Annotated in this window: 54 protein-coding genes (1 of these 54 running past the window's edge); 23 read left to right on the top strand and 31 right to left on the bottom strand. The window is 60.2% G+C overall.

The window, feature by feature from the left end:
* The 6 genes from hrpB (AC3WKX_RS17430) to hrpB (AC3WKX_RS17405) all read right to left on the bottom strand — a co-directional run.
* Positions 1-20 carry the 5' portion of an ATP-dependent helicase HrpB gene (gene hrpB / locus AC3WKX_RS17430; protein WP_102604768.1) on the bottom strand. It extends 2503 nt beyond the left edge of the window, so only the first 20 of its 2523 coding nucleotides appear in the window; it begins with the start codon at positions 18-20; its stop codon lies beyond the left edge, outside the window.
* A gap of 96 nt (positions 21-116) precedes the next feature.
* Positions 117-548, bottom strand: coding sequence for a hypothetical protein (locus AC3WKX_RS17425; protein ID WP_102604759.1), 432 nt, complete (start codon positions 546-548; stop codon positions 117-119).
* Between the two features lies 1 nt (position 549).
* Positions 550-2598 (bottom strand): site-specific integrase, encoded by a 2049-nt coding sequence (locus AC3WKX_RS17420; protein ID WP_102604760.1) that lies wholly within the window; start codon positions 2596-2598, stop codon positions 550-552.
* The gene (locus tag AC3WKX_RS17415) at positions 2598-4448 is read right to left on the bottom strand and encodes a hypothetical protein (RefSeq protein ID WP_256579766.1); all 1851 of its coding nucleotides are present in this window, start codon (positions 4446-4448) and stop codon (positions 2598-2600) included. The genes AC3WKX_RS17420 and AC3WKX_RS17415 overlap by 1 nt, the downstream gene beginning before the upstream one ends.
* A 40-nt stretch (positions 4449-4488) precedes the next feature.
* Positions 4489-5979: a site-specific integrase gene (locus AC3WKX_RS17410; protein WP_102604769.1), complete on the bottom strand. Its 1491-nt coding sequence runs from the start codon at positions 5977-5979 to the stop codon at positions 4489-4491.
* Between the two features lie 88 nt (positions 5980-6067).
* Positions 6068-8542 (bottom strand): ATP-dependent helicase HrpB, encoded by a 2475-nt coding sequence (gene hrpB, locus AC3WKX_RS17405; RefSeq protein WP_102604762.1) that lies wholly within the window; start codon positions 8540-8542, stop codon positions 6068-6070.
* Between the two features lie 250 nt (positions 8543-8792).
* Here hrpB (AC3WKX_RS17405) and AC3WKX_RS17400 point away from each other — a divergent pair, with 250 nt between their 5' ends.
* On the top strand, positions 8793-9212 hold the full coding sequence (locus AC3WKX_RS17400; RefSeq protein ID WP_003215492.1) for a hypothetical protein: 420 nt from the start codon (positions 8793-8795) through the stop codon (positions 9210-9212).
* A gap of 15 nt (positions 9213-9227) precedes the next feature.
* The gene (locus tag AC3WKX_RS17395; RefSeq protein WP_102604763.1) at positions 9228-10121 is read left to right on the top strand and encodes a cation diffusion facilitator family transporter; all 894 of its coding nucleotides are present in this window, start codon (positions 9228-9230) and stop codon (positions 10119-10121) included.
* On the opposite strand, the gene AC3WKX_RS17390 is transcribed toward AC3WKX_RS17395, so the two are convergent.
* On the bottom strand, positions 10118-11245 hold the full coding sequence (locus tag AC3WKX_RS17390; protein WP_102604764.1) for a DUF6515 family protein: 1128 nt from the start codon (positions 11243-11245) through the stop codon (positions 10118-10120). The genes AC3WKX_RS17395 and AC3WKX_RS17390 overlap by 4 nt on opposite strands.
* A gap of 414 nt (positions 11246-11659) precedes the next feature.
* Here AC3WKX_RS17390 and AC3WKX_RS17385 point away from each other — a divergent pair, with 414 nt between their 5' ends.
* Together AC3WKX_RS17385 and AC3WKX_RS17380 are read left to right on the top strand one after the other, a co-directional pair.
* Positions 11660-12139, top strand: a complete 480-nt coding sequence (locus tag AC3WKX_RS17385; protein ID WP_003194418.1) for an Lrp/AsnC family transcriptional regulator — start codon at positions 11660-11662, stop codon at positions 12137-12139.
* A gap of 228 nt (positions 12140-12367) precedes the next feature.
* Positions 12368-12577 (top strand): DUF2788 domain-containing protein, encoded by a 210-nt coding sequence (locus tag AC3WKX_RS17380; protein ID WP_026077819.1) that lies wholly within the window; start codon positions 12368-12370, stop codon positions 12575-12577.
* Here the strand turns inward: AC3WKX_RS17380 and AC3WKX_RS17375 are convergent.
* The 4 genes from AC3WKX_RS17375 to AC3WKX_RS17360 form a co-directional block, all read right to left on the bottom strand.
* Complete coding sequence (locus tag AC3WKX_RS17375; RefSeq protein ID WP_003215483.1) at positions 12572-13213, bottom strand: pseudouridine synthase; 642 nt, start codon at positions 13211-13213, stop codon at positions 12572-12574. The two genes, AC3WKX_RS17380 and AC3WKX_RS17375, sit on opposite strands and share 6 nt — an antisense overlap.
* A gap of 71 nt (positions 13214-13284) precedes the next feature.
* On the bottom strand, positions 13285-14784 hold the full coding sequence (amn, locus tag AC3WKX_RS17370) for an AMP nucleosidase (RefSeq protein ID WP_172834544.1): 1500 nt from the start codon (positions 14782-14784) through the stop codon (positions 13285-13287).
* 174 nt (positions 14785-14958) lie between these two features.
* Positions 14959-16611: an acyl-CoA dehydrogenase family protein gene (locus AC3WKX_RS17365; RefSeq protein ID WP_102604765.1), complete on the bottom strand. Its 1653-nt coding sequence runs from the start codon at positions 16609-16611 to the stop codon at positions 14959-14961.
* Positions 16612-16699: 88 nt separating this feature from the next.
* Positions 16700-19078 carry a hybrid sensor histidine kinase/response regulator gene (locus AC3WKX_RS17360; protein ID WP_102604766.1) on the bottom strand — a complete coding sequence of 793 codons (2379 nt, stop codon included), beginning with the start codon at positions 19076-19078 and terminating at the stop codon, positions 16700-16702.
* A gap of 286 nt (positions 19079-19364) precedes the next feature.
* Between AC3WKX_RS17360 and AC3WKX_RS17355 the strand changes: the two genes are divergently transcribed.
* The 4 genes from AC3WKX_RS17355 to AC3WKX_RS17340 all read left to right on the top strand — a co-directional run bounded on the left by AC3WKX_RS17355 (position 19365) and on the right by AC3WKX_RS17340 (position 22885).
* The gene (locus tag AC3WKX_RS17355) at positions 19365-20162 is read left to right on the top strand and encodes a hydroxymethylpyrimidine/phosphomethylpyrimidine kinase (RefSeq protein ID WP_003215474.1); all 798 of its coding nucleotides are present in this window, start codon (positions 19365-19367) and stop codon (positions 20160-20162) included.
* An 18-nt stretch (positions 20163-20180) separates the two neighbouring features.
* Positions 20181-20804, top strand: a complete 624-nt coding sequence (gene thiE / locus AC3WKX_RS17350; protein ID WP_008436586.1) for a thiamine phosphate synthase — start codon at positions 20181-20183, stop codon at positions 20802-20804.
* Between the two features lie 17 nt (positions 20805-20821).
* Positions 20822-22105, top strand: coding sequence for a glutamate-1-semialdehyde 2,1-aminomutase (gene hemL / locus AC3WKX_RS17345; protein ID WP_003215470.1), 1284 nt, complete (start codon positions 20822-20824; stop codon positions 22103-22105).
* A 225-nt stretch (positions 22106-22330) separates the two neighbouring features.
* Positions 22331-22885, top strand: a complete 555-nt coding sequence (locus AC3WKX_RS17340) for a tetratricopeptide repeat protein (protein ID WP_008436585.1) — start codon at positions 22331-22333, stop codon at positions 22883-22885.
* Positions 22886-23014: 129 nt separating this feature from the next.
* Here AC3WKX_RS17340 and AC3WKX_RS17335 read toward each other — a convergent pair whose 3' ends face one another.
* Positions 23015-23341 carry a DUF1820 family protein gene (locus AC3WKX_RS17335; protein WP_003215457.1) on the bottom strand — a complete coding sequence of 109 codons (327 nt, stop codon included), beginning with the start codon at positions 23339-23341 and terminating at the stop codon, positions 23015-23017.
* Between the two features lie 132 nt (positions 23342-23473).
* Here AC3WKX_RS17335 and miaB point away from each other — a divergent pair, with 132 nt between their 5' ends.
* The 5 genes from miaB to lnt all read left to right on the top strand — a co-directional run bounded on the left by miaB (position 23474) and on the right by lnt (position 28884).
* Positions 23474-24799, top strand: coding sequence for a tRNA (N6-isopentenyl adenosine(37)-C2)-methylthiotransferase MiaB (miaB, locus tag AC3WKX_RS17330; protein ID WP_008436584.1), 1326 nt, complete (start codon positions 23474-23476; stop codon positions 24797-24799).
* Between the two features lie 218 nt (positions 24800-25017).
* On the top strand, positions 25018-26019 hold the full coding sequence (locus tag AC3WKX_RS17325; protein ID WP_003215453.1) for a PhoH family protein: 1002 nt from the start codon (positions 25018-25020) through the stop codon (positions 26017-26019).
* A complete protein-coding gene (gene ybeY / locus AC3WKX_RS17320) occupies positions 26012-26485 on the top strand; it encodes an rRNA maturation RNase YbeY (RefSeq protein ID WP_003215452.1) in 474 nt (157 codons plus the stop codon). Before AC3WKX_RS17325 ends, ybeY begins: the two co-directional genes overlap by 8 nt.
* Before the next feature lie 27 nt (positions 26486-26512).
* Positions 26513-27352: a CorC family transporter gene (locus tag AC3WKX_RS17315; RefSeq protein ID WP_003215451.1), complete on the top strand. Its 840-nt coding sequence runs from the start codon at positions 26513-26515 to the stop codon at positions 27350-27352.
* A gap of 8 nt (positions 27353-27360) precedes the next feature.
* Positions 27361-28884, top strand: coding sequence for an apolipoprotein N-acyltransferase (gene lnt, locus AC3WKX_RS17310; RefSeq protein ID WP_003215450.1), 1524 nt, complete (start codon positions 27361-27363; stop codon positions 28882-28884).
* A gap of 123 nt (positions 28885-29007) precedes the next feature.
* Here the strand turns inward: lnt and AC3WKX_RS17305 are convergent, their stop codons facing one another.
* Positions 29008-29769 (bottom strand): YdcF family protein, encoded by a 762-nt coding sequence (locus tag AC3WKX_RS17305; protein ID WP_003215449.1) that lies wholly within the window; start codon positions 29767-29769, stop codon positions 29008-29010.
* Positions 29770-29872: 103 nt separating this feature from the next.
* Complete coding sequence (locus AC3WKX_RS17300) at positions 29873-30190, bottom strand: hypothetical protein (RefSeq protein ID WP_008436575.1); 318 nt, start codon at positions 30188-30190, stop codon at positions 29873-29875.
* 261 nt (positions 30191-30451) lie between these two features.
* Between AC3WKX_RS17300 and leuS the strand changes: the two genes are divergently transcribed.
* The 5 genes from leuS (at position 30452) to AC3WKX_RS17275 (ending at position 36467) form a co-directional block, all read left to right on the top strand.
* Positions 30452-33058, top strand: a complete 2607-nt coding sequence (gene leuS, locus AC3WKX_RS17295; RefSeq protein WP_087694446.1) for a leucine--tRNA ligase — start codon at positions 30452-30454, stop codon at positions 33056-33058.
* 90 nt (positions 33059-33148) lie between these two features.
* A complete protein-coding gene (locus tag AC3WKX_RS17290) occupies positions 33149-33754 on the top strand; it encodes an LPS-assembly lipoprotein LptE (protein ID WP_008436571.1) in 606 nt (201 codons plus the stop codon).
* Positions 33755-33793: 39 nt separating this feature from the next.
* A complete protein-coding gene (gene holA, locus AC3WKX_RS17285; RefSeq protein ID WP_008436560.1) occupies positions 33794-34831 on the top strand; it encodes a DNA polymerase III subunit delta in 1038 nt (345 codons plus the stop codon).
* A gap of 84 nt (positions 34832-34915) precedes the next feature.
* Complete coding sequence (arfA, locus tag AC3WKX_RS17280; protein ID WP_003176285.1) at positions 34916-35080, top strand: alternative ribosome rescue factor ArfA; 165 nt, start codon at positions 34916-34918, stop codon at positions 35078-35080.
* Between the two features lie 61 nt (positions 35081-35141).
* Positions 35142-36467: a lytic murein transglycosylase gene (locus tag AC3WKX_RS17275; RefSeq protein WP_003215443.1), complete on the top strand. Its 1326-nt coding sequence runs from the start codon at positions 35142-35144 to the stop codon at positions 36465-36467.
* Positions 36468-36600: 133 nt separating this feature from the next.
* Here the strand turns inward: AC3WKX_RS17275 and AC3WKX_RS17270 are convergent, their stop codons facing one another.
* From AC3WKX_RS17270 to AC3WKX_RS17210, 13 genes are all read right to left on the bottom strand, one after another.
* Positions 36601-37536 (bottom strand): S66 peptidase family protein, encoded by a 936-nt coding sequence (locus AC3WKX_RS17270; RefSeq protein WP_008436546.1) that lies wholly within the window; start codon positions 37534-37536, stop codon positions 36601-36603.
* 233 nt (positions 37537-37769) lie between these two features.
* Complete coding sequence (gene lipA, locus AC3WKX_RS17265; RefSeq protein WP_003215441.1) at positions 37770-38789, bottom strand: lipoyl synthase; 1020 nt, start codon at positions 38787-38789, stop codon at positions 37770-37772.
* Positions 38790-38791: 2 nt separating this feature from the next.
* Positions 38792-39439 carry a lipoyl(octanoyl) transferase LipB gene (gene lipB / locus AC3WKX_RS17260; RefSeq protein WP_003215439.1) on the bottom strand — a complete coding sequence of 216 codons (648 nt, stop codon included), beginning with the start codon at positions 39437-39439 and terminating at the stop codon, positions 38792-38794.
* Complete coding sequence (locus AC3WKX_RS17255; RefSeq protein WP_003215438.1) at positions 39439-39714, bottom strand: DUF493 domain-containing protein; 276 nt, start codon at positions 39712-39714, stop codon at positions 39439-39441. The genes lipB and AC3WKX_RS17255 overlap by 1 nt, the downstream gene beginning before the upstream one ends.
* 84 nt (positions 39715-39798) lie before the next feature.
* Complete coding sequence (locus tag AC3WKX_RS17250; RefSeq protein ID WP_003215437.1) at positions 39799-40956, bottom strand: D-alanyl-D-alanine carboxypeptidase family protein; 1158 nt, start codon at positions 40954-40956, stop codon at positions 39799-39801.
* Positions 40957-41141: 185 nt separating this feature from the next.
* Positions 41142-42140 carry a septal ring lytic transglycosylase RlpA family protein gene (locus tag AC3WKX_RS17245; protein ID WP_003215436.1) on the bottom strand — a complete coding sequence of 333 codons (999 nt, stop codon included), beginning with the start codon at positions 42138-42140 and terminating at the stop codon, positions 41142-41144.
* Entirely contained in the window at positions 42140-43153 is a 1014-nt protein-coding gene (mltB, locus tag AC3WKX_RS17240; RefSeq protein WP_003215435.1) for a lytic murein transglycosylase B, read from the bottom strand. Before mltB ends, AC3WKX_RS17245 begins: the two co-directional genes overlap by 1 nt.
* Positions 43154-43170: 17 nt before the next feature.
* Positions 43171-44274 (bottom strand): rod shape-determining protein RodA, encoded by a 1104-nt coding sequence (rodA, locus tag AC3WKX_RS17235; RefSeq protein WP_050442794.1) that lies wholly within the window; start codon positions 44272-44274, stop codon positions 43171-43173.
* A 31-nt stretch (positions 44275-44305) separates the two neighbouring features.
* Positions 44306-46204: a penicillin-binding protein 2 gene (mrdA, locus tag AC3WKX_RS17230; protein ID WP_003215433.1), complete on the bottom strand. Its 1899-nt coding sequence runs from the start codon at positions 46202-46204 to the stop codon at positions 44306-44308.
* 15 nt (positions 46205-46219) lie between these two features.
* On the bottom strand, positions 46220-46687 hold the full coding sequence (gene rlmH / locus AC3WKX_RS17225; RefSeq protein WP_003185785.1) for a 23S rRNA (pseudouridine(1915)-N(3))-methyltransferase RlmH: 468 nt from the start codon (positions 46685-46687) through the stop codon (positions 46220-46222).
* Between the two features lie 9 nt (positions 46688-46696).
* Positions 46697-47191, bottom strand: a complete 495-nt coding sequence (gene rsfS / locus AC3WKX_RS17220; RefSeq protein ID WP_003215432.1) for a ribosome silencing factor — start codon at positions 47189-47191, stop codon at positions 46697-46699.
* Between the two features lie 69 nt (positions 47192-47260).
* Entirely contained in the window at positions 47261-47905 is a 645-nt protein-coding gene (gene nadD, locus AC3WKX_RS17215) for a nicotinate-nucleotide adenylyltransferase (protein ID WP_003215431.1), read from the bottom strand.
* Complete coding sequence (locus AC3WKX_RS17210) at positions 47905-49170, bottom strand: glutamate-5-semialdehyde dehydrogenase (RefSeq protein ID WP_003215430.1); 1266 nt, start codon at positions 49168-49170, stop codon at positions 47905-47907. The genes nadD and AC3WKX_RS17210 overlap by 1 nt, the downstream gene beginning before the upstream one ends.
* Before the next feature lie 176 nt (positions 49171-49346).
* Here AC3WKX_RS17210 and AC3WKX_RS17205 point away from each other — a divergent pair, with 176 nt between their 5' ends.
* Together AC3WKX_RS17205 and AC3WKX_RS17200 are read left to right on the top strand one after the other, a co-directional pair.
* The gene (locus AC3WKX_RS17205) at positions 49347-50030 is read left to right on the top strand and encodes a DNA-3-methyladenine glycosylase (RefSeq protein ID WP_102369965.1); all 684 of its coding nucleotides are present in this window, start codon (positions 49347-49349) and stop codon (positions 50028-50030) included.
* Between the two features lie 113 nt (positions 50031-50143).
* Complete coding sequence (locus tag AC3WKX_RS17200) at positions 50144-51460, top strand: bifunctional DedA family/phosphatase PAP2 family protein (RefSeq protein ID WP_003215428.1); 1317 nt, start codon at positions 50144-50146, stop codon at positions 51458-51460.
* On the opposite strand, the gene AC3WKX_RS17195 is transcribed toward AC3WKX_RS17200, so the two are convergent.
* The 4 genes from AC3WKX_RS17195 to AC3WKX_RS17180 all read right to left on the bottom strand — a co-directional run bounded on the left by AC3WKX_RS17195 (position 51457) and on the right by AC3WKX_RS17180 (position 53463).
* Positions 51457-51663 carry a hypothetical protein gene (locus AC3WKX_RS17195; protein ID WP_087694439.1) on the bottom strand — a complete coding sequence of 69 codons (207 nt, stop codon included), beginning with the start codon at positions 51661-51663 and terminating at the stop codon, positions 51457-51459. The two genes, AC3WKX_RS17200 and AC3WKX_RS17195, sit on opposite strands and share 4 nt — an antisense overlap.
* 112 nt (positions 51664-51775) lie before the next feature.
* Positions 51776-52366, bottom strand: coding sequence for an LON peptidase substrate-binding domain-containing protein (locus AC3WKX_RS17190; protein ID WP_003215426.1), 591 nt, complete (start codon positions 52364-52366; stop codon positions 51776-51778).
* A 21-nt stretch (positions 52367-52387) separates the two neighbouring features.
* On the bottom strand, positions 52388-53104 hold the full coding sequence (locus tag AC3WKX_RS17185) for an LrgB family protein (protein WP_003215425.1): 717 nt from the start codon (positions 53102-53104) through the stop codon (positions 52388-52390).
* Positions 53101-53463, bottom strand: a complete 363-nt coding sequence (locus tag AC3WKX_RS17180; RefSeq protein WP_003215424.1) for a CidA/LrgA family protein — start codon at positions 53461-53463, stop codon at positions 53101-53103. Before AC3WKX_RS17180 ends, AC3WKX_RS17185 begins: the two co-directional genes overlap by 4 nt.
* A gap of 179 nt (positions 53464-53642) precedes the next feature.
* Here AC3WKX_RS17180 and AC3WKX_RS17175 point away from each other — a divergent pair, with 179 nt between their 5' ends.
* From AC3WKX_RS17175 to AC3WKX_RS17165, 3 genes are all read left to right on the top strand, one after another.
* Entirely contained in the window at positions 53643-54098 is a 456-nt protein-coding gene (locus AC3WKX_RS17175; RefSeq protein WP_003215423.1) for a MaoC family dehydratase, read from the top strand.
* Between the two features lie 103 nt (positions 54099-54201).
* The gene (locus AC3WKX_RS17170) at positions 54202-55920 is read left to right on the top strand and encodes a C13 family peptidase (RefSeq protein WP_008436527.1); all 1719 of its coding nucleotides are present in this window, start codon (positions 54202-54204) and stop codon (positions 55918-55920) included.
* Between the two features lie 28 nt (positions 55921-55948).
* Positions 55949-56590 carry an oxidoreductase gene (locus AC3WKX_RS17165; RefSeq protein WP_003215421.1) on the top strand — a complete coding sequence of 214 codons (642 nt, stop codon included), beginning with the start codon at positions 55949-55951 and terminating at the stop codon, positions 56588-56590.
* The last annotated feature ends 91 nt before the right edge of the window (positions 56591-56681 follow it).

The following is a 56681-nucleotide window of genomic DNA, read 5'->3' as shown; positions in this document are numbered from 1 at the left end:
TCGATTGGCAACGTACTCATGCTGACTCCGAACATTAGAACGCAAGTATACGGTGGTCAGTGAATACGGTGCATGGATTACCGGGTGTCGGGTGGATGCAGCTTCAATGACCTAACTTATGTGGTTTGGCGACGTTTAGATCCGTGCTTGATCTCACTCACATTGTTAAACTTCTTCACTTCGACTTCCAAGAATCGAACCCTTTCGACGAGTTGGACGTTCTGTGTCATGACCTGATAAAGCTGCTCTTGGACGATTTCAAGCTCGCTACGAGCCTTGTCCACCTTTTCATTTGCACGCTTAATCTGCTGCGCCTTAGAGGCACTCGCAGTTCCAAAACTGGTTCGGAAAGCCTCAATCTGCGCAATGAGCGGCTTATGAGTGGGCCGATTTTTCTTCAAATAGCCTCGATCAAAACCCGCTTCGAAGCTGACGATTCCTGCAGTGATCTTGGAAGGGTCTAGCCCCACATGAACCGCGAGGTTAGGTTTGCCCACTTTCAGACGCTCGAAAGCGTCCTCACAAGCTTTAATTCCACTACCTGCCATTTCAATAGACCTCGTGTACAGGAATGAATTGCTGGTGAAATTTCTTCAAGCTGAGCAACTCGGCCTCAATTACTTGATATTCGCCCGAACCAGGCTCGTACAGAGCCAGATCTGCTTCATCATCGGCAATTGCACTCTCAAGCTTATCTTGCTCGAGGATTCCATCCTTGCAACTCAAGCAGGGGGTGATCTCGCCTAGAAGAAAAGTCTCGCACTTACCGGTTTTGGTACACGCACCCAAAAAGGTTGGCCGATAAGAAATCTTTCCATCTTCAGCTTGTTTTTCAGTTTCTTCTCTCAGATCCACGAGATGAATACCACCCTTAGCCATTTTCTCACGCTGGTTAGAGATGTAACTACCTACGCCTCCGAATAGCGGAGCTTCATCACCGAACGCATGAGATAGCAAGTCATAGGCAATATTCATAGGAACGCCTGTTTGATATTCAAAGAGGACATGGTTTTTTGGCAAAACAAAATCACCTAACTTTTCATCGTAGTAGCCAAAAATTGTTTTCAGCCTCTCGAAATTGTTCGCATAATATCGCGTCATCTGAGTGGACAGATGCTTAAACTGTTTGCGAAGGCTCGGAAGGGAAATGAATCCAGTGCTGCTTCCGTAAAATGCCAATGAGCGGCGAAACTGGTGACTGGTAAGCCGCCAAGGCACCCCAACTTTAAAACGATCATCGCCTGCAAAATCACGAGTGGGATCGCTGGCTTGCAATTCTTCAAGGTCATTTGGTTGAATGATGTAACGGGTCAGTAGAAACTGGGGTTTGGATACCTCGTTCCAACTCGACACACCAATTTTTGTATCTGCCCTATTGATGATCGCAGGATTGAGAAATAGCGGCATATCCTCGTGATTCACGCCGAACAGATGCGAGATTGCACGACAAATGGCGCGGGCAATTTCGACAGCACGGACGACCTCATCTGTAGCTAACCAAGCCGCGGTCTTTCGGTATCCAGTGAATTTTGTCGTACTAGAAATTACATTCACGATCATCGGCTTATCACGAACCGTGCCTTCGTCATCTTCAGTAGCGGAAACAACCTCCTCCTCTCCAAGGCATTTATAAGGCAACCGCATCACTTCTTGATCACGCATACCCGTGTAAACGTGTATTACCGTTTTCAAAATCCACTGAATCTTCAAGACAGCCGATGACAGAACGCCCCTCCCCTCGCAGGATAAGTCACCAGTAAAAACCTTTTTAAGCTTATGATTTTTTACTGCCTGGTCAAACTCGGGCTGAAAAAAAATTGTATCTTTGTTGATCACTTTCTGATGGTTGATGGTGTATGCATAGCCTTCATGCTCAAAACACTTTAAGAATCGCTCTATCGGGTTTTTATGGATATATAGCACATCCATCCTGTCTCCCAATGAGTTAATAACATCAAGATAAATACGAGTGGGGATCACAGGGTGTTGCTGAGCTTTTTCATCCCCACCGAAATCGAGGTCAAAAACACCGTGAAGTTTGTAACCTAGCCGAGCCTCACCAATGGCGACCATGTGGGAGATTAGGGCACCCGTCAATTTTCGTTGAGTTCCGCCTATCTCATCCTTGTCCATCCAATGCCGGTACGCACTCAGGTATGCCGGATTACTGAACAACTCCTCCAGACTAATAACGCCTACTAAAGGATTGTCCTTGAAGCCGTAACAAAAACGTGCGGCGGTACGCAACGTCATGAAATACTGATAAAGCATACTCGCACTAATCCGGCCCAATTGGCCGCTATCGACGTAGAAAAGCAAACAAAACAACAGATACCGCACCTCTTGAATAAGCGGTTCCTGATCAGCGAAAGGCTTTTCAAAAATTTTATCAAAACCAATTGCAGAAATTGTATTTGCCTTTAATCGGATGGGATTTAGATCCCATCTAATCCCACCATATGTAGCCGTGACCTTTCCATCCGCAGTCCGACAGATAACAAAATCATCAGATGGCCTCCAAGTAGGATCGACTGGGATAAGCGCTGCTGCTTCAAAATTGAGAATACCGTTGTCCAGGTTTTCAAAGAACTCGGCCATTAAATATAAATTCCCATTTTCTCATAACGCTGGAGGCGACTTTCCCAGAACGGAGTCAGTTTTCCCAAGTCAAAAACTTTTTTCCTCATTATTTTTACCAAATCAGCGGACGCATCCGATCTCTCAGAAATCGCATCGAGAATAGCGTCTATCCGAATTGCCACGTCCTTAAACGTTTCTTCCGAATACTCAAAATTCGGTGCATTCTCCCTGATTACCTCGATCACATATTGGAAACTCATCAGCTTCTGGATGTCAGTCTCATCAGAGTGCACAACATAGTGAATACAGAACAAACATCCATACTGTGTTTTGCAATCGGGCTCAATCGCAACGACGGGAATGTCTTTGCTTGGGTTATTCATCTCGTCGCAGTGACCAACCGCGATTGGGGTTACCCCTTTGTGGTCTGAGTTTTTGACTCTTTCGGCAGCTTTCTTCACTGCAGCCCAGTAATTTGCGAATTCTGCTTTCTGATTGGTTTTGGTTATACCGGAGTATGACTGAGCATTTGTGCGTTCACTGTGATTCATTACCGCACTCACCAACAGCGGGGAGTGTTTTAAATGCTGTAGCGTCAGGCTTTTAAACTTCCGAACCAGCTGTGGAGGAATATTCTTCGAATCCTCAGGAACAAAAACGCCTTGAAGTTGATTATAAAACTTGGTTGAGAATCTACTTTCAAGCGGTACGAACTCAGCGGAGGAACGCCCCGATCTATCCAGCACATTGAAAAATAGATATTCACACTCGCAGCCATCAAGAATCCAATCTCTAAACTTCAGATATTCACGCAGGAGTTGCATGCCCGGCCCCCTTCCGATGGGATACGTAACTTTCAATCCCTTCGCTCTTAACTTTGTAGCAGTTAGTTCTTTTTTTAATGGGGATTTCACGAGCTCGATTGCATCATCGTAGAGAAACTTGATCACCTCGCCCGAGTTCGCACCTACAACAAGATTTATCAGGCATGCAAAAGCTCTCATCGCGAAAGCAGCTATTTTCATTCTGAACGGATGATGGGAGTCGGCATTGCAACTATCGATAAGTTTTTGGGCACGGTCAAGAGTTTCGCGATGATCTGGCAAACGTGTTTTGGGTTTGGCCTGTCTCAGCTCTTCAAGCGTTAAGAGCCGACCGTCGCGATAATTATACGCCGAAAAACCATACTCAACCTCTGAATAGGGCGTAATATACCTTCCATTACCAGGAAAAAAATGAGTACGATATTCCTTGGTTTCAAATTGCATTGGGAATGGAGCTACGCCCACTAAGAATCTAGAAAAAGTCAGCGCAATGTTCAAAACGATATCGATGTACTTTTTTACATCATCATCCTCAGGAGGTTCCAAACCTTCTTTTCTCGCTTTTATGCGCGAAACTCCGGCTACGATATATTCGTAATCGTTTGGAAATTGGAGTTGAAGCGTCCGCTTTAAAGCTTGCTGTCGTTGCTGACCGGTTAAGGGAGCCATACCTGCTGGTTTGAGAACCTCTTGAAAGAGATAGTTCGTATAATCTAAATATGAAACCCTGGCCGCCTCGGGATTACAATATACGTCGCTATGCCCGTTGGCGTCACACCAAGCAATGCCGTAATCAACGTACTTAAAATCTGTTTCGATGCTTTTGTGCGTTAGCCCCCTAACATAATAGCCATCTAGTAGAGCGACTATGAGATTTTTTCTACTGTTAATGAGAGAATCAGGGTTGACCGAATATCCACCGGTGAGTTTATCAATTCGCCCTCGAACGGTGTAGGCGCAGACGCCTATATCGAATGGGCTAACTCGATGAGAAAGCTTTAAAGCTAGAAATTCTGGATGCAGAATATCTGCTTGGTTACCCATATGCGATAAATCAATAACTTGAATTCCTCTAGCCTTTATATTATTTGACATTATTATCAACTAAAAACAAATCACTGTAAGTGGAAAGTTTGAACAAGGCATTTTCATAATCCTCCTGAGCGAGAATCTTCTCAGGAATCATTGTAAAGAGCTTCAGGTAGTTCTCCGTCGTCTCTCGACGCTCATGGTGCAAGCGCGATTGTATGATCGAAATTTCGTCACCAGGCTGCAAGCTTCCATCCTTAAGTCTTGGCGTTAAACGCTGATATAGCTGATAAGCGAATGTAGCTCGCAGCCAGTGATAAGTGAAATCCTTTGGAAATTCCGTGGAAGCACTTTGCATGATCTTCTTTTTTAAAGTATCGGTCACCGCACCCAGCGGCCTAAACTTGGCAAAAGGATAGCGAGGGTCGGTAGATGCCATGTAATAGCAATTGTTTTGCTCCGACAGAAATACGTACATCTCATCTTCTGCTATTGCTTCAAGTTCCGGGTATTTCATCGCATAAGCAGCTTGAAACTTTTGCCGACGTCTTTTTGCATACGGGCTTCTGACGTATGTTATCAAATCGTCAGCTAGTTGCTTGGGAACGTGCAGGATGTGAGGCTTGCTATTTTTGGTGTCAATCCCCGTTCCTGGCCCTGCGTTTAGAAGATACGACCCGTCGGATTGAAGCTTGCTTTTTTGCAGAGCCTCTACATGCTTTACCCGAAGAGTTAATACGGTTTGCTTTCTGGCCCCCGTCATTACTGCCGATAGTATGATCAGGCGTTCTTGAGCGCTCCAATTATCTAACTCGATAATATCGATGAGCTGCGCAAGCTGCACGTTTGCTAGAGGTCTTAAGCATTCACCTTCATCGTCTACAAACCCCATCGGCACATTTTTTATTTTATTATAGCCTTGGGTTTGGCTTCTTTTCTCTACCGTAATTTGTGTCGCTATTCCGTACTTATTTTCAATATAAAAATTTATCTCACGAACGGTATCAACACGTTCAATATCAATTTCATGCCAGTTGTTCGATACAAACTTGTAAAAGTTATAAACAACCCCGGTATACTGGTTAGCCACCTGCGCACCGCGTTCCGGCATGTCTATCAGGTGGCGATGATACCGATAGGTTGGTCTTTGAGTTATCCGTTTTCCCGAAAAATCAAGCCAATCAATATTGTTGCTTTCGCAAAAAATCAGATAATCAAGCAGACGGCTTGCTTTACGCCTTGCCTCATCTGTTGGGCGACTTTTCGAGTGCTTGTCCCTGACAAGATTAAGTATGTATGAGTTAGCTTCAATCCAAGGCTCACCATTGCGATGAAACAGAAACGGCAGATTGAAAATACTTCGAGATATTGCGTCACCGAGCAACTCGTTTGCTTGGTAGCCATGAACTGAACTATCGACGCCATTGATTGTGACAGGCAATGAACCAGCTGGCTCTTGACCGAAATGAAGATCCGCAAAAGCTTCACGAACTTGCGGTATTACAACCAACCGGCCTACATGAGCCAGATTTTCGAAAGCGGCCACCAAGACCCCCCACCCCAACAGAAGTGTCAATGATGAACGTTAAGCGATTGATTTTAAAGAAAAATGTCAATCTTTGTTCGTTGCGTGATTAAGCTACTTGGAGAACGTTGCGTGATAGCTTGGGATATCGCCCCTTCAAATCCTTCTTCACCTCGGCGTAAGTACTGCGCCAGAAGTTCGCCAGGTCCTGCGTCACCTGCACGGGCCGTCTGGCCGGCGACAACAGGTGCAGCTTGACCACCTGCCGCCCGCCGGCGATCCGCGGCGTATCCGCCAGCCCGAACAATTCCTGCAAGCGCACCGCCAGAATCGGCGGCTGCTCGCTGTAGTCCAGCCGCACCGACGAGCCCGACGGCACCTTCAGATGGTGCGGCGCCAGCTCGTCCAACCGCGCCGGCAACGGCCACGGCAGCAGGTTATGCTGGAAGCTGGAAATATCCAGACTGGCGAAATGGCTCAGGCGCGACACCTTGCCCAGGTACGGCATCAACCAGTGTTCCAGGCTGGCAAGTAAGGCGCTGTCGCTGACATCCGGCCATTCACTGGCCTTGCCGCTATCCAGACCACGCAGCAGCATCACCCGCGCCTGCCATTGGCGCAGCTCCGGGGTCCAGGGCAGCAGTTCCAGGCCTTTGCGCCGCACCAGGTTAACCAGCGCCTGGCTGCGGGCGGATTCGTCGAGGCCGGTCAGCGGCTCGCGGCTGAGCACCAGTTCGCCGACCTTGCGCTGGCGTTCGGCCCGCAGCACGCCTTCGCGCTCATCCCAGTCAAGCTGGTCGACATTGCGCACCTGCTCGGCCAATACCGAATCAAACAACGCCGGATCAAAATCCGCCGCGAGGTAAATCCGTTCTTCACGCTGGCCCTGGCGGCTGCCCAGATCGGCGATCACCAGCCAGGGTTGCTTCATCAGGCTGTCGGCTTCGGCGAACAACGCGGCACGGCCGTTGGCGAGGCGGTATTCGGCACCGCCCGCCCGCCGTTGCTGGGCGACGCGGTCCGGGTAGGCCAGCGCCAGCAACGCGCCGAGCCAGCGCGGATGATCGGGATCAGCCACCGGCTGCTCTGCCTTGCCTCTTAAATAGCCACGGTATTGCCGCGCCAGTTGGCGGGCACGCTGCACACCGCCCTGGGTGCCACGGGCCTTTTCTTCACCGGATAACAGGGCCAGGCGGCTGTGCAAATCCGCACCGGCACCACGCAGGATATCGCGCTCACCCAACAGTGCCGCCACGTCACAGGCCATGCTCGCCAGGCCCAGATCCTGACCACGCAGCAGCAAATGAGCGATTCGCGGGTGCGCCGGCAACCCGGCCATTTTCTGGCCGTGGGCGGTCAGCTTGGTATCGCTCAACGCTCCGAGGCGCTCGAGCAAATCCTGGGCCTGTGCATAAGCCGCGGTGGGCGGAACGTCGAGCCATACCAACTGAGTAGGCGCCACGCCCCAGCGGCCCAATTGCAGGGCCAAACCGGAAAGATCCGCCGAGAGAATTTCCGCACTGGAATACGCCGCCAGCCCTTCATGCTGGTCCTCGGACCACAACCGATAACACACCCCCGGCTCCAGTCGCCCTGCCCGGCCGGCACGCTGGGTGGCGCTGGCGCGGGAGATGCGCTGGGTGTCGAGACGGGTCATGCCGCTGCCCGGGTCGAAACGCGGGACCCGCGCCAACCCGGCGTCGATCACCACGCGCACGCCGTTGATGGTCAGGCTGGTCTCGGCAATGTTGGTGGCCAGCACCACTTTGCGCTTGCCGGCGGGCGCCGGGTCGATGGCGGCGCGCTGGGCGGCCAGGTCCAGTTCGCCGTGCAGCGGGCATAGCAGCACCTCGGGGTTATCGCCCAGCGCGTCAGCCAATTGCTGATTAACCCGACGAATCTCGGCCTGCCCCGGCAGGAACACCAGCACGCTGCCGGCTTCATCATGCAGGGCTTCAAGGATGGTCTGCACCAACCGTGGCTCGATAAATTCGCCGGGCTGGAATGGCCGGCCCCAGCGCATCTGCACCGGGTACATGCGCCCTTCGCTGCGCAGGATCGGCGCGTCGTCCAGCAAACCGGCCAGGCGTTCGCCTTCCAGGGTGGCGGACATCAGCAGGATCTTCAGTGGCTGCTCGTCGCGAAACAGGTCTCGACCATTAAGACTAAGGGCCAGCGCCAGATCGGCGTCCAGGCTACGTTCGTGGAACTCGTCGAAGATCAACAAACCCACGCCGTCGAGTGCCGGGTCATCCTGCAGGCGCCGAGTGAGGATGCCTTCGGTGACTACTTCAATACGGGTGTTGGGGCCGACCTTACTGTCCAGGCGAATGCGGTAGCCAACGGTTTCGCCGACCTTTTCTCCCAACTCGCTGGCCAGCCTTTCTGCCGCTGCACGGGCGGCCAGGCGGCGGGGCTCGAGCATCAGGATGGTTTGCCCGGCCAGCCAGGGTTCATTCAACAGCGCCAATGGCACCCGTGTGGTTTTACCGGCGCCGGGCGGTGCTTCGAGCACGGCTTCATGGCGCGTCGCCAGGGCGTCACGCAGGGCAGGTAAAACATCATCGATTGGCAACGAATTCATACTGGCTCCAAAGCAGAGCGGCGAGTATAACGGCGAACTGCCGGGTGTCGGTGGTGGTCTCAACGACACGGCCCCGTACTGACTGGAATGCGGTCAAAGGTGGGAGCGGGCTTGCCTGCGATAGCGGTGTGTCAGCCAACACACCTGAAACTGAACCACCGCCATCGCAGGCAAGCCAGCCCCCACACTTGATCATCGTCGCCTTGTAGACTGGCTTATAGTCACTTTCATTATGTTCAAGGAGAGTCCCATGCGTGTTGCTTCCCGTGTCATCGGCGGTGTTCTGGCCGTCACCCTGCTGAGCCAGTTGACGGCCTGCGGCTCGATTTTCTACCCCGACCGCCGGGGCCAGATCGACGGCAAGATCGACCCGGCAATTGCCGTGCTCGATGCGGTCGGCCTGCTGTTCTACGTGATCCCGGGCCTGATCGCCTTTGGTGTCGACTTCGCCACCGGCGCGATTTACTTCGAGCCTGGCAAGACCGCCCAGGTGGCCCCGGAAAAACTCCAGCAAGCCATCGGCGCCGACGGCAAGGTCGACAACGCCAAGCTGCAAACCATCATCCAGAAAGAAACCGGGCGCAATCTGCCGCTGGACGACCCGCGCATGATCCAGTTCAAGGGCAGCGTGCAACAACTCGCCACCCTGGGCCTGCAACCCGCCGCTTAAGGACTGACCCGCCCCATGACCACCAGTCCCGAACACGCCCGGCTGTTGCGCCTGGCCACCCGCGCTTCCGTCGGCGTGGCCTGTGTGCTGATTGTGACCAAGGCCATCGCCTGGTGGCTCAGCGGCTCGGTGAGCATGCTCGCCGGGCTGACCGACTCGCTGCTCGACGGCGTTACCTCGCTGCTCAACTTGCTGGCCGTGCACTACGCGTTGCGCCCGGCGGATGACGATCATCGTTATGGCCATGGCAAGGCGGAATCCCTGTCGGGCATGGCCCAGGCGTTGTTCATCGCCGGCAGTGCGGTGTTGATCGCCTTCCAGGCGTTCCAGCGTTTGCAGCATCCGGAACCTGTGGGCGCGCCATGGCTGAGTATTGGCGTGATCGTTCTGTCCCTGGCGTTGACGGCGGCGCTGCTGATCCTGCAATACCGGGTGATCCGCGAAACCGGCTCCAACGCCATCCGCGCCGACTCGCTGCACTATCGCTCAGACATGATGCTCAACGGCAGCATCCTGGTGGCGCTGGTGCTGGCGGCGTTTGGTTTTCATCAGGTGGACGCCTGGTTCGGCCTGGGCATCGCGGCCTACATTTTGTGGAGCGCCATCCAGATCGCCCGGGAAAGTTTTTCGGTGCTGATGGACGAGGAACTGCCGCTGGATGTCAGCCAGCACATGCTGGAACTGGCGTGCAGCGTGCCCGGTGTATTGGGTGCCCATGACCTGCGCACGCGGATTTCCGGCAGCCACTGGTTCGTGCAGTTGCACCTGGAGTTACCGGGGGAATTGAGTTTGTCCGTGGCCCACGGCATCAGCGACCAGGCCGCCGATGCCATCCACAAAGCCTACCCGCGAGCCGAAGTGCTGGTGCACGCCGACCCGCAGGAAGTGGTCAAGGGCGCGAAGGCCTAGTACTGCACCTGATACCCGCGACTGCTCAGGCAGTTGCCCTGGGCCTGGCGGTAGGTTTGCACCACGGCCGGGTCGGGGGCGTAGGTGACGGTCCTTGGGTCAAAGCCACTTTGCTGCACCGCCCAGCGATAGCAGTCGTAACCGTCCTGCTGGACCTGCGCCGGTGACTGGCCGTTGGCCGGGTAAGCCACCACGTCATAACCATTGCCCTGGGGCACGGGTTGCGGCGCTGGCGCGGCGGGTGGCGGCTGCACCACAACGTACTGCTGGCTGCTTTCTTCGTAGGTGTAATAGGCACCGGCGGCGAGGAAGAACAGCGCACTGCCCACCCACACTTCCCGCGCGTAGTCGGGCAGGTATTGCACGCGAATCCCGTAAGGCGGCGTCACGACGACATAGCGCGGGCCTTGTGGGCGATACCAGTAGCCACCCGAGAAGAAGTAGTCCTGGCCGCGATACGGCACGCGGTAATTGCGGTCGGGGAAGCGATCGACGATATAACCCGGACGGTATTGCGGGCCGGGCCCCCAGCCATTGCCGTGCCCGTCGGGGCGACCTGGCCAGCGGTGATCGTTGGGGTGGTTATTGCCACCGCCGTTACCCCCGTTGAAGCCGGGCCGGCCCGGGCCACCCTGGCCGCCATTGCCGGCCTGCCAATGCTGGTTGCCGTCGTTGCGACGCGGGATGTCCTGGTAATTGCCCTGACGCGGTTCCTGGGTCTGGCGCACGGTATCCGGGCGACCCTGGATCGGCAGGTTATTGGCCGGCTGCGGCGCCGGGTGCGGCGGTTGCTGCTGGTTGCCTTGTGGACGACCTTGCCACTGGCCACCCCCATTCGGGCGCTCGACATTCTGGTTCTGCGGCCGTGGCTGATTGTTTTCGAAATGCTGATTCTGCGGACGCGGCTGATTGTTCTCGGGCCGAGGGGCTTCAGGACGCGGTTGATTATTTTGTGGTCGCGGTTGGTTGTTCTGCGGCCGAGGCTGATTATTGCCTGGATGCCCTTCCGGGCCTCTTTCATGCTGACCACCGCCTTCCTGGCGTGGCGGGTCGTCGGCCATCACTTGCGCACCAACGCTCATCATCAGCAAACCAACACCTGCCAAACGCCAGATGCGCTTCATGCTATTCCTCACTGCGGATTAGGGCCTACACGTAAGACTGGAAAACCGGGGCCCGGTTCTGCGAGAGGTTATCAGTCACGAGAACTATTTTCGCAGGCAATAAAAAGGGGCGACCCGTCGGTCGCCCCTTGAGAACTTCGTCCTGGCTCAACGCTTTTGACGTTGGCTCACCTCACGCCGTCTTGTGGACAGTGTGCAGCCCGGGGGCCGGGGCAACCCTGTGGGGTTGGCGGCCGCAGCCGGCCTTATTGGCGGGCTGCAGTGGACTGTATGTCCGGGCAGTGATTCTGTTGATAACTCTACGCCTCGGCCTCGGGCAGATGATTGCGAAGATTGCGTCAATAAACAGTGCTTGCGCAATTTTTAACCCTGGATAGATAATTCACCGCAATAGTTACGACAAAGGCCAGCCCCATGAGCAAACTTGACCGATACGACCTGAGTATTTTGGCGGAATTGCAGCGCGACGCGAGGATCTCCAACCAGGAGTTGGCCGAGCGCATCGGCCTGTCGCCTTCGCCGTGCTCACGCCGGGTCAAGCAACTCGAAGACGACGGCTACATCGCCCGCCAGGTCGCCTTGCTCGACCGCAAGATGCTCGGCCTGAGTCTCACGGCCTACGTGCTGATCGGCATGGACCGACACACCCCCGAACGTTTCGAGAACTTCGAAGCGGCCATCCGCACCTTGCCGCAAGTGCTGGAATGCAGCCTGGTGACCGGGATGGACGCCGACTATCAGCTGAAAGTGGTGGTGCCAGACATGGATCACTACCAGAAGCTGCTGCTGGGCCACCTGACCCGCATCGAAGGCGTCACCAGCGTGCGCTCAAGCTTTGTGCTGAACCAGGTGCTCAACAGCACCGAGCTGCCGCTGACCCACCTGCGCACTTAAGACCAGCGCGGAACAAATGTGGGAGCGGGCTTGCTCGCGAATGCGGTGTGCCAGGCACCGAATGTGCTGACTGATCCACCGCATTCGCGAGCAAGCCCGCTCCCACATTTTGACTGTGTTCCCGCAGGGTGGTAAGTCTGCGGCAGACCGACGCAGGTCAATGTCGCGCCGATTGCCCTGGCGTATAATCGGCGCCCTGCCCCAGCCGGAAACGACCCGATGAACTCGATTGATCCCGCCGTGTTTGAAGAATGGATGATGACCGGCCTGGTCAGCATCCTGATCATTTTCATGGGCTTTATCGTCTGGGACCTGGCGAAGAAATCCAAGGCCGGGCGCTTTGGCTCGATGATCCTGTTCTTCGTGCTGGGCCTGGGCGTTGCCGCGTTCATCATCAAGAGCGTGGTGATCGGCCTGATCGAGTCCGGCGCCTTATAAGCGCGCCGGCACTTCTTTCCATTGGCCTTGGTCCAGGCCGTCGATTGACCAGTCACCAATCCGCACCCGCACCAGACGCAGCGTCGGCAACCCCACCGCCGCCGTCATGCGCCGCACCTGGCGGTTACGCCCTTCACGAATCACCAGCTCCAGCCAATGGGTCGGCACGCTCTTGCGAAACCGCACCGGCGGGTTGCGTGGCCACAGTTGTGGCTCGTCCAGTTGCCGGGCTTCGGCGGGCAGGGTCATGCCGTCATTGAGCTCCACACCGTCGCGCAGGCGTTGCAGCTGTTCCTCGGTCGGTTCGCCTTCCACTTGCACCCAATAGGTTTTCGCCAGCTTGTGCTTGGGGTCCGCGATACGCGCCTGCAATTGGCCGTCGTTGGTCAGCAGCAACAGGCCTTCACTGTCACGGTCCAGGCGCCCGGCCGGGTAAATGCCGGGGATGTCGATGAAATCCTTGAGGGTCGCCCGCCCGCCTTCATCGCTGAATTGGGTCAGCACATCGAAGGGTTTATTGAACAGGATCAACTTGGGATCGGCCGGTGGCGCCTTGGCGACACGACGCGGGGCTGACGAGGTTTGCGGACTTTTCACACCGGGGCGGCGGGAAACAGGACGGGCAGGACGGGACATGGCAAAGGAACATCTAACGGTCAGGACCGACAATGCTAGTGGCCTGACCGTTAAATAACCATCCCAACCGTTTAGCGGAACGGCGGCTCGTCGAAGCTGCGCAGTTTGCGCGAGTGCAGCGAGTTGAGTTCGGTGCGCAACAGATCCACCGCCTCGATGCCGATCTTCAAGTGCTGGCTGACCGCACGCTCGTAGAACGCGTTGGCCGATCCCGGCAGCTTGATCTCGCTGTGCAGCGGTTTATCCGACACACACAGCAACGTGCCGTACGGCACCCGCAGGCGGTAGCCCTGGGCGGCGATGGTACCGCTTTCCATGTCCACGGCCACGGCGCGGGACAGGTTGATCAGCGGACGTTCCTGGGCCCAGCGCAGCTCCCAGTTGCGGTCGTCGTAGGTCAGCACGGTGCCGGTGCGCAGGCGTTTTTTCAGCTCTTCGCCTTTCTCGCCGGTGACGTTGGCCGCGGCTTGCTGCAAGGCCATCTGCACTTCGGCCAGGGCCGGGATCGGAATGTTCGGCGGCACTACCCGGTCGAGAATCCCGTCGCGACGCATGTAGGCGTGAGCCAGCACGTAGTCACCGATGGTCTGGGATTGGCGCAGCCCGCCGCAGTGACCAATCATCAGCCAGCAATGCGGACGCAATACGGCGAGGTGGTCGGTGATGTTCTTGGCATTGGACGGGCCAACGCCGATGTTCACCAGGGTCACACCATGGCCGTCGCTCGCCTGCAAGTGGTAGGCCGGCATCTGATAACGGTGCCAGACCACGCCGGCAGCAATGGCAGACGCTTCGCCGTGGTCCATGCTCTTGTCGATGATCACATTGCCCGGCAGCACCATGCGGATAAAGCGCGGGTCGCTGCGCAACTGTTCCAGGCCATGCACGATGAACTGGTCAACGTAGCGGTGGTAGTTGGTCAGCAAAATCCACGGCTGCACATGGCGCCAGTCGCTGCCGGTGTAGTGCACCAGGCGGCGCAGGGAGAAGTCGACGCGGGCGGCATCGAACAATGCCAATGGCAGCGGGTCGGTGTTTTCCCAGTCGTACAGCCCGTCGGCGATGCCATCGGTGGCGGCAGACAGGTCGGTACTCGGGAACACCCGCGCCAGCGTGGCGGCAGTTACACCGGAGCCGGCCAGTTCGTCACCCTGCTCCACCACGTACGGGTAGGGAATGTTCTGCTGGCTGACGCCCACTTCCACCGTCACGGTGAAGTCGTGCATCAACGGCACCAGTTGCTCCAGCAGGTATTTGCGGAAGGCCGACGGATGGGTGACGGTGACGCTGTAGGTCCCCGGCAACTGAACCTTGGCATACGCCCGGGTGGTCTGTGGGACTTCGCCCTGCACCAGGTAGGTCAGGCGCAGTTCCGGGTAGCGAAACATCGCACGTTGTTCAGCGTCGGGTTCGACGCGGTCTTTGAGGTAGCGCTTGAGGGCTTGATTGAGCGCGCCAGTGGCACGCTCATGGAGAGCCGCCAGCCGATCCACGGCTTCTTCGGCGGTTTGAACGACAACAAAAGCTTCGGTCACGGTAAGCATCCTGTGTTCTGACTTGCAGGCCTTCATCTTGCCTGTATCCCTGGCGCACTGGAACACCGGAATTGGAATGCGATCAATAATGTGGGAGCGGCGGTGCGACGATTCGACTTGCTCGCGAAAGCGGTAGGTCAGTCAGCACATGTATTGGCTGATCCACCGCCTTCGCGAGCAAGCCCGCTCCCACATTTTGACCGTGTTTGTTCAGGAAAAAGGAGGTGTCGAGCGCGCGACAATCGCTTCCACATTCACACCCCGCGGCAAGGTGCCATAGACCCGGCCCGACGACTCACCCAGTCGGCTGGCGATAAAGCCATCACTCACACTGGCATTGCCCGCCTCCAGCAGCAGCTTGGCCTGCAACGCCACCGCGATGTCCTCGGTGAGTTGGCGGGCACGGTACTGGATGTCCTGAGTGTCCATGAACGCCGACTTCAACTGCTCGATATGCCGCGCCAGGTGCTTGTGGCCATGACCATCCCCCAGCTCGACAAACAGCGCCTCCAATACGCCCGGTTCTTTGGACAGGGCCCGCAGCACATCCAGGCACTGCACATTGCCGGAACCTTCCCACGTCGAGTTGACCGGCGCCTCACGGTACAAGCGCGGCAGGATACTGTCCTCGACATACCCCGCACCGCCCATGCACTCGGCGGCTTCGTTGATCATCGCGGGCGCGCGCTTGCAGATCCAGTACTTGCCCACCGCCGTCACCAGCCGGGCGAATTTGGCTTCCTGTTCGTTATCCAGATGGTCCAGCGCGCGCCCCATGCGCATGCTCAAGGCCAGGGACGCCTCGCTTTCCAGGGCCAGGTCGGCCAGTACGTTCTGCATCAACGGTTGCTCGCTGAGCACCCGGCCACCTACCAGGCGGTGAGCGCAATGATGGCTGGCCTGGGTCAGCGCCTGGCGCATCAGGGCGCTGGAGCCGACCATGCAATCGAAGCGGGTCATCGCCACCATCTCGATGATGGTCGGTACGCCGCGCCCTTCTTCACCGATCATCCAGGCCAGCGCGCCACGAAACTCCACTTCGCTGGAAGCGTTGGAGCAGTTGCCGAGCTTGTTTTTCAGGCGCTGGATGTAGAACTCGTTGCGGGTGTCATCCGGGCGGTGCCGGGGCAGCAGGAAACAGGTCAGGCCCTTGTCGGTCTGGGCCAGGGTGAGGAAGCCATCGCACATCGGCGCGGAGCAGAACCACTTGTGCCCCACCAGCTCATACGCCTGGCCCGGGCCGCCGGCGCCCACCGGGTAAGCGCGGGTGGTGTTGGCGCGCACGTCGGTGCCACCCTGTTTCTCGGTCATGGCCATGCCGATGGTGGCGCCGGCCTTGTGGGCGATGCCGACGTTGCGCGGGTCGTATTCGGTGGCGAGGATTTTCGGCAGCCAGGTTTCAGCCAGGTCTGGCTGCAGGCGCAGGGCCGGGACGCAGGCGAACGTCATGGTCAGCGGGCAGCCGGTACCGGCTTCGGCCTGGCTGTGCAGGTAGGTCATCGCCGCGCGGGCCACATGGGCGCCGGATTGCGGATGGGCCCACGGCAACGACGGCAGGCCGTGTTCGACGGCGGTGCGCATCAGTTCGTGGTAGGCCGGATGAAACTCCACCAGGTCGATGCGATGGCCAAACCGGTCATGGCTGTTGAACACCGGTTTGTTCTGGTTGGCCAGGAACCCGGCTTCCATCAGCGGCCCGCCCGCCAGCGCACCATAGGTGTCGATGCGCTGCTCGGCCCAGCCGGCGCCGAAGCGTCGGGACCAGTCTTGCAGCGGCAAGTCGATACGGTACAGGTTGGTGCCGTCCAGGGACGGTGGCTGGTTGGTGACGTCGTGGGTTTCGGCGAACTGGTGCAGGTTCATGACAGGCCTCCTGAAAAAAGGCCACGTTCATTGAGGCCTGAATTTCAGTTAAGCACCGTCACCCGGGTTAAAAAAGTGGCATAAACGCCTAATTTGCGGCGCTTTCACCCTCAACCATATGCAACAACCGCAGTTGCAGCACCCGTTGCAGGGCCTCGAAACGTACCGGCTTGGCCACTCGGTCGGTGATACCCACGCCGTGGCAGCGCTCGCGTTCCGGGGCTTGTAACGAGGTGCTCAAGGCGATCACCGGCAGCTCACCACAACCGGGCAACGCACGGATCTGGCAGCACAGCGAAAAGCCGCCCTCGGGCACATCCAGCAACACTGCGTCGAAGGTTTGACTCTGCAGCAACGCCAGGGCGGCCGGCCCATTGTCGACGGTTTTCACCCGATAACCGAGCTTGAGCAACATGCCGCGCACCACCAGTTGCGCCACGCTGTTGTCGTCCACCAGCAGCACCGTGCACTCCTGCGGCGTGCGTTGCGCCTGCGGTACTCGCCGCACGGCAGCGAGTTCGGGCTGGACGGGGCTGACCGCAAGCTCCAGCTGGAAGCGACTGCCGCGCCGCGGCTCGGAATTGTGGGTGAGGCGCCCACCGAGCAACTCGATCAATTGCCGGCAGATCGCCAGGCCGATGCCCATGCCGCCGTATTGACGAGTGGTCGAGCCATCGAGCTGGAAGAAGCGCTGATACAGGGTCGCCTCATCGAGGTAGGCGAAGCCGATGCCGGTGTCAGTGACAATGAAGGTCAGGCGCAGCGTTCCATCCGCCTGGGGTACACCGACCACCCGTACACGCACCGAGCCCTCGTGAGTGAACTTGAAGGCATTGTCCAACAGGCAATCCAGGCATTGCGCCAGCTTGCCAGGATCACCGTTGATGCGGTCCGGCAGGTCTTCTGCCAGATCAATGGAGAACGCCAACCCCTTGTTCTGGGCGCTGGCCGCGAACTGCTGGCGCAAGGTGTCGAGCAGCCCACGCAGGCTGAACACTTGGGGTTGCGGGCTGAGGCGCCCGGCCTGCAATTCGGTGAGGGTGAGGATGCCGTTGACCATGCGCATCATCTCGCGGGCCGCACCGGAGGCGGTTTGATGGTACTGCGCGAGGTCGCCTGGCAGCGGCTCGGTCTGCATCAATTCCAGGGAGCCGATCACACCGTTCATCGGCGTGCGCAGCTCGTGGGTCAAGGTGGCGAGGAATTCATCCTTGAGCTGGTTGCTGTGAGCCAGTTGCGTGTTGAGCACTTCGAGTTTCTGGCTGGCGTCGAACAGGATTTGCGCCTGTTGCTCGCGCATCGAATTGATCCGGTCGGCCAGCGCCAGGGACAGCAAGGCCACTTCCAGTGCCGAGCCGATCTGGCTGGCGTACATCGTGAGGAACACATTGGGCAGGTAGCCCAGCACCATCATCGTATTGACTACACCGCCCAGCAGGAACGCGGTCCAGGCGATGATGAAGTATCGCGCCATGCGCTGGCCGCAATACCAGGCCTTGATGGCCGCGACGAAGATGGTCACGGTAAAGACCAGCGCCAGGGCGGTGGCCAGGCGCAGCGCCAGCGCATAACTGGTGAACAATGCCAGCACCATCACCACCCCGCCGCTGACCGCCAGGGCCAGCAACAGCCGGTTGATCCAGCGACTGTAAAGCGCGGTGTGCAGGAAACTGCGGGCAAACAGGCTGCCGAACAGCGCCGCCGAACCGATCAGGAAGGGCACCGCCGCGTTCGCCCACCACGGGTTATTCGGCCAGAAATACTGCACGGCGACGCCGTTCACCGACAGCTGATACAGGCCGAACGAGGCGATATAGAGGATGTAATAGAGGTAGCTGGTGTCGCGCACGCTCAGGTAGATGAACAGGTTGTAGATCAGCATGCCGAGCAACACGCCGTAGATCACACCCAGCACGTACAGGCGCAATGGCTGTTCTTCGAGGTACGCGGTGGTGGACCAGAGGGTCAGCGGTGCCTGGATCGAGCCCTGGCTTTGCAGGCGCAGGTACAGGGTTTCCTGCTGGCCAGGGACGAAGTCGAGCTTGAACAGGTAGTTGCTCTGGCGGATTTCGCGGCTGGAAAACGGCAGGATGCTGCCGGTGCGCGACACCAGTCGATAGTTGCCGACACTGTCAGGCTCGTACAGCTCCAGTTGGTTCAGCGGCGGGTAAGCCAGTTCCAGCAGCCAGCGGCGCGGGGCATCCGGGCGCTGTGCGCGGTAATGCAAATCGACCTTGAGCCAGAACACCGAGCGCGAATAGCCGGCATTCAATGTGGCTTTGTCGTGGGTCTTGAAACGACTGGCGAGGACCGGCGAGCTGATATCGCCAATGGTCAGGGCGCCACTGGGGTCCTCAAGGACTTGCATCACTTGGCCCAGGGGCAACCGCGTGGTGGTCTCGTTGAACTCGACTGCGCCGGCCAGCATCGGCAGCCCGGTCAACAGTAACATCAGCAAATAGCGCATAGAGCCCCAGCGTGACCTGTCCGGTTATGTCAAAAGCCTCCATTCCTTTTGAGCAGACGTAAACCGGCGATACAGTTATTGGTTTGAATCCACTCTAGCATAGCCATTACAGGCCAAAAGACACCATTGAAATAATTTTTTGAAAGGCTCTAGAGCGGGCATTACAGGGCATTTGACCTGTATTTCACGATGATAGCAAACAGCCACTTCCGCCGTCCCCTCCGCTAAAAATTCAACCATCGCCCGACAGCCACCCAAAAAGCGTTTGGTGGTAAGCTCGCGCACCATGAATATCTACAGCTCTCGCCCCGTTGTCCTCTGTCTCTCCGGCCATGATCCCAGTGGTGGCGCCGGCTTGCAGGCAGATATCGAAGCCCTGCTCGCCCAGGGCTGTCATGCGGCCCCGGCCGTCACCGCGCTGACTGTGCAGAACACCGTCAACGTCAGCGATTTCCGCGTGCTGGATCGCGAGTGGGTGCTGGCCCAGGCCAACGCCGTGCTCGGTGACTCCGAAGTGGCCGCGGTGAAACTGGGCATGCTCGGTTCCCTGGAGATGGTCGACACCGTGGTCGAACTGCTCAAGGCGCACCCGCATTTGCCGGTGGTCTGCGACCCGGTGCTGCGTGCCGGCGGCGGTGGCAGCCTGGGCAAGGACGAGGTCGGCTACGCCATGCGCGAGCGGCTGTTGCCGCTGTCGCTGATCGCCACCCCCAACCTGCCTGAAGCACGCATCCTCGCCGAATTGCCCGAGGGCACGGCGGACGAATGCGCAGCGAAACTGCTGCCGTTCATCAAGCACCTGCTGATCACCGGCGGCCATGGCGACGAGCACGAAGTGCACAACCGCCTCTACAGCCGCGACGGCACGCACCAGACCTTTACCTGCCAGCGCCTGCCCGGCAGCTACCACGGTTCGGGCTGCACCCTGGCCAGCGCGCTGGCCGGTCGGTTGGCACAAGGCGAAGGGTTGGTCAGCGCGGTGCAATCGGCCCTCAACTACACTTGGCGCACCCTGCGTGACGCTGAACAACTCGGCCAGGGGCAATTCGTGCCTCGTCGTCTGCCGTTGGATTTCTGCTCGTAACACCAAGAGGCCTGCCCGATGAAACTACGTGGCCTTTATGCCATTACCGACAGCCAACTGTTGGCCGGCAAGTTCCTGGCCTACGTCGAAGCGGCGTTGGACGGTGGCGTGACCCTGCTGCAATACCGCGATAAAAGCAGCGACGAAGCGCGCCGCCTGCGGGAAGCCGAAAAACTGCGGGAGCTGTGCTCGCGCTACAAGACCCAACTGATCATCAACGATGACGCCGAACTGGCCGCACGCCTCGGCGTCGGCGTGCACCTGGGCCAGACCGACGGCCCGCTGACCCCGGCCCGTGCGCTGCTCGGTTCCAAGGCGATCATCGGCTCCACCTGCCACAGCCAGATCGAACTGGCCGAGCAGGCTGCCCGCGAAGGTGCCAGTTATGTCGCCTTCGGCCGCTTCTTCAATTCCAACACCAAGCCCGGCGCGCCGGCAGCCACCGTTGAACTGCTGGCCCAGGCGCGCGCGCGGTTGCACCTGCCGATCTGCGTGATCGGCGGCATCACCCTGGAAAATGCCAAACCGCTGGTGGCCCACGGTGCCGACTTGCTGGCAGTGGTCCACGGCCTGTTTGGTGCCGACAGCCCCCAGGAAGTCACGCGCCGCGCCCGCGCTTTCAACGATCTTCTAAAATCTTGAATTCAGAGAACATGATCATGTCCCGTTCCGAAACCCTGTTTGCCAATGCCCAGAAACACATCCCCGGCGGTGTGAACTCTCCCGTGCGAGCGTTCAAGAGCGTTGGCGGCACCCCACTGTTCTTCAAGCATGCCGAAGGCGCCTACGTCACCGACGAAGATGACAAGCGCTACGTCGACTACGTGGGTTCGTGGGGCCCGATGATCCTCGGCCACAGCCATCCGGAAGTACTGGACGCGGTGCGCCAGCAGCTGCAACACGGCCTTTCCTATGGCGCACCGACCGCCATGGAAACCGAGATGGCTGACCTGGTGTGCTCCATCGTGCCCTCCATGGAGATGGTGCGGATGGTCAGCTCCGGCACCGAAGCCACCATGAGCGCGATTCGCCTGGCCCGTGGGTTTACCGGCCGCGACAGCATCATCAAGTTCGAAGGCTGCTACCACGGCCACTCCGACAGCCTGCTGGTCAAGGCCGGTTCCGGTGCGCTGACCCAAGGCGTACCGAGCTCCGCCGGGGTGCCGGCCGCGTTTGCCAAACATACCCTGACCCTGCCGTTCAACGACATCGCTGCCGTCGAGCAGATGCTCAGCGAAGTCGGCCAGGAAGTGGCGTGCATCATCGTCGAGCCGGTGGCCGGCAACATGAACTGCGTGCCGCCGGCGCCGGGCTTCCTGGAAGGCCTGCGGGAACAGTGCGACAAGCACGGCGTAGTGCTGATTTTTGATGAAGTGATGACCGGCTTCCGCGTTGCCCTCGGCGGCGCCCAGGCTTACTACGGCGTCACGCCGGACCTGAGCACCTTCGGCAAGATCATCGGCGGCGGCATGCCGGTGGGCTGCTTCGGCGGCAAGCGCGAAATCATGCAGCACATCGCGCCGCTGGGCCCGGTGTACCAGGCAGGCACCCTGTCGGGTAACCCGCTGGCCATGGCCGCCGGCCTGACCACCCTGCGCCTGATCAGCCGCCCGGGCTTCCATGCCGAGCTGACCGACTACACCACTCGCCTGCTGGACGGCCTGCAACAGCGCGCCGATGCCGCCGGCATTCCGTTCGTGACCACCCAGGCGGGCGGCATGTTCGGCCTGTACTTCAGCGGCGCCGACGACATCGTCACCTTCGACGACGTGATGGGCAGCGATGCCGACCTGTTCAAGCGCTTCTTCCACCTGATGCTGGAAGGGGGCGTGTACCTGGCACCGAGCGCCTTTGAGGCCGGCTTCACCTCGATCGCCCATGGCGACGCCGAGCTGAAACTGACCCTCGATGCTGCCGAACGCGCCTTCGCCGCCTTGAAATAAGCGGATCAAAAATCAGGCGCCGCCCCTGGCGGCGTCAGATTTGCTACTTTGCTTACAGACATTTCCGTCTTTTTTCGAGAATTCACCTGCAATCCGGCAGATAACTTGCCCACGCAGCAGAAAAACGAGTAAAGACTTTGTAAGCAGGTGCCTGCTTATTTCATAATGCGCGCTTATTGGATCCCCCCGTGGGTCCCGCGCCCCGTCAGAGGTAAGTCGATTCCCATGAAACGCACCGGCCGCACCCTGGTTCTGGGCTGCCTGTTGCTCCTTCAGCCGCTGCTGGCGTATGCCCAGGCAGGCGGCAACTCGTTGTTAATCCCAGCGATGGGTCGTTGCACCCTCAATACCCAGCCGGAAAGCCAGGCCGAGGCCCTGAGCGCGTGCCAGAAACAGGCCGATGGCGGGGATGCGCAGGCGCAATACGAGTTGGGCGAGTACTTCTACGACAGTAAAAACCCCGCACGCGACCTCAACAAAGCCTTGAGCTACTTCGAGAAAGCCTCGTTGCAGGGCCACGCGCAGGCGCAATTCCAGCTGGGCACCATGTTTTTCCACGGCGAAGGCGTACCGGCCAATAACGTCCAGGCGTACATCGTGCTGAAAATGGCAGCGGTGAACGGCGCCGAAGATGCACTGGACACGGCCGACGAAGTGGCCGAACACATGCAGCGCGACGAACTGGAAGTGGCTACCCAAGTGCTGGGACAGATTTTCCGCAACTACCTGCAGGAACTGCAGAGCGCAGATGGCAGCTCGCCGTTTTCCCCGCTGCCCTGAGTTTTGTAGCGCCTTTACTACCGCCTTCGCGAGCAAGCCCGCTCCCACATTCGACTGTATTCCAAAGGTGGAACTCGGTCGAATGTGAGAGCGGGCTTGCTCGCGAAGGGGTCGGCGCGGTGTTAAGCCTTACTTCTCAGGCATCGGCATCGGAAACGGCATGACATTGCTCATGCCCCGGGCCTCGCTGATTTTCGGCGTGCCCAGGCGCTCGACTTCGTCGATGCGCACGATCGAATGCATCGGCACAAAACTGCGCACCACGCCTTCGAACTGAGCCTTGAGTTTTTCCTCGCCCGGGTCGACGACCAGCTGTGTGCGCTCGCCAAAGACGAACTCTTCCACTTCCAGGAAGCCCCACAGATCACTTTGATAGATCTGCTTGGCGTACATTTCGAACACCTGGCCCTGGTTAAGGAAAATCACCTTGTAGATTGGAGCTTCACGTTTGGTCATGGTGGGCGGGTAACACATCGGGGGATTTAAAAGAGGGCGCGAACTATAGCATGGCGTCCGATGCACAGTGCTAGGAACCTATCGGCATGCCCCCTATAATACGCGGTTCTTTACCACCAGTTGACGATCCCCATGGCCAAGAAGCTTTACATCGAAACCCACGGTTGCCAGATGAACGAGTACGACAGCTCGCGCATGGTCGATCTGCTGGGTGAACATCAGGCCCTGGAAGTCACCGCTCGCGCTGAAGACGCCGATGTGATCCTGCTCAATACGTGCTCGATCCGCGAGCGGGCCCAGGACCGGGTCTACTCGCAGCTGGGCCGCTGGCGTGAACTGAAACTGGCCAACCCGGACATGGTGATCGCCGTCGGCGGTTGCGTGGCCAGCCAGGAAGGCGCCGCCATTCGTGACCGCGCACCGTACGTCGACGTGGTCTTCGGCCCGCAGACCCTGCACCGCCTGCCGGAAATGATCGACGCCGCGCGCATCACCAAGCTGCCGCAAGTCGACGTCTCGTTCCCGGAAATCGAAAAATTCGACCATTTGCCCGAGCCGCGCATCGACGGCCCAAGCGCTTATGTGTCGGTAATGGAAGGCTGCAGCAAGTACTGCACCTTCTGCGTGGTGCCATACACCCGCGGCGAAGAAGTCAGCCGCCCGTTCGACGACGTGCTGGCAGAGATCATTCACTTGGCCGAGAACGGCGTGCGTGAAGTGACCCTGCTGGGGCAGAACGTCAACGGCTACCGTGGCCAGACCCACGACGGGCGCCTGGCGGACCTCGCAGAGTTGATCCGCGTAGTGGCTGCCGTCGACGGGATCGAGCGGATTCGCTACACCACCTCGCACCCGCTGGAGTTCTCCGACAGCCTGATCCAGGCCCACGCCGAAGTGCCGGAGCTGGTCAAGCACCTGCACTTGCCGGTGCAATCGGGCTCGGACCGCATTCTCTCGGCCATGAAGCGCAACCACACCGCCCTGGAATACAAATCCAAATTGCGCAAATTGCGTGCGGCGGTGCCGGGGATCTGCATCAGCTCGGACTTTATCGTCGGCTTCCCGGGCGAAACCGAGAAAGATTTCCAGCAGACCATGAAGCTGATTGAAGACGTCGGGTTCGACTTCTCCTACTCGTTCGTCTACAGCCAGCGCCCGGGCACCCCGGCGGCGGATCTGGCGGACGAGACTCCGGAAGCGTTGAAGAAGGAGCGTTTGAACGCCCTGCAGCATCGCCTCAATCAACAAGGCTTCGAGATCAGCCGACAGATGGTGGGCTCGACCCAGCGCATCCTGGTGACCGACTACTCGAAAAAAGACCCTGGCGAATTGCAGGGCCGGACCGAGAACAACCGGATCGTCAACTTCCGCTGCGATAATCCGACGCTGATCGGGCAGTTCGCCGACGTGCACATCGACGCGGCACAACCGCACTCGCTGCGCGGTTCGCTGGTGTAACAATAATTCGGCCACCGGGAACCAATGTGGGAGCGGGCTTGCTCGCGAAGGCGGTGTATCAGGCAACGAACAGGCTGACTGCCCCATCGCATTCGCGAGCAAGCCCGCTCCCACATTAGAACGGTACCAGCTTCGGGCTATATAAGTGCTTTCGCACGCAGCCTGCTGGCGTTATCCTTGATTTCATCTTAATTGCCCCAGGGCGGCTAAAAACGACCTTGAACGCACCCATAGAACCACATCGTTTTCTCCTCGAGCCCTTTGAGGCTCGCCGTTTCGCCAATCTGTGCGGACAGTTCGACGAGCACCTGCGCCTGATCGAACAACGCCTGAGCATCGAGATCCGCAACCGCGGCAATCAATTCGAGCTGATTGGTGAACCCCAGCACACCACCTCGGCAGAAAACCTTCTGCGCCGCCTCTACCGGGAAACCAAAGGTAGCGAGCTGTCGCCGGAAACGGTGCACCTGTACCTGCAGGAATCCGCCGTGGAGGACCTGGCCAACAACCCGGTAGCCGAAGCCAGCGTCGCGTTGCGCACCAAGAAAGGCATGATTCGCCCTCGCGGCTTGAACCAGCAGCGCTACGTCAAAGAGATCCTGGGCAACGACATCAACTTCGGCATCGGCCCTGCCGGTACCGGCAAGACCTACCTGGCCGTGGCCTGCGCGGTCGACGCCCTGGAGCGCGAGCAGGTGCGACGCATCCTGCTGGTGCGCCCGGCGGTGGAAGCCGGCGAGAAGCTGGGCTTTTTGCCCGGCGACCTGGCCCAGAAGATCGACCCGTACCTGCGCCCGCTCTACGACGCGCTCTACGAGATGCTCGGCTTCGAATACGTGGCCAAGCTGATCGAGCGCCAGGTGATCGAGATCGCCCCGCTGGCCTACATGCGTGGCCGTACGCTGAACAACAGCTTCATCATTCTCGACGAAAGCCAGAACACCACCGTTGAGCAGATGAAGATGTTCCTGACCCGGATCGGTTTCGGCTCCACCGCCGTGATCACCGGCGACGTCACCCAGGTCGACCTGCCCAAAGGCACCAAGTCGGGCCTGGCCCAGGTGATCGACGTACTCAAGGACGTGCCGGGGATCAGCTTCACGCACTTCATGCCCAAAGACGTGGTACGTCACCCGTTGGTGCAGCGCATTGTCGAAGCCTACGAGCGCTTCGAACACCGCGACGACCAACCGGCCAAGGACACTCGCCGCGATGCTTGAGCTTGACCTGCAGCTGGCCACCGAAGCGCCCGCCCCCAGCGAAGAACAGTTCCGCCAGTGGTGCACCCTGGCCCTGCGCCAGCGCACCGCCGACTCGGAGCTGACCATTCGCCTGGTGGACGAGCCCGAAGGCCGTGAACTGAATCACACCTGGCGACAAAAAGACTACGCGACCAACGTGCTGTCGTTTCCCGCCGACGTACCCGATGAGCTGCTGGATATCCCGTTGCTGGGCGACCTGGTGATCTGCGTCGAAGTGGTCGAGCGTGAAGCAAAGGAACAGGGCAAGGAACTTGAGGCCCATTGGGCCCATCTAGTCATCCACGGCTGCTTGCATCTCTTGGGTTACGACCATATAGACGATGACGAAGCCGAAGAAATGGAAGCACTGGAACGAACGTTGCTTGCAGAACTGGGTCATCGTGACCCGTATGCAGACGACGAAATTGCAACTACACCTAACTGAAACAATAAAGGATTTAGAGTAATCGCTATGAGCGAAGACCGATCGAGCAACGGGCAAAAGTCATGGCTGGGGAAACTCACCCAGGCCTTTGCCCACGAGCCGAAAAACCGCCAGGAGCTGCTGGAGCTGCTGCGCGAGGCGCATCAGAACAAGTTGCTGGACAGCGAAGCGCTGGCCATCGTCGAAGGCGCTATCCAGGTCGCTGACTTGCAAGTGCGGGACATCATGGTTCCGCGCTCACAGATGGTCAGCATCAAGGCGACCCAGACCCCACGGGAATTCCTCCCGGCCGTCATCGATTCGGCGCACTCGCGCTACCCGGTGATCGGCGAAAGCCATGACGACGTCATGGGCGTCCTGCTGGCCAAGGACCTGCTGCCGCTGATCCTCAAGGAGAACGGCGACAGCTTCAACATCAAGGACCTGCTGCGTCCTGCCACTTTCGTCCCCGAATCCAAGCGCCTGAATGTGCTGCTGCGCGAATTTCGTGCGAACCACAATCACATGGCCATCGTGATTGACGAATACGGCGGTGTGGCCGGCCTCGTGACCATCGAAGACGTGCTGGAACAGATCGTCGGTGACATCGAAGACGAACACGATGTGGAAGAAGACAGCTACATCAAGCCGCTGCCCAGCGGTGACTTCCTGGTCAAGGCCCTGACGCCGATCGAGAACTTCAACGAGTTCTTCGACAGCGAATTCTCCGACGATGAGTTCGACACGGTTGGCGGCCTGGTGATGAGTGCGTTCGGGCACCTGCCCAAGCGTAACGAGACCACCGAGATCGGTGCCTATCGCTTCCGCATCCTGAATGCCGACAGCCGCCGTATTCACTTGATCCGTTTGACACCTATTGCCCGCTAAGGACTGACATGCGCCGTATGATTGCACCCGGCTGGCCCGGTAACTTGCTGGCCGTGGTGGCCGGCGCCATCACCACCCTGGCGCTGGCGCCGTTCGACCTCTGGCCGTTTGCGCTGGTGGCGGCCGGGTTCTTTTATGCGGGATTGCGTGAACTGACACCGCGCCAGGCCTTGTGGCGCGGCTGGTGTTTCGGTTTCGGCCTGTTTGGCGCCGGTACCAGCTGGATCTACTACAGCATTCACCACTTCGGCGGCGCTTCGGTGTTGCTGGCGGGCATGCTGATGCTGGCGTTTACGGCGGCCATTGCCTGGTTCTTTGCCCTGCCCGCCTGGCTGTGGGCGCGCTGGCTGCGCCGCAACGAAGCGCCACTGGCCGATGCACTGGCCTTCGCGGCCTTGTGGGTTGGCCAGGAAGCGTTTCGCGGCTGGTTCCTCACCGGTTTTCCCTGGCTCTATTCCGGTTACAGCCAGCTCGACGGTCCTCTCACCGGCCTCGCGCCGCTGGGCGGGATGTGGCTGATATCCTTTGCCCTGGCGCTGACCGCCGCACTGATCTGCAACCTGCCGCGTCTGCTGGCGGCTAAGCGCAACCTGTTCATCGGTGCCGGCTTGCTGTTGTTGGTGGCGCCATGGGCCATCGGCCTGGCACTCAAGCATCATGCATGGACCACCCCCGCCGGCGCGCCGCTGACCGTGGCAGCCGTCCAGGGCAACGTCGAACAAAGCATGAAGTGGGACCCGGAGCAGCTCAATGCGCAGCTCGCGCTGTACCGCGACATGAGCTTCAGCTCCAAGCCTGTCGACCTGCTGGTATGGCCGGAAACCGCCGTGCCGGTGCTCAAGGAATCCGTGGAGGGTTACCTGGGCATGATGGGCAAGTTCGCCGCTGACCGGCACACTGCGCTGATCACCGGTGTACCGATCCGCCAGGAAGTGCATCACCACAAGCGCTTCTTCAACGGCATCACGGTGGTGGGCGAAGGCGACGGCACCTACCTGAAGCAGAAGCTGGTGCCGTTTGGCGAGTACGTGCCGCTGCAGGACATGTTGCGCGGCTTGATCGCGTTCTTTGACCTGCCGATGTCGGACTTCGCCCGCGGGCCGTCCGACCAGGCTTTGCTGCAAGCCAAGGGCTATCAGATTGCGCCGTTCATTTGCTATGAAGTGGTGTACCCGGAGTTCGCCGCCGGCCTGTCGGCCCGCAGCGATTTGTTGCTGACCATCAGCAACGACACCTGGTTCGGCCGCTCCATCGGCCCGCTGCAACATTTGCAGATGGCCCAGATGCGCGCCCTGGAAGCCGGTCGCTGGATGATTCGCGCCACCAACAACGGCGTCACTGGCCTGATCAACCCGTACGGGCAGATCACCGTGCAGATCCCGCAGTTTGAACGCGGGATTCTCTACGGCGAGGTCGTGCCGATGCACAACCTCACGCCTTACCTGGAATGGCGTTCCTGGCCGTTGATCATCCTGTGCCTTGGCCTGTTTGGCTGGGCGCTGTTGGCGGGCCGGATGTCCAAAACGGTTTAAAAGAAATACTCGGACGACAATGTGGGAGCGGGCTTGCTCGCGAATGCGATCTGTCAGTTAAAGCACCAGTGACTGACACACTGTATTCGCGAGCAAGCCCGCTCCCACATTTGACCTGCGGTATTACCTGTAAAACATCCGGTAACCCACCTGCCCCACAGCTTCATTCAGCAACTGCCCGCTCTGCCATACCGACTTGAACTCCGGCATCCAGCCCCCCAATGGCCGGGCATTGTCCAAACCAAGAAACCCCACTGGCGCCGGAACAACCGTGAACCCGGCCTTTTCGAAGCTCCAGCGCGAGCGCGGCATATGCCAGGCCTGAGTCACGACCACCACACGCTTGACTCCCTGCGGCAGCAGAATCTCGGCACTCATCTGCGCGTTTTCCCACGTGGTACGGCTACGCTCTTCCTTCCAGCGCACGCTCACGCCAAAGTCATCCTGCATCGATACCGCCATCAACTCCGCCTCGCTGGGCGGTGTGCCGTAGTGCAAGCCGCCGGTGGTCAGCACCGGCAAGCCCGAAGCCTTGGCCAGGCGGGCTGCATAGCGCTGGCGCTCAAGACCGATACCCGTCGGCTGATCGGAGCCCCACGCCGGATCCCCGCGCTCACGCCCCGAGCCCAACACCACGATGGCATCAGCCCGCTGCGCCAGGGTCGCCCATTCATCACGGGCCAGAGGCGGCTCGGTCTCCAGGGCCTTTGCGCCCCATTGAACCGCCACCGGCAGGCTCATCAGCAACATCCCGCCAAACCCCAGGGCAAAGCACACGGCCGCCAGCCGCGGTCGGCTGCGACGAAACCACCAGGCAAGGGCCAGCAACAGCAACAGGATGCCGGGCGGCAACAACAATTGTTTAATGAAATAGCGAATAGGCATCGGGCATCTCCAAAGATGCCCGAAGCCTAAGGTGTAACGGGGTTAAGCGACAATCTTTACAGGAACAGACGCTGAGAAGGCTACAGATCACTAACGCGGTACTTCACTTGAAACGCACGGACCGGAGTTTTTCCGGGCTGCGACCGGCCGAAAAATCCTTGAGCCATACCACCTTGGCCGATCGCGAAAACTCCTGGGCTGGCGGGGAGGCCATGCCATGGGACGCGCGATGCTCATTCAACTCCAGATACACCCTGATCACGTCCAGCTCTGCCTGGCTCAAGCCACGCAGTTCCAACTCCAGAGGCCGTTCATCACACAATCGGCCTGCGGTTTTTGCTGCATCCAGTGCTCGACCCAAACGGTCGATCAGTCCTTCGTACACCTGCGGTTTCGTTAAAGTTCGCTGCGAATCAACCATCCCTCACCTCATTGAAGATAAGACTCACTCCCCACTAAACAGCGTAGTCCTGCTTGCCCTGCCTGCCTGGCGCCGCGACCAACGGCCTCGGCGGCGCAATCAGGGTTTCCCTCGATAGAGTGGGGTCATGTATGCTACGGCGCTTCCTGTAACTCCACTTCCCGCAGGGTTTGGGCACGGACGCGCCGCTTTTTGGTGTCGATCAACCTGAACGTTGCACCGAAGAGGATTAGGCCACCCCTATTCAGTTCAAAAGTAGCCATGCACGAACAATATCAGCCCCGTGAAATAGAAAATGCCGCCCAGTCGTTCTGGGATGAGCAAAAGTCCTTTGAAGTCAGTGAACAGCCAGGCAAGGAGACTTTCTATTGCCTATCGATGTTCCCTTACCCCAGCGGCAAGCTACACATGGGGCATGTGCGCAACTACACCATCGGCGACGTCATCTCCCGCTACCAGCGCATGCTGGGCAAGAACGTCCTGCAACCCATGGGTTGGGACGCCTTCGGCATGCCGGCGGAAAACGCCGCGATGAAGAACAACGTAGCGCCCGCCAAGTGGACCTACGAAAACATCGCCTACATGAAGACCCAGCTGCGCAGCCTGGGCCTGGCGGTGGACTGGTCCCGCGAGGTGACCACCTGCAAGCCTGATTACTACCGCTGGGAACAATGGCTGTTCACTCGCCTGTTCGAAAAAGGCGTGATCTACAAGAAGAGCGGCACCGTGAACTGGGACCCGGTGGACCAGACCGTACTGGCCAACGAACAAGTGATCGACGGCCGCGGCTGGCGTTCCGGCGCGCTGATCGAAAAGCGCGAAATCCCGATGTACTACTTCAAGATCACCGCCTACGCGGATGAACTCCTGTCGAGCCTCGACGATTTGCCGGGCTGGCCCGAGCAGGTCAAGACCATGCAACGCAACTGGATCGGCAAGTCCCGTGGCATGGAAGTGCAGTTCCCCTACAACGTCGACTCCATCGGCGCAGAAGGTGTACTGAAAGTCTTCACCACCCGTCCGGACACCCTGATGGGCGCGACCTACGTCGCCGTGGCCGCCGAACACCCGCTGGCCACCCAGGCTGCACAGAACAACCCTGAGCTGCAGGCGTTCATCGCCGAATGCAAGGGCGGCAGCGTCGCCGAAGCCGACGTCGCCACCCAGGAGAAAAAAGGCCTGCCGACCTCGTTGTTCGTCGAGCACCCATTGACCGGCGAGAAGCTGCCGGTGTGGGTCGCCAACTACGTGCTGATGCACTACGGTGATGGCGCAGTAATGGCTGTGCCGGCCCACGACGAGCGCGATTTCGAATTCGCCGTCAAATACAACCTGCCGATCAAGTCCGTGGTGCGCACCAGTTCGGGCGACACCAACCCGGCTCCGTGGCAGGACGCGTACAACGAACACGGCACACTGATCAATTCCGGCGAGTTCGACGGCCTGGATTTCGAAGGCGCCTTCGACGCCATCGAAGTCGCGCTGATCAAGAAAAACCTCGGTGCCTCGCGCACCCAGTTCCGCCTGCGTGACTGGGGCATCAGCCGTCAGCGCTACTGGGGCTGCCCGATCCCGATCATCCACTGCGAAACCTGCGGTGACGTGCCGGTACCGGAAGACCAACTGCCGGTCGTATTGCCCGAAGACGTGGTGCCGGACGGTGCTGGCTCGCCATTGGCGCGCATGCCCGAATTCTACGAGTGCACCTGCCCGAACTGCGGTGCCCCGGCCAAACGCGAAACCGACACCATGGACACCTTCGTGGAGTCTTCGTGGTACTACGCCCGCTACGCCTCGCCGCACTATGAAGGCGGCCTGGTGGAAAAATCCGCGGCCGACCATTGGCTGCCGGTAGACCAGTACATCGGCGGTATCGAACACGCCATCCTTCACCTGCTGTACGCGCGCTTCTTCCACAAGCTGATGCGTGACGAAGGCCTGGTGAGTTCCGACGAGCCGTTCAAGAACCTGCTGACCCAGGGCATGGTGATTGCCGAGACTTATTACCGCCGCGAAGCCAATGGCGCCTACACCTGGTTCAACCCGGCAGATGTCGAGCTGGAGCGTGACAGCAAGGCCAAGGTGATCAGCGCCAAGCTGAAATCCGACGGCCTGCCGGTGGAAATCGGCGGCACCGAGAAGATGGCCAAGTCGAAAAACAACGGCGTCGACCCACAGTCGATGATCGACCAGTTCGGCGCGGACACCTGCCGCCTGTTCATGATGTTCGCCTCGCCGCCTGACATGAGCGCGGAATGGTCGGACTCCGGCGTCGAAGGTTCGCATCGCTTCCTCAAGCGCGTCTGGCGCCTGGCGCACGCCCATGTCAGCCAAGGCTTGCCGGGCAAGCTGGACGTGGCGGCCCTGAGCGATGAGCAAAAAGTCATTCGCCGCAGCACCCACCTGGCCATCAAGCACGCCAGCCAGGACGTGGGCCAGCACCACAAATTCAACACCGCCATCGCCCAGGTGATGACGCTGATGAACGTGCTGGAGAAAGCGCCGCAGGCCACCGAACAGGACCGCGCACTGGTACAGGAAGGCCTGGAAACGGTCACCCTGCTGCTGGCGCCGATCACGCCACACATCAGCCACGAACTGTGGAACCAGTTGGGCCACAGCGGTGCCGTCATCGATGCCGGCTGGCCGGTACAGGATGACAGCGCCCTGGTACAGGACACGCTGCAACTGGTAATTCAGGTCAACGGCAAGCTGCGTGGCCAGATCGACATGCCGGCCAGCGCCAGCCGTGAAGACGTCGAAGCCGCCGCCCGTATCAATGAGAACGTGCTGCGCTTCACCGAAGGCCTGACGATCCGCAAAGTGATCGTGGTGCCCGGCAAACTGGTCAATATCGTCGCTAGCTAATCGGATCGGGCGCCGAGGGAATAACCCTGGCGCCGAACAAAACCTCCAGGGCCTCGATAAGGCCCACATGGTTTCAAGGGGAGCATCAAAATGATCAAACGCAATCTGCTGGTTATGGGCCTTGCCGTGCTGCTGAGCGCTTGCGGCTTCCAGCTGCGCGGCACCGGCACCACCGAACTGGCGATCAAGGAACTGGACGTCACCGCCCGCAACTCCTACGGCGAGACAGTGCAACAGCTGCGCCAGGTCCTGGAAAACAGTGGCGTCAAAGTCTATTCAGGCGCGGCTTACAAACTGAACCTGGTGGATGAAAAAGAAGAGCAGCGCAGCCTCAGCTACGCCAGCGCCGGGCGTGCTTCGGACATTGAGCTGAGCACCACGCTCTTCTTCGAAATCCAGGGCCATGACCACCTGCCGCTGATGGGCGACAAGATCCAGATACAGAAAGTCGTGAGCCACGACGGCAACAACCTGGTGGGTTCGGACTCCGAAACCATCCAGGTGCGCAAGGAAATGCGTCGTGAACTGGTGCAGCGCATGGTCCTGCGCCTGCAACTGATCACGCCGGAGCAACTGGATAAGCTGCAGCAAACCGCGGATGCCAAGGCCAAGGCAGATGCCGATGCGCTGAAAGCGGCGCAAGAGTATGAAGACAGCCAACCTAAACAGTCGCCTGTCGAAGTTCCTGTCGAGTAAGCCAGACGGGGCGCCCCAGGCGCCCCGTTCACCCTGCCTATGAAACTCGCCCCCGCCCAACTCGCCAAGCACCTGCAAGGCAGCCTTGCGCCCGTCTACATCGTCAGCGGTGATGACCCGCTGCTGTGCCAGGAGGCTGCGGACGCAATTCGCACCGCCGCCCGCCAACAGGGCTTCGATGAACGCCAGGTATTCAGCGCCGACGCCAGTTTCGACTGGGGTACGCTGCTGCAAGCCGGGGCGAGCATGTCGCTGTTCGCCGAAAAACGCCTGCTGGAACTGCGCCTGCCTTCGGGCAAGCCCGGCGACAAAGGCGCGGCGGCGTTGATGGAATACTGCGCACGCCCTGCCGAAGACACGCTGCTGCTGATCAGCCTGCCCAAGCTCGATGGCAGTGCGCAGAAAACCAAGTGGGGCAAGGCGCTGGTGGAAGGTGGCCAGACTCAGTTCATACAGATCTGGCCGGTGGACAGCAGCCAACTGCCGCAGTGGATTCGTCAGCGCCTGTCGCAATCCGGGCTGAGTGCCAGCCAGGATGCGGTGGAGCTGATCGCGGCGCGGGTGGAAGGCAACCTGTTGGCCGCCGCCCAGGAAATCGAAAAGCTCAAGCTGATGGCCGAGGGTGGCCAGATCACCGTCGAAACCGTACAAGGCGCCGTGGCGGACAGCGCGCGCTTTGACGTATTTGGCCTGGTGGATGCGATCCTCAACGGCGAACCCGCCCACGCCCTGCGCATGCTCGAAGGGCTGCGCGGCGAAGGCGTCGAGCCGCCGGTGATTCTCTGGGCCCTGGCGCGAGAATTACGGCTGCTGGCCAATATTGCCCTGCAGTACAGCCAGGGCATCCCACTGGACAAGGCCTTCAGCCAGGCGCGGCCACCGGTATGGGACAAGCGCAAACCACTGATCAGCAAAGCCCTGCAACGGCACTCGGCGCAACGCTGGGCGCAATTGCTGCTGGAGGCCCAGCGCATTGACGCGCAGATCAAGGGCCAGGCGGCTGGATCGCCGTGGATGAGCCTGAGTCGTTTGTCACTTTTGATGTCAGGACAGCGCTTGGCGCTGCCTGCTGAATAGTCCTACGTATCGCTGGGCTGGACAGAATCCAAACTTCGGCAGATGATTCGCACCGCATCATCAACCTGCCAGAGAGTACCCATCATGAGCAAAAAGCCATCCAAGCATGGCCCCAACAAGGCCAAATCCATCATCGCCCAGCCGTTGTTCCGCAGTCGCCAGGAACGAGCCGGCAAAGGCAAAGGCAGCTACCGCCGCGAAGCCTTCCAGTCTAATAGCTGGGAGGCTTCTTACTTTCTGGCTGCCTGAAGGCAAGCGCCCCTCCGGCATGATAAGGTCTGTACCTGATTCGTATTCCCTGGACCTGTGCATGCCCTCTAGTCTTTCCCGTCGTTGGCACCTTCGCCAACTGATCGCTGCCTCCAGCCTCATTCTGTTAGTCGCCTGCGCGGAAAAACCCACCGCTGCCGATGCCCAACCCCTGCCCCCGCTCCAGACTGCACCGGTAGCTGCGCCTGCCGTCGTTGCGCCACTGGTGGCAGACAATCTTGATATCCAGCCGACCCAGACCTTTGCCGAATGGCAGGCGGGGTTTCGCGTGGAAGCCTTGAAGGCCGGTATCACGCCGCAGGTTTTCGACACGGCCTTTGCCAATGTCGTACCCGACATGGCGGTGATCCGCGCCGACCGCAGCCAGCCGGAGTTCTCCCGGCCGGTATGGGAATACCTCGATGGCGCGCTGTCGCCGCTGCGGGTGCGCAATGGCCAGTCGCTGCTGGTGAAGTATGCCGACATTCTGCAACGCATTGAGGACCGTTACGGCGTCGACCGCCAGGCGCTGGTCTCGGTGTGGGGCATGGAGAGTAACTTCGGCCAATTCCAAGGCAACAACTCGGTGATCCGCTCACTGGCGACCCTGGCCTATGAAGGCCGTCGCCCGGCCTTCGCCCAGGCGCAGCTGCTGGCGGCGCTGCAAATCATCCAGCATGGCGATATCGCCGCCGACCAGATGAAAGGCTCCTGGGCCGGGGCCATGGGCCAGACCCAGTTCATCCCGACCACCTATAACACCCACGCCGTGGACTTCGACGGTGACGGCCGCCGCGATATCTGGAACAGCCCGGCCGACGCCCTCGCCTCCACCGCGCACTACCTGCAAAGCTCCGGCTGGCAGAAAGGCCAGCCCTGGGGCTTCGAGGTGCAGCAACTGCCGTTGAATTTTGATTACGCCCTGGCCGATGGCAGCGTACGCAAGACCGTTGGCGAGTGGCTGAAACTGGGAATCCAGGTGCCGCCGGGCGCCAGTGTCCCGGCCAACGTCGACCAGCTTTCCGCCGCCCTGTTGCTGCCGGCCGGCTATCGTGGCCCGGCGTTCCTGGTGCTGGATAACTTCCGCGCGATCCTCAAGTACAACAACTCGTCGTCCTACGCGTTGGCAGTTGGCTTGTTGTCGGAACGCTTCGGGGGCGGTGGCTTGATTCGTGGGAGCTGGCCGAAAGATGAACTGCCGTTGACTCGCTCGCAGCGAATTGACTTGCAGACGGTGCTCAGTGCCAATGGTTACGACGCGGGCAACCCGGACGGGATCATCGGTGCGAATACCCGCAAGGCGATTCGTGCCGCGCAGCAGTCCCTGGGCTGGCCGGCGGATGGGTATCCGACGGTGAAGTTGCTGGAGTCGCTGCAAAGCCGATAGATCGGCGTATGGCTGCTACCGCATTCGCGAGCAAGCCCGCTCCCACATTTTGACCGTGCACTTCCTGAAGGAACGCGATCGAAATGTGGGAGCGGGCTTGCTCGCGAAGAGGCCTTTATCGGCGCTACAAAGTTCAGGCCTTAAACACCACATCCTGTTCCAACACCAACCGCTTCTCCCCCGCATCCAGCCGCACCCTGGCGCCCAACGGCAAGGTCAGGTTCGGGTTGCAGTGCCCGCTGCGCCAGCCGGACAGCACAGGAATGCACAACGGCTCGAAGGTCTGCTTCAGCAAGCGCTCAAGCGCAAGGCTATCAACCCCAGCCACATCCCCCACCACCACGCCCGCCACCTGGGCCAGCTTGCCCGCCAGGCGCAAATGGGTGAGCAACCGGTCAATGCGGTACAACGGCTCGTTCACATCTTCGATAAACAGAATGATGCCCTCGGCATCAATCTCGTAAGCCGTGCCCATCACTGCTGCGATCATCGATAGATTGCCGCCCAGCAGCCGCCCACAGGCGATGCCTGGCTCGACGGTGGTCAGCGGGTAGGCCACAGGGTGAGCCAGCTGGCTACCGGCTTTCACTTGCCCACGCAGCATGCTGAACAGCGACGACTCGGTAGGCTGTTGCTTTTCACCTAACAGGTCAGCGTTGAACATCGGACCATGGAAGGTGACGAAACCGGCATACCGGTTGATCGCCAGGTGCAGGGCGGTGATATCGCTGTAGCCTACGAATGGCTTGGGGTTGGCCCGCAGCAGGTCAAAGTCCAGGCGGTCCAGCAGGCGTGGCGTGCCGTAGCCGCCGCGCAGGCAGAAAATCGCGTCGATGGTCGAGTCGGCGAACGCCGCGTGCAGGTCATCAAGGCGTACCTCATCACTGCCGGCCAGATAGCCATCCCGCTGGCTCACGCCCGGAAAGATCCGCAGTGTGTAGCCCCGGGCGCGCATCCATTGCGTGGCCGTGTCGATATCCAGCTCGGCCGGCCCGGCAGGGGCAATCAGCCCGATCACGCCTTCGGCGCGCAGCGCAGGTACCGCACAAGTGGTCAATTGAGTCGTCATCCATGGTTCTCCTCGTGTGGATTGCCCAAGGCACTCTAAACAGCAATGGTTGCAAACAGAAGAGGAAGAGTCAGTAGCAAATGTGGGAGCGGGCCTGGGTGGGAGCGGGCTTGCTCGCGAAGACGGTCAGTCAGTCACCGGACAGGTCAACTGATCCAACGCATTCGCGAACAAGCCCGCTCCCACTCAAGCCGGCTCCCACATGGGTCCTGCAGTGTCCGGCGTTCCGCGTATCAGGACACCAGGCTGGCCTTGACCAGTTTCGCCTGCTCGTCGGCGTGGTACGAGGAACGTACCAGCGGGCCGGAAGCGACGTTCTTGAAGCCCATCTTGTAGCCTTCTTCGGCAAACCAGGCGAACACATCCGGGTGCACGAAGCGCTGTACCGGCAAGTGGCTGCGGGACGGCTGCAGGTACTGGCCAAGGGTCAGCATGTCGATGTCGTGTTCGCGCATGCGCTTCATGACTTCGATGACTTCTTCGTCGGTTTCGCCCAGGCCCAGCATCAGGCCGGATTTGGTCGGAATGTGCGGCATCATCTGCTTGAATTTCTGCAGCAGGGTCAGCGACCACTGGTAGTCCGAACCCGGGCGCGCAGCCTTGTACAGGCGCGGTACGGTTTCCAGGTTGTGGTTGAACACATCCGGCGGCTCGGCGGCAGTGATTTCCAGCGCCACGTCCATACGCCCACGGTAGTCCGGCACCAGGGTCTCGAGCATCACGTTCGGCGACAGCTTGCGGATCTCGCGGATACAGTCGGCAAAGTGCTGGGCACCGCCGTCACGCAGGTCGTCGCGGTCTACCGAGGTAATCACGACATACTTGAGTTTCAGGTCGGCGATGGCGATGGCCAGGCTTTCCGGCTCGTTGACGTCCAGTGGCTTCGGCCGGCCGTGGCCAACGTCGCAGAACGGGCAACGACGGGTGCAGATGTCACCCATGATCATGAAGGTCGCGGTGCCACCGGAGAAGCACTCGCCCAGGTTCGGGCAGGACGCCTCTTCGCACACGCTGTGCAGCTTGTGTTTGCGCAGCAGGGCCTTGATGCGGTCGACTTCCGGCGAAACCGGGATACGCACGCGAATCCAGTCAGGCTTTTTCGGCAGTTCGGTGGTCGGAATGATCTTCACCGGGATGCGTGCAACCTTCTCGGCGCCGCGCAGCTTGACGCCGGCTTCTACCTTGGCACGCGGGGCCGGACGCTCGGTAACATCCAGCGTCGGGATCATGGTTTGCACTGCATCAGTAGTCATAATCAGTCGATTCCGCCCGTTAGGGTCGTCTGCTCAGCATAGTCGAGGTGTTTGACGAGCTGCGCGCGCAGCCGGGCACTTACCTCGGCAAATTCTAGTGGTGTTGCGTGATCGCTCAACTGGGTCATCGCCAAACCGGCGTAGCCGCAGGGATTGATCCGTCGAAACGGCGCCAGGTCCATGTCCACATTCAAGGCCAGGCCATGAAAGGAACAACCGTGGCGAATCCGCAAGCCCAGGGAGGCGATTTTCGCGCCATCAACATAAACCCCCGGTGCATCCGGCTTGGCCGCGGCGGTCACACCGTAGCTGGCCAGCAGCTCGATCAGGCATGACTCCATGCGACTGACCAGCTCACGTACGCCAAAACCCAGCCTGCGCACGTCCAGCAACAGATAAGCCACCAATTGACCTGGGCCATGGTAAGTCACCTGCCCGCCGCGGTCGACCTGCACCACGGGGATTTCTCCCGGCAGCAGCAAATGCTCGGCCTTGCCGGCCTGGCCCTGGGTGAAAACCGGCGGGTGCTCCACCAGCCAGATTTCATCCGGGGCTTCAGTGCCGCGCTCGTTGGTGAACCGCTGCATGGCGTGCCACACCGGTTCGTAAGCCATTTGGCCGAGCTCGCGAAAGCCCAGGGTCTGTGACATCACAACACCATGTGCACGAAGCCGGTAGCCCGCAGTTCGCTGTTGATGTTGTAGAGCTGGTCCTGATCAGTCGCCACGATGTGCAACTGAATAGTGGTGTACTTGCCGTTGGTGCTTTGACGCTCATCCACACGGTCATGGTTGATCGTTGCGTGTTTCTTGACGATCTCGATGATCTTATCCTTGTTGCCCACGCCCGTATCGCTGATCACCTTGACGGGATAGTCCACGTTTGGGAATTCGATCTTTGGCGCCTTTACTTCGGTATCGGTCATGGCGTAACGGCCTCGTAAGCGTAAGCCGTGGCGACGGGCATAACCCCGCGCCGGATCAGCGCGGGGTCATGCAGGTGCACACTATCAGTTGAACAAGCTGTAGAAGAATAGACGGATGCTATCCCACACGCGTCGGAAGATACCACCTTCGTCGACGGCGTCCAGAGCGATCAGATCGGCGCTGTGCACCACCTTGTCGTCCAGCTTCACTTCGACTTTACCAATCACATCGCCCTTGGCGATCGGTGCGACCAGTTGCGGGTTCATGGTCATGCTGGCAACCAGCTTCTTGAGCTGGCCTTTAGGCATGGTCAGGGTCAGGTCTTCAGCCAGGCCGGCCTTGACTTGATGGGTCGCGCCTTTCCACACAGGGGCCTGAGCCAGCTCGGTGCCTTTCTGGTAGAAGGTCTGGGTTTCGAAGAAACGGAAGCCATAGGTCAGCAGCTTTTGCGTCTCGGCCGCACGGGCCTGCTCGCTGTTGGTACCGAATACCACGGCAATCAGGCGCTGGCCGTCACGGACAGCGGACGACACCATGCAGTAGCCGGCTTCTTCGGTGTGGCCGGTTTTCAGGCCATCGACGGTCTTGTCACGCCACAGCAACAGGTTGCGGTTAGGCTGCTTGATGTTGTTCCAGAAGAACTCTTTCTGGGAGTAGATCGCGTAGTGCACCGGGTCGACACGAATGATCGCGCGAGCCAGGATCGCCATGTCGTGAGCCGACGAGTAGTGCTCAGGGTTCGGCAGGCCGGTCGGGTTCATGAAGTGGCTGTTGGTCATGCCCAGGTCGGCCACGGTTTTGTTCATCATGTCGGCGAACGCATCTTCGCTGCCGGCGATGTGCTCGGACAGGGCTACGCTGGCGTCGTTACCCGACTGGATGATGATGCCGTGCAGCAGGTCGCTGACGGTCACTTGCGATCCGACCTTGATGAACATCCGCGAACCGCCGGTGCGCCAGGCGTTTTCGCTGACGGTCACCGGATCGTTTTCGCCGATCTGGCCGCGACGGATTTCCAGGGTCGCGATGTAGGCGGTCATCAGCTTGGTCAGGCTGGCTGGGGGCAGGCGCTGGTCACCGTTGTTCTCCACCAGCACGTTGCCGCTGGCGGCGTCCATCAGGACCCAGGCCTTGGCAGCCAGTTGCGGGGAAGCTGGCACCATTTCAACCGCCCAAGCGGCCGGGGTGATGATCAGCGAAAGAAGCAGGCACGTGCGTTTGGCTAAGGTGGTGATGTTCATCCGTCTCTCGAAATTGCTTATGGAAACTTGCCCTCGCGGGCAAAACTATTCAGACAGCCCGTCGCCAGACTGTCGCGTGTTCGGTTGCATGCCCACCCCTTGCCCCTGGGTTTTTATTGTTCAACGAGCCAACAACCAGGGCTCAAACCCGCATGCGAGCCTGAGCCATCAATCCTTTGTACTGCTTACTCGGCGGTGACCACGCTGGGTTGCCCCAGGTTGGCCAGGCGCACGCTGTTCTGCACTTGCGCAACTTCACTCGGCGAGCCGATCGGCCCCATGCGCACACGGTGCAGGGTCTGCTGGTTACGCACAATAGAGCTGATAAAGACTGGCGCGCTGACCATCCCGCTGAGCTTGGACCTTAGCAGCTCTGCCGCGTCCGGGTTGGCGAAAGCGCCGACTTGCAGGTACTGGCCGCCCACGGTAGAGGCTCCCGGTGCTGCATGCGGAATGACGACCGTGTCCGGGGCGTGCTGCGCCGGCGGCGGGGTCCACTGTTCGATCTTGCCGGCCGAGGCCGTGACTTGCGGTTGCGGGGTTTGCGGTTCGTTGAGCATCAACGGCGCCGGCTTGCCACGCTGGGCCCAGTACTGGGCCGGGTCGATACCTTCGACCTTCACCCGGGCGGTGCCGATTTCGGCATACCCGAGTTTCTTGGCGGCGGCGTAGGACAAGTCGATGATCCGGTCCGAATAGAACGGCCCACGGTCATTGACCCGCAGGATTACCGAGCGGTTGTTGTCCAGGTTGGTCACGCGTACATAGCTGGGCAGCGGCAGGGTCTTGTGCGCCGCGCTCATGCCGTACAGGTCATAGACTTCGCCGTTGGCGGTGTTCTGGCCGTGGAACTTGGTCCCGTACCAGGACGCCGTACCTGATTGCACGTAGGTCTTGGAGTCTTGCAGCGGGAAGTAGTTTTTGCCCAGCACGGTATAGGGGTTGGCCTTGTAAGGGCCGGTGTGCAGGGTCGGCGTGGCATCCGGGATCTTCGAAACATCCACATCCCACCACGGCGCGCCGTCTTTGTGGGCGCGGTTGATATCCAGCCCCGGCTGGGAGCGGATCGCCGTGCCAGCGGTTTTTTGCACCGGTGCACGACTGGTGGAGCAACTGACCACCAATAACGACAATGCGGCGTACGCCAACAGCTTCAGGGGTTTGTACATCGGTGATACCGGCATTACTTGACGCCCCGTGCTTGGACCAGCATGTCTGACAGTTGATGCACGGCCATGGCGTACATCACGCTGCGGTTATAACGCGTGATTGCGTAGAAATTCTTCAGGCCCATCCAGTATTCGGGGCCATTTTCGCCTTCGAGGCGGAACGCCGTCACCGGCATATCATCGCGTGGCGCATTCTGACTCGACCAGCCCAACGCCCGCAACTCCCCGACCGTCTTGACCGGCTCGATACCCTGGGTCAGGCCTTCATCGGCGCGCTCACCGGTCACATCGGCGCGAATCACCACCGGCTCGCCGGCTACCCAGCCGTGACGCTTGAAATAGCTGGCGACGCTGCCGATGGCGTCATCGGGGTTGCTCCAGATATTGATATGGCCGTCGCCGTCAAAATCCACGGCGTAGGCGCGAAAGCTGCTCGGCATGAACTGCGGCAAGCCCATGGCCCCGGCGTAGGAGCCCTTGAGGGTCAACGGGTCGACCTGTTCTTCACGGGCCAACAACAGGAACTCGCGCAGCTCTTTGCGGAAGAATTCGGCGCGTGGCGGGTAGTCAAAGCCCAGGGTCGACAAGGCGTCGATCACCCGGTAGCTGCCGGTGTTGCGGCCGTAGAAGGTTTCGATGCCGATGATTGCCACGATCACCTGGGCCGGTACGCCGTATTCCTGCTCGGCGCGGGCCAGCACCGCTTCGTGCTGGCGCCAGAAGTCCACGCCCCGCGCCACGCGGGCGTCGGTCAGGAACATCGGGCGATATTCCTTCCACTGCTTCACGCGCTCGGCGGGCCGGGAGATGGCGTCGAGGATCGCCTGCTTGCGCTGGGCCTCGCGGAACACGCCCATCAGCTGTTCACCGGCGAAACCATAGTCACGGGTCATCTCACCGACAAACTCGGCGACCTGGGGCGAACCGTCGTAGTCGCCGGCCTGCGCTTCCTGCACAGCGGCTCCCAGCAGGCCCAACAGGCCCATCCAGGACACGTGCCGGGCAGCCCAGCCGCGCATTACTTGCATTGACATCTTCACCTTATTCAAACCTGTGCGATCCACTTACGATGGGTATGGATCGACATCAAAACCCCAAACGCTGACAGCAATGTCACCAGCGAAGTTCCGCCGTAGCTAATGAACGGCAACGGCACCCCAACCACCGGCAACAGGCCACTGACCATACCGATGTTGACGAAAACGTAAACAAAAAACGTCATGGTGAGGCTACCGGCGAGCAATTTGCCAAACAGGGTTTGCGCCTGGGCAGTAATCACCAGGCCGCGCCCGATCAGCAGCAAGTAAATCAGCAACAGTGCGCAGATGCCCACCAGGCCGAACTCCTCGCCCATCACCGCGATAATGAAGTCAGTGTGGCTTTCCGGCAAAAAGTCCAGGTGCGACTGGGTGCCCAGCAGCCAGCCCTTGCCGAATACGCCGCCGGAACCGATGGCCGCCTTGGACTGGATGATGTTCCAGCCGGTGCCCAGCGGATCGCTCTCCGGGTCGAGGAACGTGAGGATTCGCTGCTTCTGGTAGTCGTGCATGAAGAAGAACCACATGGCCACGGCCACCGGCACGGCCGCGGCCAGCACGCTGAGGATCCAGCGCCAGCGCAGCCCCCCCATGAACAGCACGAACGCGCCGCCCGCCAGGATCAGCAGCGAGGTGCCGAGGTCGGGCTGGCGCACGATCAGGATGAACGGCACGCCGATCAATATCAGGCTGATGCCCACGTGCTTGAGCTGGGGCGGCAGTGTGCGTTTTGACAGGTACCAGGCGATGGTCGCAGGCATCAAAATCTTCATGAATTCCGACGGCTGGAAGCGAATCACCCCCGGGATGTTGATCCAGCGCGTCGCGCCCATGGCGTTGTGACCCATGACATCCACCACCACCAGCAGCAACACGCCGGCGACATACCCCAGCGGCACCCAGCGCGCCATGAAACGCGGCTCCAGCTGGGCGATCACCACCATCGACAACAGGCCCAGGCCAAACGACGACGCCTGTTTGATCAGCAAGTCCCAGTTCTTGCCACTGGCCGAATACAACACGAACAGGCTGCCGGCGGCCAGGGTCAGCAGCAGGATCAGCAACGGGCCATCAATGTGCATGCGCTGCAGCAAAGTGGCGCGGCGGCGCATCACATCCTCGCTGGAGAGGATGCGGTCAAAATTACTCTTCAAGGGCCGTAGCCTCCACACTGGATGGGGTGCCGCCATATTCGGGCTTGAGCTTGCCGTCTTCGGTCAACAGCCAGGCATCCATGATCTGCCGCACCACGGGCGCTGCTACGCCGGAACCGGATTCACCGTTCTCGACCATCACCGCCACGACGATCTTCGGGTTGTCGGCCGGAGCAAAGCCGACGAACAAGGCGTGGTCACGGTGGCGTTCCTGAACCTTGGAGCGGTCGTATTTCTCGCCCTGCTTGATCGCGACCACCTGGGCCGTACCGCTCTTGCCGGCAATCCGGTATTGCGCGCCGGCTGCCGCTTTACGAGCGGTACCCCGGGCGCCGTGCATCACTTGCTGCATGCCGTGGTTAACCTTGGTCCAGTCGGACGGGTCGCGCAGCACAATGTCGGGAATCGGGTTTTCGTCCACCGGGCGTTCGCCCTCGATGGTCTTGGCCAGGTGCGGGCGGTTCCACACACCCTTGTTGGCCACCAGTGCGGTGGCCTGGGCCAGTTGCAGCGGCGTGGCCTGCATGTAGCCCTGGCCGATCCCCAGGATCAGGGTTTCGCCCGGGAACCACGCCTGGCGCCGGGTCGCACGCTTCCACTCGCGGGACGGCATCAGGCCCGGGGACTCTTCGAACATGTCCAGGGAGACTTTCTGACCAAGGCCGAACTTGCCCATGTAGGCCGACAGCCGATCAATCCCCAGCTTGTGGGCCAGGTCATAGAAGTAGGTGTCGTTGGAACGCATGATCGCCGTATCCAGGTCCACATAACCGTCGCCGGTGCGGTTCCAGTTACGGTATTTGTGATCGTAGTTGGGCAGCATGTAGTAGCCGGGGTCGAACACCCGGCTCGATGCCGTGACCACGCCCGAGTCCAGGCCGGCAATCGCTACCGCCGGCTTGATGGTCGAGCCCGGCGGATACAGGCCGCGCAATACGCGGTTGAACAGCGGCCGGTCGATGGAATCACGCAGCTCGGCGTAGGCCTTGAAGCTGATCCCGGTGACAAACAGGTTGGGGTCAAAACTTGGCTGGCTAACCATCGCCAGCACTTCGCCAGTGCTCGGATCCAGTGCCACCACGGCACCCCGACGCCCGCCCAGGGCCATCTCCGCCGCTTCCTGCAACTTGATGTCCAGGCTCAGCACGATGTCCTTGCCGGGCACCGGGTCGGTACGCTTGAGCACCCGCAGCACGCGGCCACGGGCGTTGGTCTCGACTTCCTCGTAACCCACCTGGCCGTGCAGTTCCGGCTCGTAGAAACGCTCGATGCCGGTCTTGCCGATATGGTGGGTGCCGCTGTAGTTGACCGGGTCGAGGGTCTTCAGCTCTTTCTCGTTGATCCGGCCCATGTAGCCGACCGAATGCGCAAAGTGCGCCCCTTGCGGGTAGTGCCGCACCAACTGCGCCACCACTTCCACACCCGGCAGCCGGAACTGGTTCACCGCGATCCGGGCGATCTGCTCTTCGGTCAGCTCGAACAGGATCGGCACCGGCTCAAACGGCCGGCGCCCCTGTTTCATGCGCTTTTCGAAAATCACCCGGTCTTCCGGCGTCAGTTGCAGCACCTCGACGATCACATCAAGGATCTGCTGCCAGTCGCCGGAACGTTCGCGAGTCATGCTCAGGCTGAAGCTGGGCCGGTTATCCGCTACCACCACGCCATTGCGGTCGAAAATCAGCCCACGGGTCGGCGGAATCGGCTGCACGTGCACCCGGTTGTTTTCCGACAATGTGGAGTGATAGTCGTACTGGATCACCTGCAGGAAATACAGGCGCGCAATCAGCACCCCCAGCAATGCCACCACCAAAATCGCGCCAAACACCACCCGCGCGCGTACAAGACGTGCGTCTTTCTCGTGGTCCTTGATGCGGATCGGCTGGGTCATCAGGCAGGGCGCAGATTATTTGTGGTAAGGGTGCCCGGACAGAACTGTCCAGGCGCGATACAGCTGTTCACCGATCAGAATTCTTACCAGCGGGTGCGGCAGTGTCAGGGGCGACAGCGACCAGCGCTGGTCCGCCCGCGCGCACACTTCCGGCGCCAGCCCCTCGGGGCCGCCGACCATGAAGTTGACCGTGCGCGAATCCAGGCGCCAGCGATCCAGTTCCACCGCCAACTGCTCGGTGCTCCAGGGCTTGCCGTGCACTTCGAGGGTCACGATCCGCTCGTTGGGCCCGACCTTGGCCAGCATGGCTTCGCCTTCCTGACGGATAAAGCGGGCCACGTCGGCATTCTTGCCCCGGGTATTGAGCGGTATTTCCACCAGTTCCAGCGCCAATTCGGATGGCAGGCGCTTGGCATATTCATGCCAGCCTTCTTCCACCCACTTGGGCATGCGTGAACCGACAGCGATCAGACGCAGGCGCACAGCCGTTCCTTATTCCTGGTCTTTGTTGAGCTTGTCGAAGTGCGCGTGGCCGACTTCAGGGCTGTGGTGCTTGCCATCGGCGGCACGGCTCTGCTCGGCGCCTTTCCACAGACGCTCCAGGTCGTAGAACTGACGGGCGTTGCTGGTCATCATGTGAACGATCACGTCGTCCATGTCCAGCAGTACCCAGTCGCTGTCGCCCTTGCCTTCTTCACCCAATGGCTTGACGCCCTGGGCTTTGACCGCTTCGCGAACCTTGTCCAGCATCGCGCCGATCTGGCGGTTGGAGGTACCGGTGGCGATGATCATGAAGTCGGTGATGCTCTGCTTGTCGCGCACGTCCAGGACCTGGATGTCCTGGGCCTTCACGTCTTCCAGGGCAGCCACGGCAACCTTCACCAGCTCTTCGCCGGCCAGCTCAGGGCCGGTGTGGGCTTCTACTGGCAGAGGAGCGCTCTTGAACGTGCCTTTGCGCTTAACTTTGCTTACGTCTTTGTTCGTCATATAAAACTCGTTTTGCTCGTATGTTCGGGCGCTCGCTGCACGACTGTTCGTGCGTTCAAGCGCGCCTTTTCAGTTCGACGCACGGTAAAGCCCGTGCGCATCGATGTAGGCCAGGACCGCGTCAGGCACCAGGAAACGTACCGACTTCCCGCTGGCCAGCAGTTGACGGATCTGGGTGGCAGACACCGCAAGCGGGGTTTGCCAGACGAATGCAATATTCCCGCTCGGCCCGGTCAGGGCCAAAGGGTCACTTACCGACCGCGCCGCCAGCAGGTTGCGCAAGGCATCCGGCGATTCTGCGTCGGCATCCGGGCGTTGCAGCACCAGGATGTGGCAATGCTGGAGCAACTCTTCCCAGCGGTGCCAAGTGGGCAGGCCGCAAAACGCGTCCCAGCCCAAAAGTAGAAATAACTGGTCATCCGCGGCCAACTCGGCCCGCATCAGTTCCAGGGTGTCGACAGTGTAGGACGGTTTGTCGCGCTTGAGTTCGCGGTCGTCCACCACCAGCGGTGCAATGCCGGCCACAGCAAGGCGGACCATCTCCAGGCGCTGCTGCGCAGACACCTGCGGCGTATCGCGATGCGGCGGCCGGGCATTCGGTGCCAGGCGCAGTTCATCCAGCCCGAGGGCGTCCGCGACTTCCAGTGCACTGCGCAAATGCCCGATGTGCACGGGGTCGAAGGTGCCGCCGAGCAGCCCGATGCGTTTACCCATCAAGTGCGCACATGACCGTCACCGAACACCACGTACTTCTCGCTGGTCAGCCCTTCCAGGCCAACCGGGCCGCGTGCGTGGAGCTTGTCGGTGGAGATACCGATCTCCGCCCCCAGGCCGTACTCGAAGCCGTCGGCAAAGCGCGTCGAGGCGTTGACCATCACCGAAGCGGAATCCACTTCGTTGAGGAAACGCCGGGCATCACTGAAATGCTCGGTGACAATGGCGTCGGTGTGCTTGGAGCCGTATTGATTGATGTGCTCGATGGCCTGGTCCAGGTCGTCGACGATGCGGATCGACAGGATCGGCGCCGTGTATTCGGTGTACCAGTCCTGCTCGGTGGCCTCGATCACGTCGCTGCCGAGGATCGCCCGGGTACGCTCGCAACCACGCAGTTCAACGCCCTTGTCGCGGTAGATGGCAGCCAGCGGCGGCAGCACGCGATCGGCAATGCCGACGTGCACCAGCAGGGTTTCCATGGTGTTGCACGGGGCGTAGCGGTGAGTCTTGGCGTTGTCGGCGATGCGGATCGCCTTGTCGAGGTCGGCGGCGATGTCGATGAACACGTGGCAGACGCCATCCAGGTGCTTGATAACTGGCACCTTGGCATCACGGCTCACGCGTTCGATCAGACTCTTGCCACCCCGTGGCACGATCACGTCGACGAACTCAGGCATGGTGATAAGCGCACCAACGGCAGCGCGGTCAGTGGTCTCGACCACCTGCACCACTTCGGCGGGCAGCTCGGCCACGGCCAGGCCCTGCTGAATGCACGCGGCGATGGCACGGTTGGAATTGATGGCCTCGGAACCGCCCCGCAGGATGGTGGCGTTGCCCGACTTGAGGCACAGGCTCGCGGCGTCGATGGTCACGTTCGGGCGTGACTCATAGATGATGCCGATCACGCCCAGGGGCACGCGCATCTTGCCGACTTGAATGCCGGAGGGCAGGTAGCGCATGTCGCGGATTTCACCGATGGGGTCAGGCAGCTTGGCCACCTGACGCAAGCCTTCGATCATGTCGTCGATCCGCGCCGGCGTCAGCGCCAGGCGATCCAGCAATGCAGGCTCCAGGCCATTGGCGCGACCGTTGGCCAAATCCTGTTCATTGGCGGCGCTCAGCTCGGAGCGCGAAGCATCCAGAGCGTCGGCGGCCGCCAGCAAGGCGCGGTTCTTCTGCGCAGTGCTCGCACGGGCGATCAACCGCGAGGCCTGACGGGCAGCGCGACCCAGGCGGGTCATGTAGTCAAGAACGGACTCAGTCATGGTCTGGTGGGGTCTTGGCAAAGAGGAAAGCGGCAGATTATAGCTGTGACGCCGTCCTACGGACAGCGGTGAGGGGCGGATGGTCGAAATGAACTGTAAAAACCCGACGTTCAGCGGGAATTAAGGCTGGAGTTGTTATCATCCTGTCACATTTAGCCGTATTACCTTTGATCGCCATGTCCAGTTTCTCGCCGCTGATCCCCGCCAACGCCCTGCCCGACGGCTTTTTCGACCGTGACGCGCAACTGCTCGCGCGCGAATTGCTCGGAAAAGTCATTCGCCATCGTGTTGGTGATTTGTGGCTGTCGGCACGAATTATCGAAACCGAAGCGTATTACCTCGCCGAAAAAGGCAGCCACGCGTCCTTGGGCTACACAGAAAAGCGTAAGGCTTTGTTTCTGGATGGCGGGCACATCTATATGTACTACGCCCGCGGCGGTGATTCGCTGAACTTCAGCGCCCACGGTCCGGGCAATGCGGTGCTGATCAAATCAGCCTATCCGTGGGTCGACGAAGTCTCCGGCCCGGCCAGCCTGGCGCAGATGCTGCTGAATAACCCGGACGCCAGCGGCAGGCCACGACCCTCGCAAAAGCTGTGCGCCGGCCAGACCTTGCTGTGCAAGGCGCTGGGTTTGAAGGTGCCGATGTGGGACGCCAAGCGCTTTGACCAGGAACTGCTCTACGTGGAAGACGTAGGGCTGGCGCCAGCGCAGATCATCCAGACCACCCGCCTGGGCATTCCCGGTGGGCGCGATGAACACCTGATGTACCGCTTCGTCGATGCCGGTTATGCGCCGTATTGCACACGGAACCCGCTGCGCCGGGGCCAGGTCGAAGGCCGCGACTATTTTTTGATTTGAAAACATACATAAACCTGTAGGAGCCCGGCTTGCCCGGCGATAGCGGACTCAAGGACGCCATCGCCGGCAAGCCGGGCTCCCACAAGGACGATCTACAAAAGGGAGTTGATTGTATGGGCCCATGGCTCGATAGCATTACCGGCTGGCTGACCCTGAACCCGCAATGGCTGGCCGTGGCGGTGTTTATCGTGGCGTGCGTGGAGTGCCTGGCCATTGCCGGCCTGATCGTACCTGGCACGGTATTGCTGTTTGCCATCGCCGCCCTGGCCGGCAGCGGCGCACTGTCACTGGGAGAAACCCTGTTGCTGGGCTTCCTCGGCGGCGTGCTGGGCGATGTTGTTTCCTACTTCCTCGGTCGCCATTTCCACCAGAACATCCGGCGCCTTCCCGGCCTGCGGCATCACCCGGAATGGATGAGCGGCGCCGAGGCTTACTTCCAGAAGTACGGCATCGCCAGCCTGTTGGTAGGCCGCTTCATTGGCCCGCTGCGGCCGATGTTGCCGATGGTTGCGGGCATGTGCGACATGCCCTTCCCACGTTTTGCCGCCGTGAGCCTGCTGGCCGGTGCAGGCTGGTCGGTGGCGTATCTGTTGCCGGGCTGGGCCACCGGCGCGGCCTTCCGCTTGCCATTGCCCGAAGGCTTCTGGCCAGAGGCCGGGATTGTCGCCGCCTGTCTCGCAGTGTTGATCGGCGTAAGCCTCAACAGCAGCCTGCGCGGCCATCGGCGCGCCACCCTATGGATTGGCTGCATCGGCGGCACACTGTTGATCGCGTTGTTTATCGGCTATCCCTACCTCAACGACTTTGACCAGGGCTTGATGGCGCTGGTGCAGGAACACCGCGGCCCGGCGATCGACCGGGCGATGGTGATGGTGACCCAGCTCGGCGAGTTCAAGAAGATGTTTGTCGCCAGCGCGGTGCTGACCGGCCTGCTGGTGGTGGCGCGGCAATGGCGCCAGGCAATCTTTGTCGGCGCCACCCTGCTGGGCGCGGCGCTGATCAATACCGGGACCAAGCTGTTTTTTGCGCGGATGCGCCCCGAAGTGCTGACCGACCCACTCACCAGCTTCAGCATGCCCAGCGGCCATGCGTCCGGCTCGTTTGCATTCTTCCTGGCCTTGGCAGTGCTTGCCGGTCGCGGTCAACCGACACGACTGCGCCTGACCTGGCTGGTGCTTGGCTGCATTCCCGCCGCCACCATCGCGATTTCCCGGGTGTACCTGGGTGCACACTGGCCGACGGACATCCTGGCCGGCACCCTGCTGGCAATGACGGTGTGCGCCTTCAGCCTGACGTTAAGCCAGCACCGCAGCCTGTTGCCACCGATGCCGCCGAGAGTCTGGTGGCTGATCCTGCCGGTGTGTGGCGCGGTGCTCGGGTTCATTGCGTTTACCGGCACTTCCCACGCGCTGCTGAGGTATGCCTACTAGGCAGGCCCCAGCCAATCCAGGGGTGCAGCGCGGCGTTCGACGCTGCGCTCGCGCCGCTCCAGAAGCATTTCGTCAGCAATCTCCGCGGCGCGTTCGGCGATGTACTCCGCGCCGCGACCGTCGTTCATATGAAGAATTTGCGTGGTGACGGCCATAAAAAACGCATCCCACACGACTTGCTCCGATTGCGAAAGCCGAATCATCCTTTCCCCCTGATCATCGTTACGTGACTGCCAACTATTTCAGGCAACGGGATCAGGACAACCACGGAAAATCTGAAGACCGGGAAGGACAAGTCCGAGTGACACTCGCGGGTCAGGTGAACAGCTCGCCCTGCAACTCATCCAGCAGCAACTGGATCGCGTCCAGGCGCTGTTGCGGGTCATCGAGTTGCAACAGGTCGATCTTGTCGGCCTCGGTAAAGGGCAGCAGATAGGCCAACTGATTGCCCAGGGCTTGCTGTCCATCGGCGTGGGTGCCCATATCCAAAGACGCCACCATCGGATGCTCGGCCAGGGCATGAAGCAACGCCAGCAAGTCAGCGTCTTCCTCTTCCAGCGGTTGCTCGGGATGCTCGTGCAGCCATTGCACCTCGGCCACCAGCAACTGGTCCTTCTGCACACCGGCATCACGCACGCGGAAACGCCGGCCACCCTCGACCCGAATCCCCAGCAGGCCATTGTCCTGCTGCTTGAAGTCGCGGATCAGCGCCTCGCAGCCAATCAACGCATAGCCATCCGGCGCCAGCCCCACTTCCTTGCCGTCGAGGATGCACACCACGCCAAAGCTTTCGCCCTTTTTCATGCAGCGGCTGATCATGTCCAGGTAACGCGCCTCGAACAGCTGCAGGTCGAGGGTGCACCCGGGAAACAGCACGGTATTGAGCGGGAAAAGCGCCAGACTCATAAAGGTTTCCTTAAACCCGACTTAAATAACCAGCGACACGGCCAACGGCAGGAACACCGCCGTGGCCACGCCCATCAGACTCATGGCCAGCGCCGCAAAGGCGCCGGTCTCTTCGCTTTCCTGCAAGGCCACCGACGTACCTACGGCGTGGGCGGTCATGCCCAGCGCCATACCGCGCGCTTCGGGGCTGTGCACGCCCAGCCGTGACAGATACGCCGGACCGATCATCGCACCGATCACCCCGGTAATCAGCACGAACACCGCCGCCAGTGCCGCCACGCCGCCGATCTGCTCGGCCACCAGCATCGCAATCGGTGAGGTCACGGACTTGGGTGCCATGGTCATCAGCATCATGTGTTCGGCGCCAAACCACCAGCCCAACAGCACGCACAGGCCGGTGGCCAATACGCCTCCCACCACCAGCGTAGTAAAAATCGGCCAGAACAATTGGCGAATTCGTCGCAGATTCAGGTAAAGCGGCACCGCCAGGGCTACCGTCGCCGGGCCCAGCAGGATGCTCATGATCTCGGTGCTCTTGCGGTACTCGACGTACGTCAGGCCACAGCCGAGCAACACGCCGATCACCAACAGCATCGACACCAGCACCGGTTGCAGGAAAATCCAGCGGGTTTTCTCGAAACCGGCCAGCACCAGCTGATAGGCGCCGAGGGTGATGCCGATGCCGAACAACGGGTGATGAATCACGGCGGCCCAGGCGCCCTGCCAGTCCAGTGTCATTGGCCGTCCTCCCGCTGCGCCTGGCGCTTGACCAGTTTCTGCATCAGCACGCCGACAAAGCCCATGGCGATCACCAGCGACAGCACCAGCGCGCCGACGATGGCCCAGAAGTCGGCGGCAATGTCCTTGGCATACACCATCACACCGACCGCAGGCGGCACCAGCAGTAGCGGCAAATAACGCAGCAGACTGCTGGCCGCCAGGCTCAGGGGTTCACCGACTTCGCCGCGCCACACCAGGAAGGCCAGCATCAGCAGCAGCCCGATAATCGGCCCCGGCAGCACCGGGACAAACAAATGATTGATCGCCGTGCCGAGTAATTGAAACAGCACCAGCCATGTCAGACCGCGTAACAGCATCCGTTCTTCCCCCCAAAAGCGTGTCGGCATTATAAGCACGCTGCCTCTATGGAGCGGCATTCGCCAAAAGCATGGTGGGTTGACCGGGCCAAGTGCCCGTGATGATCTACATTGGTTCTCTGGACCTGTCCAAAACTACAAAAACGATGAAGCCAACCGAGCAAAGAAGGAGAGTCGCAATGCCCTCAGTACCCGTAGCGCAACTCAAAGAATATGTCGGCAAGGAACTGGGACGTTCTGCATGGCTCACCATCGACCAGGAACGTATCAACCTGTTCGCGGAAGCCACCGGCGATTTTCAGTTCATCCACGTCGACCCGGTGAAAGCCGCCCAGACCCCGTTTGGCGGCACCATCGCCCACGGTTTCCTGTCGCTGTCGCTGATACCCAAGCTGATCGAAGACATCCTGATCATGCCCGAAGGCCTGAAGATGGCGGTCAACTATGGCCTGGACAGCGTGCGCTTCATCCAGCCCGTGAAGGTCGACTCCAGGGTGCGCCTGGCCGTGACCCTGACCGACGCCACCGAGAAAAAACCTGGGCAATGGTTGCTTAAAGCCACCTGCACCCTGGAAATCGATGGCCAGGAAAAACCGGCCTACATTGCAGAATCGTTGTCACTCTGCTTCGTCTGAAGCCTGGCTGTGGTGAGCCCGTCCGCTCACCACAATTCATGTAAATTTATGTATAGATCTCGCAGCTGCGGCATACTCGGCGCTCAATTATCCGGATCCCGCTATGCGCCCACTCGCTCCCCTTGCTCTTGTCCTGTTGCTCACCGCGTGCGGCGACGGCGAATCGCTGTTGCCGCCCGATGCGCGGCTGCCCGATGGCGGTCGTTACCGTGGCGATGTGGTCAATGGCTTGCTGCAAGGCCAGGGCCGGGTGGATTACCCCAATGGCAGTTGGTACGCGGGCCAGTTCGATAAAGGCCAGTGGCACGGCCAGGGCGAATGGCATGGCAGCAACGGCGAGGTCTATAAAGGCCAGTTCCAGCAGGGCCTGTTCGACGGCCAGGGCAGCCTGACCACGTCGGGCAACAGCTACGTCGGCGGTTTCAAACAAGGCAAGCGCAACGGCGAAGGCACCCTCAAAGAGGGGCAGATGACCTATCGCGGCGAATTCAAGGACGACCAGTATTCCGGCCTCGGCCGCCTCGAGCTGGCCGACGGCAGCCAGTACCAGGGCCAGTTCGCCCACGGCAAGCCCAACGGCGAAGGCCAGCGCAACGACGACAGCGGCAACCAGTTCAGCGGCCGCTTCGTCGATGGCCAGCTGGAGGGCAACGGCACCTTCAACAGCGCCGACGGCGACATGTACATCGGCCATTTCAAACAAAACCAGCTCAACGGCAAGGGCCGCTACGAAAACGCCGACGGCGACGTATGGATCGGCGAATTCAAGGAAGGCGCCCTCAGCGGCAAGGGCGAACTGATCGGCGTCGATGGCAGCCACTACGTCGGCCAGTTCGTCGACTGGCGCTTCACAGGCACAGGCCGCCTGAACCTCACCGACGGCAGCTTCTATATTGGCGGCTTCGACAGCGACAGCTATCAAGGTCGTGGCACTTTGGTGCTCACCGACGGCACCGTGCAGGCCGGCACCTGGGTCAACGGCATGCGCGTGCGCGACGCCGAGGGCAAATTGTTGCCTGACCCGCTGGAAATCGGCCTGTTTGCCCAGGGCCACTTGCTGGATGCCGCCCTCGCCGCCGTGCCCGCGTCCAAATCGGGGGTGGAGCTGTACACCCTGGTGGTGGCCGGCGACGGCAAACAAAGCGTGTTCCTGCGCGAAGCCGACTACGTCAGCAACATGCTTGCCACGCGCTTCGGCGCCTACGGCCAGATCCGCCTGGTGAACCATCGCGACCATATTGCCGACCGCCCGATGGCCACTCGCGAAAGCCTGCGCCGCGCAGTCCAGACCTTGGCCGAACGCAGTGGCCCGCAAGACCTGGTGTTTATCTACCTGACCAGCCACGGCACCCACGAGCACGAACTGGTGCTCGACCAGCCGCGCATGGAGCTGGCCGACCTGCCGGCCGATGAGCTGGCCGCCGTGCTGGCACCGCTGAAGAACCGCGACAAGATCATCGTGATTTCGGCCTGCTACTCCGGCGGGTTCATCCCGGCCCTGAAGGACGAACACACCCTGATCATGACCGCCTCGCGCGCCGATCGTGTGTCGTTCGGCTGCTCCGAAGAAGCCGACTTCACCTACTTCGGCGACGCCCTCTTTGCCCAGGCCTTCAACCAGACCGACGACTTGCAGCAAGCCTTCAAGCTGGCACAGACCCACGTGGCCGAACGCGAACAGGCGGACAACTTCGAAGCCTCCGAACCGCAGATCTGGGCCCCCAAAGGCGTAATCGCCCATTGGCAATTATTACGCAAACAGCAGGCACGAAAGGCGCTCGAAAGCGTCTCAATGAATAGCAAGGAAGCCAAGAGCAACTAAGCTGAATCTGTATCAAGGGGGAAACATCATGTACCTGACGCCTCAGCATATCTTGCTCGCCGGAGCCTCCGGCCTGACCGGGGAGCACCTGCTGGACCGCCTGCTCAACGAGCCGACCGTGACCCGCGTGCTGGCACCCAGCCGCAAGCCTCTGGCCGAGCATCCACACCTGGAAAACCCGGTGGGCGACCCGGCAGTATTCCTGCCGCAACTGAGCGGCCAGGTGGACATCGCCTTCTGCTGCCTGGGCACCACCATCAAGCAGGCCGGCTCCGAAGAAGCGTTCCGCGCCGTCGACCTGGACATGGTCGTGGCCTTTGCCAAGCGCGCCCGGGAAATGGGGGCGCGGCACCTGATCGTGATCAGCGCAATCGGTGCCGACCCGAAATCCTCGATCTTCTACAACCGCGTCAAGGGCGAGATGGAACAGGCGTTGAAAGCCCAGGATTGGCCGCAGTTGACCATCGTCCGACCTTCGCTGTTGTTGGGTGAGCGATTGGAACCGCGGCTGGCCGAGCAACTGGCCGGGCCATTGTCGCGGCTGATTCCGGGCAAGTACCACGGCATTGAAGTGTGCGAACTGGCGCGGGCGATGTGGCGACTGGCGCTGGAAGAGCAGGATGGGGTGCGGGTTATAGAGTCGGACGAGCTGCGCAAGCTCGGCAAATAACACGTAATTCCAGGCAGGACACCATCCAAATGTGGGGGAGCGGGCTTGCTCGCGAATGCGGTGGATCAGTCAATGATACAGTGACTGATCC

It is taken from the genome of Pseudomonas sp. GP01-A4 (genome assembly GCF_058780865.1).
The sequence above is the reverse complement of the archived record's forward strand: the minus strand, read 5'-3'. Positions and strand labels throughout refer to the sequence as shown.

Coding starts and splice junctions, on each gene's coding strand:
- AC3WKX_RS17425 (WP_102604759.1), bottom strand. CDS start 548: ATGGCAGGTAGTGGAATTAAAGCTTGTGAGGACGCTTTCGAGCGTCTG.
- AC3WKX_RS17420 (WP_102604760.1), bottom strand. CDS start 2,598: ATGGCCGAGTTCTTTGAAAACCTGGACAACGGTATTCTCAATTTTGAA.
- AC3WKX_RS17415 (WP_256579766.1), bottom strand. CDS start 4,448: ATGGGTAACCAAGCAGATATTCTGCATCCAGAATTTCTAGCTTTAAAG.
- hrpB (WP_102604762.1), bottom strand. CDS start 8,542: ATGAATTCGTTGCCAATCGATGATGTTTTACCTGCCCTGCGTGACGCC.
- AC3WKX_RS17400 (WP_003215492.1), top strand. CDS start 8,793: ATGCGTGTTGCTTCCCGTGTCATCGGCGGTGTTCTGGCCGTCACCCTG.
- AC3WKX_RS17395 (WP_102604763.1), top strand. CDS start 9,228: ATGACCACCAGTCCCGAACACGCCCGGCTGTTGCGCCTGGCCACCCGC.
- AC3WKX_RS17390 (WP_102604764.1), bottom strand. CDS start 11,245: ATGAAGCGCATCTGGCGTTTGGCAGGTGTTGGTTTGCTGATGATGAGC.
- AC3WKX_RS17385 (WP_003194418.1), top strand. CDS start 11,660: ATGAGCAAACTTGACCGATACGACCTGAGTATTTTGGCGGAATTGCAG.
- AC3WKX_RS17375 (WP_003215483.1), bottom strand. CDS start 13,213: ATGTCCCGTCCTGCCCGTCCTGTTTCCCGCCGCCCCGGTGTGAAAAGT.
- amn (WP_172834544.1), bottom strand. CDS start 14,784: ATGAAGGCCTGCAAGTCAGAACACAGGATGCTTACCGTGACCGAAGCT.
- AC3WKX_RS17365 (WP_102604765.1), bottom strand. CDS start 16,611: ATGAACCTGCACCAGTTCGCCGAAACCCACGACGTCACCAACCAGCCA.
- AC3WKX_RS17360 (WP_102604766.1), bottom strand. CDS start 19,078: ATGCGCTATTTGCTGATGTTACTGTTGACCGGGCTGCCGATGCTGGCC.
- AC3WKX_RS17355 (WP_003215474.1), top strand. CDS start 19,365: ATGAATATCTACAGCTCTCGCCCCGTTGTCCTCTGTCTCTCCGGCCAT.
- thiE (WP_008436586.1), top strand. CDS start 20,181: ATGAAACTACGTGGCCTTTATGCCATTACCGACAGCCAACTGTTGGCC.
- hemL (WP_003215470.1), top strand. CDS start 20,822: ATGTCCCGTTCCGAAACCCTGTTTGCCAATGCCCAGAAACACATCCCC.
- AC3WKX_RS17340 (WP_008436585.1), top strand. CDS start 22,331: ATGAAACGCACCGGCCGCACCCTGGTTCTGGGCTGCCTGTTGCTCCTT.
- AC3WKX_RS17335 (WP_003215457.1), bottom strand. CDS start 23,341: ATGACCAAACGTGAAGCTCCAATCTACAAGGTGATTTTCCTTAACCAG.
- miaB (WP_008436584.1), top strand. CDS start 23,474: ATGGCCAAGAAGCTTTACATCGAAACCCACGGTTGCCAGATGAACGAG.
- ybeY (WP_003215452.1), top strand. CDS start 26,012: ATGCTTGAGCTTGACCTGCAGCTGGCCACCGAAGCGCCCGCCCCCAGC.
- AC3WKX_RS17315 (WP_003215451.1), top strand. CDS start 26,513: ATGAGCGAAGACCGATCGAGCAACGGGCAAAAGTCATGGCTGGGGAAA.
- lnt (WP_003215450.1), top strand. CDS start 27,361: ATGCGCCGTATGATTGCACCCGGCTGGCCCGGTAACTTGCTGGCCGTG.
- AC3WKX_RS17305 (WP_003215449.1), bottom strand. CDS start 29,769: ATGCCTATTCGCTATTTCATTAAACAATTGTTGTTGCCGCCCGGCATC.
- AC3WKX_RS17300 (WP_008436575.1), bottom strand. CDS start 30,190: ATGGTTGATTCGCAGCGAACTTTAACGAAACCGCAGGTGTACGAAGGA.
- leuS (WP_087694446.1), top strand. CDS start 30,452: ATGCACGAACAATATCAGCCCCGTGAAATAGAAAATGCCGCCCAGTCG.
- AC3WKX_RS17290 (WP_008436571.1), top strand. CDS start 33,149: ATGATCAAACGCAATCTGCTGGTTATGGGCCTTGCCGTGCTGCTGAGC.
- holA (WP_008436560.1), top strand. CDS start 33,794: ATGAAACTCGCCCCCGCCCAACTCGCCAAGCACCTGCAAGGCAGCCTT.
- arfA (WP_003176285.1), top strand. CDS start 34,916: ATGAGCAAAAAGCCATCCAAGCATGGCCCCAACAAGGCCAAATCCATC.
- AC3WKX_RS17275 (WP_003215443.1), top strand. CDS start 35,142: ATGCCCTCTAGTCTTTCCCGTCGTTGGCACCTTCGCCAACTGATCGCT.
- AC3WKX_RS17270 (WP_008436546.1), bottom strand. CDS start 37,536: ATGACGACTCAATTGACCACTTGTGCGGTACCTGCGCTGCGCGCCGAA.
- lipA (WP_003215441.1), bottom strand. CDS start 38,789: ATGACTACTGATGCAGTGCAAACCATGATCCCGACGCTGGATGTTACC.
- lipB (WP_003215439.1), bottom strand. CDS start 39,439: ATGTCACAGACCCTGGGCTTTCGCGAGCTCGGCCAAATGGCTTACGAA.
- AC3WKX_RS17255 (WP_003215438.1), bottom strand. CDS start 39,714: ATGACCGATACCGAAGTAAAGGCGCCAAAGATCGAATTCCCAAACGTG.
- AC3WKX_RS17250 (WP_003215437.1), bottom strand. CDS start 40,956: ATGAACATCACCACCTTAGCCAAACGCACGTGCCTGCTTCTTTCGCTG.
- AC3WKX_RS17245 (WP_003215436.1), bottom strand. CDS start 42,140: ATGCCGGTATCACCGATGTACAAACCCCTGAAGCTGTTGGCGTACGCC.
- mltB (WP_003215435.1), bottom strand. CDS start 43,153: ATGCAAGTAATGCGCGGCTGGGCTGCCCGGCACGTGTCCTGGATGGGC.
- rodA (WP_050442794.1), bottom strand. CDS start 44,274: ATGCGCCGCCGCGCCACTTTGCTGCAGCGCATGCACATTGATGGCCCG.
- mrdA (WP_003215433.1), bottom strand. CDS start 46,204: ATGACCCAGCCGATCCGCATCAAGGACCACGAGAAAGACGCACGTCTT.
- rsfS (WP_003215432.1), bottom strand. CDS start 47,191: ATGACGAACAAAGACGTAAGCAAAGTTAAGCGCAAAGGCACGTTCAAG.
- nadD (WP_003215431.1), bottom strand. CDS start 47,905: ATGGGTAAACGCATCGGGCTGCTCGGCGGCACCTTCGACCCCGTGCAC.
- AC3WKX_RS17210 (WP_003215430.1), bottom strand. CDS start 49,170: ATGACTGAGTCCGTTCTTGACTACATGACCCGCCTGGGTCGCGCTGCC.
- AC3WKX_RS17205 (WP_102369965.1), top strand. CDS start 49,347: ATGTCCAGTTTCTCGCCGCTGATCCCCGCCAACGCCCTGCCCGACGGC.
- AC3WKX_RS17200 (WP_003215428.1), top strand. CDS start 50,144: ATGGGCCCATGGCTCGATAGCATTACCGGCTGGCTGACCCTGAACCCG.
- AC3WKX_RS17195 (WP_087694439.1), bottom strand. CDS start 51,663: ATGATTCGGCTTTCGCAATCGGAGCAAGTCGTGTGGGATGCGTTTTTT.
- AC3WKX_RS17190 (WP_003215426.1), bottom strand. CDS start 52,366: ATGAGTCTGGCGCTTTTCCCGCTCAATACCGTGCTGTTTCCCGGGTGC.
- AC3WKX_RS17185 (WP_003215425.1), bottom strand. CDS start 53,104: ATGACACTGGACTGGCAGGGCGCCTGGGCCGCCGTGATTCATCACCCG.
- AC3WKX_RS17180 (WP_003215424.1), bottom strand. CDS start 53,463: ATGCTGTTACGCGGTCTGACATGGCTGGTGCTGTTTCAATTACTCGGC.
- AC3WKX_RS17175 (WP_003215423.1), top strand. CDS start 53,643: ATGCCCTCAGTACCCGTAGCGCAACTCAAAGAATATGTCGGCAAGGAA.
- AC3WKX_RS17170 (WP_008436527.1), top strand. CDS start 54,202: ATGCGCCCACTCGCTCCCCTTGCTCTTGTCCTGTTGCTCACCGCGTGC.
- AC3WKX_RS17165 (WP_003215421.1), top strand. CDS start 55,949: ATGTACCTGACGCCTCAGCATATCTTGCTCGCCGGAGCCTCCGGCCTG.